Here is a 57671-nt window from a genome sequence, read left to right as displayed (position 1 = left end):
TTCGGCAATGGATCATTCCAGGTTGAATCTAAGTTATACCATTTACCATCTACTTTTACTTTATTCCAAGCATGATTTTGTCCTAATGATGTTCCTACTACATAACGAACTGGAATCTTCATACGTGTTAGTAAATCATAAACTGTTAAAGCATATCCCTGACAAACCGCTTGTTTATTAGTAAGTAACCCATACACTGTATAACGATCTTGAGTTTTCCCGCCATATTGAGTATTCGATACAACATAATCATTCACTGCTTTGACACGTTCATAATCTGTTTTATTCGTTTTCATAATTTGCTGTGCCACTTTATTTAATAATTGACCGGCCTTTTGACTTTTTTCTTTAGATGTATAATATGTAAAATAATATGTCAGTTGTGCATTATCTTGTGTATACATTATTTGATACTTATACGACTTTAATGTCCCAGCCACTTCATCGTGCTTTTGAATTATTTCAGGAATAATTTTCTTCACTTGTTGCGTAATATTTTCTGTCTCTCCTACATATTGAATAATCTTTTCTGTATTTAAATTTTTCAAACTACTAGTTACTTCTTTTGTTAATTCTTCTATATTTTCTACTTTTACTAAATTAGTAGCTTTTACTTCTGTAAATGGTTGTAACATGAAAAGAAAAAAACCACTCATAACTAAAAGAAATATTTGCTTTAATCTCATGTATAACAACTTCTATAGAACTATTTTTTTCTTTTAAATATAACTTTAGAATTAATATATATATTATAAATAAAAGAGTCAATAGACCTAAAAAGAGGTTGTATAGTTATTTTACTTAATGTTTTTTTAACGATATATTTATTTTTATAAAAAAGGTATTATTTATCAAAAAAATGTTATAGCTTCTATTTTTTTATAAACTAAAGACTCTATTCTGAATTTATATTTTCGATATTTTTCGCAAAATAAAACCATAATGCTTATGAAATGATTGTTTTACCTAATAAAAAGTCTTTTGAATCATTTTATTTATAGTGCGTTCACAATGAAACATATTCGAAAAATTCCATGAAAATAAAAAGCACTTTGGCATATAAATATATACCAGAGTGCTTTTCTTTTTAGCGTTTAATCGGTACAACACGTTGATCCTTTTCATTCGTCCCACGCAGTGTTACCTCTTTTAATTCTCTTGCATGATTTTCATGGATTTTAAAATCATATCCGCCCTTTTTACCTGTAAATTTAGCAGCTTTAATTGACAAATACATTTTACCGTCTACAATTGTATAATTGTATCCTGCATAACGATCTGAAGCATTTTTAAAATCACCTGTTACATGTAAATAGCCATCTTTTTCAGATAGTTGTAGATTCGTTAAATCTTCTACAGGTACATTTTTTGCAACATAACCATAAATCGCTACCCAACCAATTACAATAATTACTACTGTTGGAACTATCCATTTCATATGCTTCACATTCGTCACCTTCATCTATCTATTTTGATATCAGTATAGCATAGTTTCGGTAGTCAAAATATTAGCATGCTGTGAACAATATAGAACTAGATTTTTTCTGTCGCAATTCGTACACCTAAACCAACTAAAACAAGTGCTGTGACTTTATTGAATGCACTTTGAATCTTCGGCTGTAAGAACCACTGACGAATCATATTAATGATGAATACAACAATTCCTAACCAAAAAATAGCGATAATCATTAGTACACTTGCTAATATAATTAACTGTATATTCGCTGCTTGATTTGGTTGAATAAATTGAGGCATCAATGTGACATATAACAATAAGGTTTTAGGATTTAATAAGTCCGTTGTCAAACCTTGCATCATACAATTTAACATCGTATTTTTAAACGGCTGTTTTTCAGGAATAGCTGCTTCTTGTAACGTCACACTTTGAGCGCGTGCACGCCATGATTGAATGCCTAAATATACTAAATAAAGCGCCCCTGCGTATTTGATGAATAGAAAAACATATAATGATTTCGATATGACTGCAGCGAGTCCTAGTACTGCTAGAGTCGTCCAGACGATGAGTGCTAAAATAATACCTACCATCGTTAAAATACCCGCTTTTCTGCCATGTAAAATCGTATTTTTTAATACGAGTAATGAATCTACTCCTGGAACCATGACAATTAATAGCGCAACTACCGCAAACATCCATACTTCTTGCATCTAACCCACTCCTTCTTTGATTGATTATAAACAATTTTCAGATATTTTTGTAGAAGCATTTCATATTTATCTAATATATTATGAAAAAGCCCGTAAAATGTATCGCTACATTCTACAGGCTTCTTTGTTTTATATAGTCATTAAGCGTGCGTAACACATTCAGGGCATTTTCCATAAATCTCAAATTTATGTTGATCGACTTCATAACCAGGTAATTGTTCCGTTAGCATCTCCATCGGACAATGATGAATTTCTTTAATCTTGCCACAATCCATGCAGATAAAATGATGATGGTGATGTGCTGTTTCACATTGCATACGGAAATGACGTTCTCCTGATAATTCAGTAGACTCTAAAATGCCTAAATCTACAAAGGTCGATAGATTGCGATAAATCGTATCGTAGCTCATACCAGGATAATCTTTTTTCATAACATCCAATAAGTCACGTGCTGTTAAATATTTTTCACTTTCACTAAAAAGCGCTAAAATCTGTTCGCGTTTATCTGTTTTCTTAAAACCTTTATCTTTTAAAATTTCCCAAGCTCGATGGACGTTCATCTCAAACCACGACTCCTCTCTTAGTTTACACTTGCCGCACGTTTATTCATGATTTTTTTTACGATTAAAACAATTAATAAAATAAGTATTGATGTTATCACAATTGTACCACCTGGTGCTAGATTTAGATAGAAGGCAGTTACCAATCCGACAATCACTGCTAATTCACCAAATACAATCGCATACACAATCGTCTGTTTAAAGCTTTTTGCAATACGAATACTCGCCGCAACCGGTAATGTAATCAGTGACGACACTAATAAAATCCCTACAATACGCATTGAAGCAGCAATGACAAGCGCTGTAATAATCATAAAGATGGTATGAATCACTTTAACAGGTAAGCCACTCGCTTTTGCATATTCGTCGTCAAATGATAGAACGAATAACTCTTTATATAGTAAAAAGATAAAAACAAGTACAATTACTGCAATCCCGATAACAATCCATAAATCTTGTCGACTTACAGCTGAAACAGAACCGAATAAATAACTGAATAAGTCCGTACTAAACCCTTGTGCCAGTGAGATAAAAATAGCACTTAAACCAAGACCTGCTGACATAATAATCGGAATCGATAATTCTTCAAAATGCTTATACAGTCGACGTAATTTTTCAATTAACATCGACCCACCAACTGCTGCAACAATACCTAAGTAAAGTGGATTCAATGTAGCTAACCCAACAACACTCTGACTTAAATAAAGACTTCCTGCAATCCCTGCTAGTGTCACATGCGATAAAGCATCTGCAATTAATGATAGACGACGTACAACAATGAAGACACCGAGTAATGGTGCAATTAATCCAATAATCATCCCTGCTAAAAAGGCATTTTGTAAAAATTCATAATGCAAGATGGATGTTAACATGTCTCATCCTCCTTGTGATGATGAATTTTTCGAACGGAATAGCCATACCATTCATTCAACTGTTCTTTTGACAAGTTCATATAGTCATTTTTAAAACCATGGAAATGAATCGTTTTATTCAGACATGCAACATGACTGATTTTACTTGAGACAATATCCACGTCATGCGTTACTAATAATAATGTCATATCATGACGACGATTCAAATGTGCCATTAAATCATAAAAACTTTGCACATTTTCATAGTCAATCCCTACTGTTGGCTCATCTAAAATTAAAAGCTTTGGATCGGCGACTAATGCGCGTGCGATAAAGACACGTTGTTGCTGACCACCCGAAAGCTCTCCGATATTACGATGAATGAACGCTTCCATTCCTACCGACTGTAGTGCTTCTAAAACGAGTTTTTCTTCATTTTTAGACTTACGCTTAAATAGACCTAGCTTCTTCGTTAAACCACTTGCTACGACTTCACAGACCGTTGCTGGGAAGCCTGAGTTAAATGAATTCGACTTTTGCGATACATAGCCAATCCATTCTCGATGATTAAACTTAGCTGCATCTTGTCCAAATAACTTCACCTGTCCACTTGTTGGCTTTAATAACCCAAGAATCAACTTTAACATTGTTGATTTACCTGAACCATTTGGCCCTAATAATGCTAAAAAATCACCTTCATTTATTGTCAGTGATATATCATTTAATACATTGGTATATTCATATTGAAATGAAACATTTTGCAACTCAATGAGGGGTTGCTTCTCCATATACTTCGCTTCTTTCTAATTCAGAATCATTACGATTTACAAACTAAAATTATAATAGAAGAATGTATGAATGTAAAGGATTTTTGCCTACTACTCATAATTAAAAATCTCTCGCACAATATGTACGAGAGATTTTTTTATTGTTCCTTCATTTCAGCGATTGGTGATGTTGAAAATACACCTGAACGCAACATGTCAATTTCATAACTATATGGTGCTTTTGACTTTTTCTTATCAAGTCCTACCCATGGTGTTTCTAAAATTTTCGGTACGTCTACAAATGCTTCATGATGAACAATTTGATGTAATGGCTCAAAACCAATATGACCAAAACCAATATTTTCATGGCGATCTTTATGAGCGCCCATTGGGTTTTTACTATCATTAATGTGTAATACTTTAATGTTTTTCAAGCCAATATGATGGTCAAATTCAGCAAGTACACCGTCTAAATTATGAACGATATCATAACCCGCATCATGCGTATGGCATGTATCAAAACAAACAGATAGACGTTCATTATTGACAACACCATCAAAAATACGCGCCAATTCTTCAAATGTACGACCACATTCAGAACCTTTACCTGCCATCGTTTCTAAAGCAATTTGCACAGGTGAATCGACTTGTAACACTTCATTTAAGCCTTCAATAATTTTAGCAATTCCTACATCAGCACCTGCTCCAACATGTGCACCTGGATGCAAGACAATCTGTTTTGCGCCTAGTGCTTCTGTTCGTTCAATTTCTTTTTGTAAAAATTCAACACCCAGTTGGAATACTTCAGGTTTTGTTGTATTGGCAATGTTAATGATATACGGTGCATGTACAACGATATTTGAAATACCGTTTGCTTCCATATGCGCGCGTCCTGCTGCAATGTTTAATTCTTCAATTGCTTTACGACGTGTATTTTGTGGCGCACCTGTATAAATCATCATCGTTGTGGCACCGTATGAAGCTGCTTCCTCACTTGAGCCAAGTAGCATTTTCTTTCCACTCATTGAAACATGTGAACCTAATAGCATCTTCTCAATCCCACCTATTTTTTATTTCGAGAACGTGCGCGTTTACGACGCTCTTTCTTTTTAATTTTGTCCATTTCCCAGCGCATATTACGTTTATAACCTGGTTTTACTTTTTTCGGTTTACGAACACGCGATTTCGCAATACGATCAATCTCGTCCTCTTTTTTCGCACCATCACGTTTTTGACGTGAGTGACGCTCTTTCATATCTACTAGCTCATCATTTTTAATGTCTTTCATTTCAAATGAGATGTTCATTTTTTCAATACGAGCTAATGCATCTTCTTCGGATGGTTCAAAGATTGTAATCGCCTGTCCTTTGTTCCCTGCACGTGCTGTACGACCCACACGGTGAATGAAGAACTCTAAATCCTGTGGTAATTCATAGTTAATAACATGCGAAATACCTGGAATATCAATACCACGTGCTGCTAAATCAGTCGCTACGATATATTGGAATTCTAAATCACGAATTTGCTTCATCATACGTTTACGGTCACGTGGTGTTAAATCCCCATGAATACGACCCGTTTTGATACCATTATTCGCTAAGAAATCAGCTACATAATCTGCTTGCTTACGTGTATTTACAAAGATAATGGATAAATACGGGTTAATCGCTTTAATCACTTCAAGTAATTTTTCATTTTTTGATTGACTACGTGTTGGTACTAAATAGAAATCTAAGTTTTCTGCGACCGGACGCTTATCATTCATTTGTACATGCACTGGAGAAGCCATGTACTTGCGTAAAAATGGTTGTAAGCTTTCAGGTACTGTTGCTGAGAAAACGTACATCTCTAAATTCTCACCCATTTGAGAAGCAAATTGATCGATATCTTCAATGAATCCCATATCGAATGCTAAATCTGCTTCATCGACTACAAGCATTTGTGCTGTGTGAACAAGTAATGCTTGTTCATTTACTAAATCGCGAATACGTCCAGGCGTACCTACAACGATTTGTGGTTGTGATTTTAATTTATCAATTGAACGTTGTTTATCTGTTCCACCAATAAATAATTTGGCTTGAATCTCTGTTCCTTCAATTAACTTACCAAGTTCAATGAAGATTTGTTGTGCTAACTCACGAGTTGGCGCAGCAATTACTGCTTGTACTTCTTCTTTTTTTGCGTTCATACGCTCCACAATTGGAATTAAGAAACTATGTGTTTTTCCTGTTCCTGTATGTGATTGGCCAATGGCACTTTTTCCTTTTAAAATTAAAGGAATCATTTCTTTTTGAATTTGTGTTGGTTCTGTAAAACCTAACTTTCCAATCGCTTCACGAAGGAAAGGTTGGAAATTATAATCTGTATATTTTGACATTTTGTCACTCCTCACATGCTTTCTACATTGTAACATGATTCCCGTTCAAGTAGCACATTTCGTTATCATATCGAATGAATTTATACTCTGTCAATTGATTTTTGTAACAATTTCTTCATTCCTATACGCGTGAATTGTATAACAGCTGGGACTTCGTTATAATAGAAGTACTGGTATTGAAAGGAGTTTGAACGAATGAAAGTTGTAAAGATTACCCCTCGTGGTTATTGCTATGGTGTTGTTGATGCTATGGTTATCGCACGAAATGCGGCATTAGATAAGACTTTACCTCGTCCAATCTATATTTTAGGGATGATTGTTCATAATAAGCATGTAACGGATGCATTTGAATCTGAGGGAATTATTACATTAGATGGTGCAAATCGTTTAGATATTTTAGAAAAAGTAGAATCTGGAACTGTTATTTTCACTGCTCATGGTGTCTCACCAGAAGTACGTGAATTGGCACGTCGTAAAGGGCTTGTGTCGATTGATGCAACATGTCCAGATGTGACGGTGACACATGACTTAATCGAAGAAAAAACAAGAGAAGGTTACGATATTATTTATATCGGTAAAAAGGGTCATCCAGAGCCTGAGGGTGCGATTGGTGTTGCACCAGACCATGTACATCTTGTACAACATATTCCTGATATCGAGGCACTCGACTTACAAAACGACAAGTTGCTTGTAACGAATCAAACAACGATGTCACAGTGGGATGTTCATTCTTTAATGGAAGCGCTAAAACTGAAATATCCACATATTGAAGTACATGAAGAAATTTGCTTAGCTACACAAGTGCGACAAGAAGCTGTTGCAAAACAAGCAAATCAAGCTGAGCTTCTAATCGTTGTTGGTGATCCGAAAAGTAACAACTCGAACCGTTTAACACAAGTATCTGAAGAAATTGCGAATATAAAATCATATCGTATTTCAGATGTATCTGAATTAAAAACAGAATGGCTTGAAGGTATTGATGTTGTCGGCATAACAGCAGGCGCTTCTACACCAACACCGATTGTAAAAGAAGTCATTAAGTTTTTAGAGCAGTATGAACACGACAATCCTGAAACACATAAAATCGTCCGCACGGTTACACTTGATAAAATCTTACCAAAGATTAAAGAACCTAAACCGGTTGTACGTATTGAACCATACGAAGCACAATAACAAAAATGAGGTGTCGCGATAATTGCGATACCTCATTTTTATTAAATAAATTGGAAAGGCTCTGTTGATGGTTCACTTACAATAAATTCACATGGAATGTTTTGTTCTGCACATAAGGCTGTCATCTTTTTAGCGACGCCCTCTTTCATCACACTCTCAACATGATGCCCTGGGTCGACAACCGATAAACCGAGCGCTTCAGCATCTTGTGCAACGTGGAAGTATAGATCGCCTGTTACAAAAACATCAGCTCCTGCATATTTTGCAGCACTTACATATTTATTACCGTCTCCACCGAGTACAGCAATTTTTTGAACAGTTGAGGTAATGTCACCTACTACACGAACAGCTGGTACATGTAATGTGCGTTTAACATGTTCTGCGAATTCTTTTAGGGTCATTGGATTTTCTAATAAACCTAAACGTCCTAGTCCCATCTCTTTTGAAACTGTTTCTAAACGATATAAGTCATGAGCTACTTCTTCATACGGATGATTTTGCTTCATTGTTTTAATGGCTTTCTTCTGTAAGGATTCTGGAATCACAACTTCCACTTTCACTTCAGCCTCTAAATGTACTTCACCTTTTTCACCAACAAAAGGTGTCGCACCGTCCAATGCTCTAAAACGCCCTTCACCTGCTGTTTGGAAACTACAGCTATCGTAATCACCAATATGACCTGCACCGATTTGTGCAAGTGCTGTACGCAATTGTTTTGCATGACTTTCAGGAATATAGACAGCTAGTTTAAAGTAGTGTTCTTTATACGTTGGCACTAATACTTTTGTTTCGTGTAATTCAAGTGCCTCAGCTAATAAATCGTTCACGCCACCTTCAGCTACATCTAAATTCGTATGCGCTGCATAAACTGCAATATCATGTTTAATGAGTTTTTCAAATAACTGACCTTGAGGAGAGTCCGTACGTAAATGCGCTAATTTACGGAAAATTGGTGGATGGTGCGCAATGATCAATTCGCAACCTTTTTCAATTGCTTCATCTACCACTGCATGATTCACATCTAATGTAACCAACACTTTTGTAATATTCTTATTTAGTGTTCCAACTGCTAAACCGATAGGATCATTTTCCATTGCTGCATATTTTTTTGGTGACCATGATTCAAATAATTGAATAATTGTTTGACCACTTACTGCTTTCATGCCAACACATCCTTTACAATCGCTATTTTTGCGTGTAACTCTTTCTGCTTTTCTTGAATAGCTTCTGTTTGCTCAACTTCTGCAATCGAAGCTAAAATTTGTTGCCACTGTTTGACTTCACCTGTCCATTTTTCAACGAATACATCATTTTTTTCACGCATAAGGTAAGGTCCAACTAATAATTCTGCTTCTGTTAAATTTTCTGTCCCACGTTCTAATACGAGTACTTCATAAATTTTACGATCTTCTTTTAAAATCGCTTCATCTATCACTTTCCAACCATTTTGCTTTGCCCACACACGAATAGCCATTGCATGAATATTCGGCTGTAAAATAAGACGCTCAACAGTGTGTAAACGTGTTAAATCCTTATTTAAAATAGAGGCAATTAGCGGGCCGCCCATTCCAGCAATCGTTACAGCAGTTACACCATCTTCATGCTCTACTGCTTCCATACCGTCTGCTAAACGAACCGTAATTTTGTCTTGTAATTGTTCTGTTCTTACTTCTTTACATGCAGATTCATAAGGTCCCTTAACAACCTCACCTGCAATTGCTTTTTGGACGATTCCTTGATGTACAAGATAACATGGTAAATACGCATGATCTGACCCGATGTCAGCTACTACTGCGTTTTGAGGCACATACGCCGCAACTGTTTGTAGTCTTTTTGATAATTTCTGGGCATTCATAAATCACGTGCCCTCCCTTCCATCCTATTGTAGCGAATTCCCTGAATAAAGAAAAGAGGCTTAAGTTAAATCCCTCGCCTCTCTATCCCTTATAAAAAAATAAAATAATAGCCCAACATTAAAACAATACCTAAAATACCAGAAATCATGAAATAAATGAGCTTTTTCTGAACTCCTACAATAATCCAAAGTATGCAGTTTATTAAGAGTACACCAAGCGTAATGAGCGAATGTCCTGGCGCTAATAAAGTGGATACTTTAATGGAGATTGCAAACAGTAACAGTGCTGCTGTTGCATAAACGAGCGTATTTGTTAAAGTCCGATTATTCGCTGTTTTCAGTAAATAGTACACAAGTGCAATGAAAATAATACAGCTTAATGCGATGAGAATGATTGCATATTTTTGTGCAAATAAAAACATGAGTACAATCATCGCTAATGTCGTTAATGCTAACATGAGCATCTGTACTACTTTAATAATCGGTGCAGAGTCTTTCTTCAATACAGCTTGTTTCGATAATTCTTCTTCTTGTTCTTCAAGAAGCGCTTCCCCTTCTGTATATAATTGCATTAAAAAATCGCAATAATGTTCAGGTAATAAATGATTCTTCTTCCAAAAAGAAATCTCTCGTATAATCAGCTTCTTCTTTATTTGTTCATTGTCCATAAACGCCGCTCCTCCAACTACCAGATCTATACATATTATCGGACTAAAACCAATTATGTAAAGTCTAATTTAGCAGGAACAAAAAAACGGTATATAGCTCTTGTTAAAAGCCATATACCGTAATTATAATCCTATTCTAAGAAGTCTTTCAGACGTTTACTACGTGATGGATGACGTAATTTGCGAAGTGCTTTTGCTTCAATTTGACGAATACGTTCACGTGTTACACCGAATACTTTACCTACTTCTTCTAGTGTGCGTGTACGGCCATCATCTAAACCGAAACGTAAACGTAGTACATTCTCTTCACGGTCTGTTAATGTATCAAGTACATCTTCTAATTGTTCTTTTAATAATTCATAAGCTGCGTGATCAGAAGGTGATTGTGCTTCTGAATCTTCAATGAAGTCACCTAAGTGCGAATCGTCTTCCTCACCGATTGGTGTTTCTAATGATACGGGTTCTTGTGCAATCTTTAAGATTTCACGTACTTTTTCAGGTGTTAAATCCATTTCTTCACCAATTTCTTCTGGAGATGGTTCGCGACCTAAATCTTGTAATAATGAACGCTGTACGCGAATTAATTTATTAATTGTTTCGACCATGTGTACTGGGATACGAATTGTACGCGCTTGGTCAGCAATCGCACGTGTAATCGCTTGACGAATCCACCATGTAGCATAAGTTGAGAATTTGAAGCCTTTACGGTAATCGAATTTTTCAACTGCTTTGATTAGACCCATGTTACCTTCTTGAATTAAATCAAGGAATAGCATCCCACGACCGACATAACGTTTCGCAATACTTACTACAAGTCGTAAGTTCGCTTCAGCAAGACGTTTACGCGCTTCATCATCGCCTGCTTCAATACGTTCAGCTAATGAAATCTCTTGTTCAGCTGTTAATAAGTCTACGCGACCGATTTCTTTTAAATACATACGTACAGGGTCATTAATCTTAACGCCCGGTGGTACACTTAAATCGTTTAGGTCGAATACTTCTGCTGAGTTATCGCCTGCTTTTAAAAGACGCTCTAAATTCTCTTCATCGCCTGCTTTACCGCCTAATTCGATACCATTCGTTTCTAATTTATCGATAAATTCTTCGACTTGGTCTGCTTCCATTTCGTAAGAACTTAATTTGTCTGCTAGCTCTTTATACGTTAATTCACCTGATTTTTTACCTGCTTCAAGTAAACTTTTTTTCATTTCCTCTAATGTGTGCTCGTGTTCCACTTTTGTTACTTGTACAGCTTTTTTACTTTTTTTCGGTTTTTCTGCCATAGTTGTCTTCCTCCTCCTAACAGTCAGATTCTTTAAAAGACTGCTAGTGATTTTTTTAAATCAATTATTTCTTGAGAAAGCGCAATTGCACTTTTTAAGTCATGCAGTTGCTCTGCTTCTTGCAATGCATGTGTTTTGTCTGCGATTTGTTGCTGGATTTTAAACTTTTTAACCTGTTTCAGACAATCGGCAATTTCCTCATCTTTATGGTCTGGATCTCGATCAACTAGTGCAGCTTCCATTACAATTTTACGCAATTCTCTATCTTCGACAATTTCAGCAAAACGCTGATAATCTGCTTTTTCATGCGATTCATAAAAGCCCATGAGATGGACGTAAATAGCCAAATAGTCTTCTCTTACAAAAGGTGCTCCTTCTTGATGTTCGCGGAAGTCATCTGCCACATCAATACTATGAAGTAAATGGGCTAATAACAACCTTTCTGCTCGATCAATTGCTGTATAAACACGCTTTGGCTGAACCGCTTGTTGCATCGGTTGTTCTTGTTCATGTCGCATATTTAGATTTGTCTGTGAGCGTTCTTGTTTTTGTGCTTCTTTAAGACGCAATTGACTTTGTAAGGTTTCGACTGAAACTTGTGTTTCTTCCGAAATACGTTTGACATACAGTTCTCTTTCAATTGGTGAAACACCACTTGTAAGATAGGATAAAGCTTCATCCGCATACTGCTGGACATCATTTGGGTATTGAAAGTTTTTGTTACGCTTCGCATACATCATCATAAAACTAATATAAGATAATGGCTCAGCAATGACTTGATTCTGGAACGCTTCCGCTCCGTTATTGCGTATATATTCATCCGGGTCCATACCTGCTGGTAAAGTTGCAACCTCAACGGTTAAATTTTCTGCATGTAACATTTCTGCAGCTCTTTTTGCAGCTTCAAAACCGGCATGGTCACCATCGTAACAAACGATAATATGATTCGTGATGCGCTTTATTTTTTGAATATGTTGCGGTGTCAATGATGTTCCCATTGTGGCAACACCATGATGAACCCCGACATTCTTAGCAGCAAGTACATCCATAAATCCTTCGAAAATAATGAGCTTTCTTTCTTTCCGAACGATGGGTCTCGCTTGATCTAGGTTATATAATACTTCACTCTTTCGGAATATAAGCGACTCAGGGCTGTTCATGTATTTCGCCTGTTCTTTATCTGCTTCTAAAATTCTACCTGAAAAGGCGATAATTTTCCCCGTATCATCACGAATTGGAAACATAATTCGGCTTCTGAAACGATCGAAGTAGCCTGAGCCATCTTCACGTCGAATTGATAAGCCACTTTGTTCTAACTCTTCATACGTAAATCCTTTTTGATGTAATAAAGTAGTAAGCGATTCCCAGTGTGGCATACTAAATCCGATGCCATAGGTCTTAATCATTTCTTGCGTAAAGCCACGTCCTTCTAAATAACGTAAGCCTTCTTCACCTTCTTCTGTATTCAACAATAAGTGTTGAAAATACTGTGCTGCAAGTATATGCGCTTCCTTCATTCTCTCTTCTTCTGGAGAAGTTTCGGTTGTTAATCTATGTTGCGCTTCAGAAGATGACACTTCAACATGTACACCAACTTGATCACCTAATTTACGAACCGCTTCCTGAAAACTCAAATTCTCAATGTCCATAAGGAATGTAATCGCGTTACCGCCTGCACCACATCCAAAGCAATGAAAAATTTGTTTTTCTGTAGAAACAGAGAAAGACGGTGTCTGCTCACCGTGGAATGGACATAATCCAAAATAGTTGCGTCCACGCTTCGTTAGCTGCATATAACTGCTAATTACGTCTACGATATCTGCCTGAGAACGAATTTCTTCAATTAACTCCTCAGGGATTCTTTGAGCCATTTCATCACCATCTTTTATACTTGCTATAGGTTACATTCTATATCCATCAATTAATATCCTTCTAATATGAGACATTTTATTTTAAAATATCTAAAATAATTAAAAGTTATTACTCTTATTTTTACCTCAATTTTTTATTGTAAAACATTTGTACCTTTAAATCTAGTATATTTGACGAATTCAACCAAAAAAAGTTTCATCTTTTATTTTCCATTTAGTACAACGTGGTAAAGACTTCTTTTTCTAAGAAAACAATTTATTGACTTAAAAGGAAAATAAAGTCCGTCTATCCTCGTAATCATGTAAGAGGAATTAGACGGACTTTTATTGATTTTTTTGCAGTCGATGAATAATATCATTTGCAGTTTCTTCTACTGCTTTATTCGTCACATCAATAACCGGACAACCGATTCGATCAACGATGCGTTTAAAATGTTCAATTTCTTCGTCAATGCGCTCGAACTTTGCATAATTCGCACCATCATTTAATCCAAGTGCGATTAAGCGTTCTCTTCGAATACCATTCAGTTTCTCAGGCGAAATAATCAAACCAAAGCATTTTTCCGGTGGTACTAAAAATAATTCTTCCGGCGGCTCTACTTCGGGCACAAGTGGTACATTGGCTACTTTATAACGCTTATGTGCTAAAAACTGTGATAATGGTGTTTTCGATGTACGTGACACACCAATTAGAACAATATCTGCCTTTAATAGACCACGTGGATCTCGTCCATCATCATATTTCACCGCAAATTCGATTGCTTCAATCTTTTGGAAGTAATCATCATCTAACTTCCTTACAAGACCTGGTTCCTCAATCGGCTCTAAATGTAAAGAATCACTTAACATTTCCATTAAAGGACCCATTAAATCATTGTGTGGAATACGATACATTTCACACTCTGCGTGCAAGAAGTAGCGAAGCGATTCTTGGACAATCGTATAAACAATCATCGCTTGTTGACTTACCGCAATTTGAACAATCTCCCTTAATTGTTCCTTACTATCGATATGTGGAAAGCGTTGAAATGTTACATCTTGTAAACCTGGTCTAAATTGGCTAACAGCTGCTTTCGCTACTAACTCCCCCGTCTCTCCGACAGAATCTGAGACTACATATACTAAAATTTTATCCATTTAACGCACCACCTTACAAATCATGATTTTCAGCGAGCGATAAAAACGCACGCGTAATATTTGTTTTTGTAATTCTTCCAATAACCTCATAACCATCTGGGTGCTCTACCACCACAGGTAATGCGTCAATTTGTCTTTCAATTAACTTATTTGCAGCTTGAATCAGTCCATCTGTTTTAAAACAAAAAGCAATGTTCGGCATTCTTGTCATAATAATATGTACGGGAATATGATTCAAATCTTGGCTCCCTATACTTGTACGTAGTAAATCTTTTCGAGATAAAACTCCTGTTAAATACGCATTTTTATCAACGACAAAAAGTGTTCCAACATCCTCTAAGAACATTTGACAGATGGCATCATAAACTGACATATCCTCTGCTACAACAATCGGTATTGACTGGAAGTCTTTTACCTTCATATTGGTCATGCTTTCAACAACTGCTTGTCCTGTTTTCTTACCAGAATAGAAATACCCAACACGTGGACGTGCATCTAAAAAGCCCGCCATCGTTAAAATAGCGAGATCTGGTCGTAACGTCGCACGTGTTAAGGACAGGCGCTCTGCGATTTGCTCTCCTGTAATTGGTCCATTATTCTTGACAATTTCCAATATTTCTTCCTGACGTTTGTTGAGTTCGATATCACTCACCGCCCCAAAAGTGTTATACTTAATTCTTAATTATTATATACTATTTTTCTAAAGATTGCTAAGAAAAGTATTGCGTGATACAATATCTTCAAACAATATAGGCGATGAACGAAATATAAGTATGTGGTCATTTAAAAGCGAGTAGGGGTTGGTGAAAGCCTACACGAACACAGAAAAGGCATTCGGGAGCCATTTTATGTTAAAGAGGGCTATTTGTATAGCCAATCGGGGTGGAACCGCGGGTTAAGTACTCGTCCCCGGGCAGAAAGTTTGCCCGGAGACGGGTACTTTTTTCATTTTTATTTTTTAGAGGAGGTCATTTTTATGACAAAATCAATGGAGAGTATTGTAAGTTTAGCAAAACACAGAGGTTTCGTATTTCCTGGTTCGGAAATTTACGGCGGCTTAGCAAACACATGGGATTACGGTCCACTAGGTGTTGAATTAAAAAACAATGTAAAAAAAGCATGGTGGGATAAATTCGTTCAAGAATCTGAATACAATGTTGGTTTAGACGCAGCGATTTTAATGAACCCAAAAACGTGGATTGCTTCAGGCCATGTAGGTAACTTCAACGATCCAATGATCGACTGTAAATCATGTAAAGCACGTCATCGTGCAGATAAATTAATCGAAGATGCTTCACTTGAAAAAACAGGCAAAGAAATTATCGTAGACGGTATGAGCTTTGATCAAATGAAAGAAAAAATGGTAGAACTTGATGTAACTTGCCCGAACTGTGGTGCAAATGACTTCACAGATATTCGCCAATTCAACTTAATGTTCAAAACATTCCAAGGTGTAACAGAAGATTCTACAAATGAAATTTTCTTACGCCCTGAAACAGCACAAGGTATTTTCGTTAACTTTAAAAATGTACAACGTTCAATGCGTAAACGTACACCATTCGGTATTGCACAAGTAGGTAAATCATTCCGTAACGAAATCACACCTGGTAACTTTACATTCCGTACACGTGAATTCGAACAAATGGAATTAGAATTCTTCTGCAAACCAGGTGAAGAATTAGAATGGCATGCTTATTGGAAAGAATTCTGTAAAAACTGGTTATTAAACCTTTCAATGAAAGAAGATTCAATGCGTTTACGTGACCATGAAGAAGATGAATTATCTCACTACTCAAACGCAACAACAGACATCGAATTCCGCTTCCCATTCGGTTGGGGTGAACTATGGGGTGTTGCATCTCGTACAGACTTCGACTTAAAACGCCATATGGAACATTCAGGTGAAGACTTCACATATATCGACCCTGTAACAAACGAACGTTATGTACCATACTGTATCGAACCATCATTAGGTGCTGACCGTGTAACACTTGCATTCCTATGTGACGCTTACGAAGAAGAAGAATTAGAAGGCGGCGACACACGTACAGTTTTACGCTTCCACCCTGCTTTAGCACCATTCAAAGCAGCTGTATTACCATTATCTAAAAAATTATCTGACGGTGCACATGACGTATGGGCTGAATTACGCAAGCACTTCCCAGTTGATTATGATGAATCACAATCAATCGGTAAACGCTACCGCCGCCAAGACGAAATCGGTACACCATTCTGTATCACATACGACTTCGACTCAGCTGAAGACGGCATGGTAACAGTACGCCACCGCGACACAATGGAACAAGAACGCATGCCAATTGCAGACGTAAAAGCATTCATTGAAAAAACACTAGAATTTTAATATAGAAAGATGAAATCGCTCGTCACATCTGGCAACACTACAGGGCACGAATGGAAAGTAGCTCTTTACTTTCCACCGAGTGACCGAAGTGGTGTGAAGATGTAGCGATTGAATCTAAATGACTGTATGAAAAAAATAAGCCAACGAATCGAAGTAACAATCGGTTCGTTGGCTATTTTTATAACCTTATTCGATAACAGCAAAAGTCATAACCAAATAGGAAGATACAGGCATATGGATGATTGTTCTAGAAAGTTGTTCACCATTTTCTAAATTAAATTCATTTATTTCACCACGTATATTTTCATCATCTTTGCTGTTACGAAGATCGTACATCGTAAAAATATAGGCTTTATTTCCTTTAACCGTTATTTGTTCAGTGAGTGTACTTTTTTGATCGAGGGCTGAACGTTGATTCTTCGGTATTTTGAACGTACGTTTTTGAATTTGTTCTTGTTCATTCATCACATACGTTTCTAAATACCCACTTAAAATTACAAGTTGATGATTGACAACTGCAAGCGAGTCCGGGTTGAAATTTTCATCACCAATCGGTATTTTTTTAACGATTTCCAATGTTTTCGGATCAATTTTAACCAGCTTTCCTGCGTTTATAACTGTATGATCATCCGCACCCGTTCTCACTTGATTGACTGCATAATACAAATAACCTTTATAAAAGACTAATGCTGGATTACCTGGTAAGCCAGATTTTGAGTATTCTTCATCATCTAACTCTAATTTCTTTGAAGAAACAACTTCCTCGCTTTTTAAATCAATGTGATGGATATAAGCGATTGCATCAGGGTCAGCTGTCGTAATGTATGCGGCATCTTTTTCAATATGTATAGAATGTGTAAAACCATGTGGGATTGTAAGAGATTTCTTATTACTTGGTTGATTCCGTTGCCAATATACAAGTTTTTGACCATTTTTTAAATCTCCTGCAATATCATAGATCACATAATCATCATTCGATTGAATTGAAAATGAATGACTTGCATTTTTATTTAAATTAATAGACTCAATCTTACCGGTTTTTAAATCGATTGAAGAACGTTGGGAAGATCGATTATTTACGACATACGCTTGATTGTTCGTTGATGTCATACTAATGGGTTCCGCTAAATCTTGTTTAGTGCTTTGCGATAAAAAGTTCCCTGCTTCGTCAATGACATAAAATGCGCCTGTATTCGCTTCATTCATACTTCTTAACTCTGAAAAGGCTAATACATATTTGCCATTTTTCATGTTTAATGTGTTCGTTGCTTTAGGGATATTTTCTATAAGCTGCACTTCTTTTTCTTCTAAATGAGGAGAATACGCCATATAAACAATAAGACGTGGTAAAAAGTAAGATGATGTCGCAATGACAATTAAAATACTTCCGATGATATAAAACCATTTATATTTTTTCATTAATAGCTCCTTCTTCATATGTTTATGTAGAATTTATATTAAATCCATAAAACACTACGAACTCACTTAATTATGACATATATAACCATAAAATCAATATTTTTCATTTTTTTCTTCTATGTATAAAAGTGTTTTTATTTTTTAAAGTAGCTTATAATGAAAGATATAGTACAAGCTTGAAAGGACTTGATGTTTTGAAACAAAAACTACATCGCATCTTTTCATATGGCACGCTCGCAATTAAATTCGATGAAGCTTTAACCGTTGGACTTGCTTTAGATGATGAACTCGTAGTGTCAAATGGACAATTTGATATACCACTTAAAGTAATTAGTGCGAACATCTCACCAACATATCCTGATATTCTCAACGTTGAAGTATCAAAAGTGTTTTCTTATGTAGCTGATCGCAAATATACACCGCGACAAATACATGATATGAACACGCACATATTAAATCAACAAAACATGCAAATCGATGCAGCACAGTTACCATATGAACAAAATATCGTTATGAGTCAAATTTTCTGGGATACTTCGATGTATCATGAAATGAATGACTTAGACGGCGAAGAATTTTTATATGAATAAAAAACAGCCACCTGATTATTCCTCAGGTGGCTGTTTTTCTGTTTGATTGAATAACAGTGGCGTGCGCTCTAGCTGCGTTATAAAACTTTTCGACTTAAAACGCATGCCGGATTGTTCTTCATAAATCGTACTCACAATATTTTTAATAAAGCGTTTCGTTTCTTTTTTTAATGTCAAATTCCCCACTTGGTCAATTGGCATATTATAAAAAATACGAATTAACTTTAATTGTGTTGGCGTTAAACGAATAATATAAGGATCCATATGAAAACAACGATGGCATAAAAAGCCACCTTGACCAAATGAAAAGGCAAACTCCCCTTCTACACTGCCACAACCTGCACAATGCGATAATGTCGGCTGTACACCTGTAAAGGGCAGCATCTTCCATTCAACAAATAAAGAAATCGCTTCTGGATCATAACCTTCTTCAATTGCATGAAGTGCTTGTCTTAACATATGAAATACACCAGGTTCTGGGCGATCATTTTCAACTAATCGGTCGACCATCTCCATAACATAGCTTGCATAGGCTGTTGCTTCAATATCTTGCTGGATATGACGCATCGTCGAAATGGCTTCACCTTGTTGGAGCGTTCCCATACCTTTCCCCTTCGCCACTAAGAAGTTTCCATGTGTAAAAGGCTGTGTCACACCAGAAAGACGGCTAGAGGGCTTTTTAGCACCTCTAGCCATTACTGCAATCTTCCCTGCTTCTTCCGTCATTAAAATAACGACTTTATTCGTTTCACCGTATGCACGAGTTTTCAAGACAATGCCTTCTAGTTTACTGAGCAATGCCTTTCACTTCCTTCTAGTATTCGTCGTCACGATAACCGAAATCACGTAATTGAGATGAACGGTCACGCCAATCTTTTTGTACTTTTACCCATAGTTCTAAATAGACTTTTGAGCCAAGTAAGTTTTCGATATCTTTACGTGCGCGTATTCCGATATCTTTTAACATCGCACCGCGTTTACCGATAATGATTCCTTTTTGTGAATCACGTTCAACGATAATCGATGCCGTAACACGTACTTTTTCATTTTCGTCACGTCGAATTTTTTCAATTTCAACTGCGATTGAATGTGGTACTTCATCGCGTGTTAAGTGAAGTACTTTTTCACGAATCATTTCAGCGATGATAAAACGTTCAGGGTGATCCGTTACTTGATCTGCTGGATAGTATTGTGGACCTTCAGGTAAATATTTTTTAATCGTTTCTAATAGACGATCGACATTATTTCCTTGAAGTGCTGAAATCGGAATAATTTCTGCAAAATCAAATGCAGTGCGGTATTCTTCAATTTTCGCTAACACTTCATCAGGATGAATAGCATCAATTTTGTTTACAACTAAAAATACAGGTGTTTTTGTACCTTTTAACATCTCCATTACATACTCGTCGCCAGGTCCTAATTTTTGTTCTGCGTTAATCATAAACATAATGACTTCCACTTCACGTAAAGCATTTTTTGATACTTTTAACATGAATTCGCCAAGTTTATGTTTTGGTTTATGGATACCTGGTGTATCGATGAAGATCATTTGTGCATCATCTGTTGTTAATACACCTTGTACTTTATTACGTGTTGTTTGTGGCTTATCACTCATAATCGCAATTTTTTGACCGATGACACGATTTAAAAATGTTGATTTTCCGACGTTCGGACGTCCAATAATTGAGATAAAACCTGATTTAAATTGTTTATTCTGTTGCATGTAATACATCCTCCGGGGTAAAGGCTCCTGGTAGTAATTCTGCTACCGTTGTTTCTTGTACATCGCCTTTTAAATTTGTTAAATATACGGGCATATCAGGGGCACAGAATTCTGAAATCACCTGTCTGCATGCGCCACATGGAGCTACAGGACCTTCTGTATCTGCTACAACCGCAAGTGCTGTAAATTGTTTTGTACCTTGTGATACAGCTTTAAAAATCGCTGTTCGTTCAGCACAGTTTGTTAAACTATAACCCGAGTTTTCAATATTACAACCATGAAATACTTCGCCGTCTTTTGATAATAATGCGGCTCCGACAGGGAATTTTGAATACGGTACATAGGCGAATGAACGCCCTTTTTTTGCTTCTTCCATCAGTTGTGTTGGATTCATATACTCTCTCCATTCTATTTACTAGAATTCAAACCATTTTGGCAAAAAGATAATTAAGCCAATGATCACACTAAAAATTGCTGCGATTAATACAGCTCCTGCTGCTAAATCTTTCGCTCGTTTGGCAAGGGGATGAAATTCATCCGTCACTAAATCTACTACGCGCTCGATAGCGGAATTCGTCATCTCTAATGATAACACAGCTGCGATTGCAAGGAGTAGAATTGTCCACTCATTTGCTGAAATTCCTGTTAAAAACCCAGCTATTATAACGACAACCATCGCAAATAAGTGAAATCGAAAATTCCGTTCACTACATACTGCCCGAACCCCTGCAAAAGCATACATAAATGATTTAAAAAACTTTTTAATCACGTTCATTTTTGTCACGTGACAAACCAAATGACTCTAAAATTTCATCTTGCTTTCCAAACATAACTTTTTCATCTTCTGGTGTCATATGGTCATAACCTAGTAGATGTAAGAAGCCATGAACCGCGAGAAAACCAAGTTCACGTTCAAATGAATGACCGAACTCCTCTGCCTGTTCACGCGTACGATCAATTGAGATAATAATATCTCCTAATACACGCGGCATTCCTTCAGCAATAATCGCTGTCTCACCTTCACCTAATTCTTCTAAAGCGAATGAGATGACATCTGTTGGTGCATCTTTATCACGATACTGTTTATTAATCTCATGAATCGCTTCATTCGTCACAAACGTAACAGATAATTCTGTGCCTTCTTCAATATTTTCTACTTTTGCAGCATGTTGTAGTAAAGAGGAAACAAGTGCTATATCACTTTGTTGAACCTCTTCTGTTTCATCTAAAAAATCAATTTCTAATAGCATATAATGCCCTCCTAAGCTTTGTCTTGCTTCGGATACTCAATGCGTGAATGGAATGTTCCATTTAGTGTCTCACAAAAAACTTTTTCAATAATTTTAAGTTCTTTAATTGAAAGGTCACATTCATCCAGCTGACCATCCATTAATTTATCTTGTGCGATGGCGTGAACGAGATCACGAATTTTTTCTGCACTTGGCTCTTTCATCGAACGTACTGCTGCTTCTACACTATCTGCAATACAAATAATCGCATTTTCTTTTGACTGCGGTTTTGGACCACTATAGCGGAATTGCTCTTCCTCCACTTTTTCATCCAATTCTTTTGCCTTGTAATAGAAAAATTTCACCAATGTCGTACCATGATGTTGCTGTGCAATGTCAATAATTTCTCTCGGCATTTTATGCTTCTCTAAAATTTCCACACCATCTTCAACGTGGGCAATAATTATATCGCTAGATGCGTCTGGTGGCAACTGATCGTGCGGATTCAATCCGTTCATTTGATTTTCAACGAAGAATCCAGGTCTTCTTGTTTTCCCGATATCATGATAATAACAACCGACACGCGCTAATAAACCATTCGCACCAATCGCTTCGCAAGCCGCTTCTGCTAAATTTGCGACCATCAAACTATGATGATACGTTCCAGGAGCTTCCATTAAAATTTTCTTTAATAACGGGTGATTTGGATTCGATAATTCAATCAAACGGAAACTTGAAATAATCCCAAAACCTGATTCAATAAACGGTAACGAACCAATCGCAAGCGCTCCCGATAGAATCGCTGAAAATAATGCTGCAATTAAATAGAATGAGAGTTCATTCCACGTATAATTAGATTGCGTTAACAATAAATAGAATGCAATAAACAAAACATTAATTCCTGCTACTTGAAAACTCGCTGTTAAAATCTTCGAGCGATTTTCAATTCTTCTCGTAAATACAACACTTGCTAAACCACTAATAATCATATAAAGCGCCAATTCCATCTGAATAACAGTCGAATATCCCTCTTGAAAGATGACACCTGCTGATAACCCTAGCATGATTGTCGCTAAAATAGCGGCTCGTTCACTCACTAATATTCGGAGTAATAGCGGTGCGACAGCAGCTGGGAATAAGAATCCGACAATCACATCAAACTCACCATCAATTAAATTTAAAATTTGCATTAAAATAATTGATAGTAAATAAATAAGAGATGTAATCAGAACGTCACGTGTTTTTTCTGTATCAGCTTTTCGCTTATTCGCTGCAAAGCTTGCATAGAAGAATAGCATCTGTAGCAAAATTAAAATACCTAGACCAAGCTTTGGCTTAATGGACGCATCATCACTTAACAAACCAGTCAATTGAAGTTGACGGTAAATGTTCCGATCAATAACTTGTCCTTCTTGTACGATAATTTGTCCTTGTAAAATCTTTGTTGGATCTACACTCGCTCGTGCTAAGTCCATTCGCTCTTTTGTCGCTTTTTCATCTTTTGTCTCATTCACGACTAAAGCAGCTCGTCCAATACGGATACCCACACCTTGAAGTTTACTTGGGAATGTTGAGCTATAACGAATTGTACGCTCTACGCTTGCTCGCGCCTCCATCAGACGATCTTCACGAATAGGTGAAGACATTTGACGTTCTACTGCCTTTACAAGATCTTGTTGCGCTGTTTTTAATTCGGATTCGCTACTTGTTAATAGTAACTTTAAATCCGCTTCATTTAGCTCAATCTTATTTTCGTTGTCTGTAATTTTAGCTAAATCTGACTGCATACTTTTGATTTGTTCATTTAATGCTTTTGAGCGTTCTTTTCCTTTCGTATCAGCTACCTTTTTTTGTCGGTCAATTAAATCATCAAACAATGTATTCAACATTGAAATTGTATTTTTCCCTTTTTCTTCTGAATACGTATAAACAGGTTCTACTTCAGAAGCTGCTTCTTCTCGTTCTTTTTCGGTTTTTTCTGTATCTTCAACTGTTTTAACAGAACGAATCGTATCTGGGGACACTTGGAACAACTTTAAATCGTAATGTTCACCTCGTACATCTTTCATCATTAATAAATATTGAAAAAAGCCTGTTAGAATTAATATACCAGCTAGTAGCAGGGGGAAACGTACAATTTTCGTTATTTTTTCTATAAACTTTGACATCTTCACCCTACCTTTCTTTTATGTAGATTCATAGGAAAATTCGAGAACCCTTTTTGCATTCTCGAATTTCCTGTTCTATGCTTCACTTTTTTCATCATCATATGCCGTTATAATTTTCGCTACGAGTGGGTGTCGAACAATATCTCCCGCTTCTAAAATTTGGAAAGACACATCTTTCACTGAACGCAAGATATATTCAGCATGTGTAAGGCCTGAAGCTACACCCCTCGGTAAATCGATTTGTGTTTTATCTCCTGTTATAACCATTTTAGAACCAAAACCAAGACGTGTTAAAAACATCTTCATTTGCGCTTTTGTTGTATTCTGCGCTTCATCTAAAATAACAAAGGCATCATCTAATGTACGTCCGCGCATATAGGCTAGTGGCGCAATCTCAATCGTGCCACGCTCAATCATACGTGTTGTTTGCTCTAACCCTAATACGTCATGCAAAGCATCATATAGAGGGCGTAAGTATGGATCTACTTTTTCTTTTAAATCCCCTGGTAAAAAGCCTAGACTTTCTCCCGCTTCAACAGCAGGTCGTGTTAAGATAATACGCTTCACCGCATTATTTTTTAAAGCTGTAACAGCCATAACAACCGCTAAGTATGTTTTACCCGTTCCAGCTGGTCCAATTCCAAATACAAGGTCTTTATTGCGAATCGCTTTAATATAATTGCGTTGCCCAATTGTTTTTGCACGAATAATTTTCCCTTTTGTATTTCGCGCAATCACTTCATCATATAATTCTGCGAAATATTCAACCGTCCCCGCTTTTGACATCTCGATTGCGGAAACTACATCACGTTGATTGATGTTAATGTCTTTGCGAATCACTTTTAATAACTGTTCGATCAGCGCAGCCGCTTCAGCCTTTTGTTCGTCATTGCCGACGATGACAATCGAGTCGCCTCTTGTAATCATTTGAATATCGTATGTCTCTTCGATTAGCTTCAAATTTGCATCTGAAATACCAAGTAACATAACGGCTTCATTTGGATCTTTTAACGTTAGCTGAATAGGTTGTTGTTCTGTCATTTGAGCTCTCCTTAACGTACATCATATTTTTTATTTTTTTACTTTCATTACAAGTCTAAACATACTAGTACCTGTCTACACTTGTACTTTTTTCTAGCTTATCACTCTCTTTGTTTGCGTGCAAAAGTTTTATTGTTTTTCCGTAAAAGTTCTCGAAAAAAGAGTGAAGAGTTCGTGACATATAAAAAGAGACTTTGAAGTCTTTTTGATTTCAAAATCTCTTTTTGATTTATTTTCTTTTTGAAACAGGTGGCGCCAAAATTTCTGATACGATAATCGATTGAGCTAACTCACGTTGTGTACGTGGTAAGACCGACTGACTAGATGCAACTTTTCTTTTCGCAACCATTTTATTTGTTGCAGCAACCACTTTCGGACGTTCTGCTGCATTTTTAAATGGGCGAGAAGATTCGATAGTGTCGGTCGTAACATTTCGAGGTGTCGTAACACGCTTTTCTCTCTTAACCTGCTTCTTTTTTGGGTTTTCTGTTAATTGGCGATCTAATTCTTGTGAAACTTTCTTTGCGTAATCACCAAGTGCTTTAGATGTAGATGTCTTTTTTTGTGTTGGTCCTTGTCCCATAGAGGGCATTTGTTTCTTTGCAGATTTCTCTTCCTCTTTTGAACCTAAACGACCAATGACAGCACTGATTACTGATATAATGAGAAATATAATCAGACCTTCCATATGCCATCCTCCTTTAGCAAATCAGATGCCTATTCCTCACCTTTTGCGTGATTTTGATCCATCTTACTAATTGATTGACGCATACTTGTATCTGCTTGTACGTTTTGATAATTCATATAATCCATGACACCTAAATTACCCGATTTGAACGCTTCTGCTAGTGCAAGTGGTACTTCTGCTTCCGCTTCCACAACTTTTGCTTTCATTTCTTGTACTTTAGCAACCATCTCTTGCTCGTTAGCAACAGCCATCGCACGGCGTTCTTCTGCTTTTGCCTGTGCAATATTTTTATCTGCCTCTGCTTGTTCAATTTGTAATTCTGCACCAATGTTTTTGCCGACATCAACATCCGCAATATCAATCGATAGAATTTCGAATGCTGTACCAGAATCTAAACCTTTGGCTAGAACGGTTTGTGAAATCATATCTGGATTTTCTAATACTTCTGTATGACTTTTCGCGCTACCAATTGTGGATACAATCCCCTCACCTACACGAGCGATGATTGTTTCTTCACCAGCACCACCAACTAGACGGTCGATGTTCGCACGAACGGTAATACGCGCTTTTGCTTTTACTTCAATCCCGTTCATTGCCACACCAGCGATAAATGGCGTTTCAATTACTTTCGGGTTAACAGACATCTGTACAGCTTCTAATACATCACGACCTGCAAGATCGATTGCCGCACAGCGTTCAAATGTTAATTCAATGTTTGCACGATGCGCTGCAATTAATGCATTGACAACACGATCTACATTACCACCGGCTAAATAGTGACTCTCTAACTGGTTAATCGACACTTGTAATCCTGCTTTATGTGCTTTAATTAAAGGATTAACGATGCGTGACGGAATAACACGTCTTAAACGCATACCGATTAATGTGAAAATACTAACTCTTACACCTGCTGCTAAAGCTGAAATCCATAGTGCTACGGGTACAAATGTAAATAAAATTGCTAATAAAATTACCGCTACAACAATGACAATAATCATGCTAATGGCACTACCTGTTAACGCTGCTGTTCCCATAATTTAAAACCCCCTGTTTAATCTTTTTTCTCACGCACAACAATCCGTGAACCTTCTACTTTGACAAAGATGACCTCTTTGTCTGCATCGATAAAATTACCTTCTGATACAACGTCAATTCGTTCCCCGTTATACATCACAACACCAGACGGTCTTAATGCTGTAACTGTTCTAGCAGTTTGTTGCAATAACTCTGTACGGTTGATATTTGACACGTATCCACTTTCTGTATCTGTTGAATCGAATAATACCATTCGATTTAGAACAGATAGCTTCTTTCCAAAGAATTTCATCATAACCACCATCCCTATAATCGCGAGGATTAGTGCGATTGCAACAGCATATGCCATGAACGTAAAATTCGCGCCAGCATATAAAAAACTAATAACAATCAACACAAGACCTGTAATACCTATAATCATACCAGGAACCACTAACTCGACAAGCATACAAATAAACCCTGCAACAAATAATAGTAATAAACCGAATGTCGCATACCCTGCTATTATATGTGCGATAAAGAAAATCAGCACGAGTGTTACACCAATTATACCACTTGTATTCACTCCAGATGAAAATAAAGCACCGACAAATAACAAACTAATGATGGGCAACATGACGAGTACAACATATGGATTCGTTAGAAATTGTATTATTTCTCCCATAATGCAGGCACCTCCAATCTTATAGGGTTCGTGTCTTTATAATGGTATTTACGAATGAATATGAAAATGGTTTCATAAAATTTATTTTTCAAATATTTCTTTTAGAATCTCGAATAACTTGAAGTGCTAGTCTCACGAGTAGAAGCAGACTTAAAAAAAGACCTAAATAAGCTGCTGTATTCAAATAAACGACATAACTATTTTGAATAATTTGTGCTACTGCTAAAATACCAACTGATAAAACACCGAATGTAATCGCGACAAGTAGTAACAAAAATTGTGACAACCATTTCACTAAAAAAGCTTTGTTTGTTTCACTTGAGGTGAAGTCCATCTTCACCTTCACTTCACCTTTTTCAATTGTTCGTGCAATCTGATCGACACGATATGGTATTTCTTTAATAACTGGCCATGCAAGGAAGATCTCTTCTTGTGCTAGTTGTTTGAGCGACTTTACTTTTTCAATTGGCTCATGTATTTTAGCTGTATCTTTTGCAAAATCGCTTGCTTCTTTAAAGGCATCGAAGTCTTTTGAAACACTCTGAATCGTTCCTTCTAATGTTACAAGTGCTCTTAGTGCAATACCTACCATTGGAAAAAGTCTCATGTGATGTTTTTGAACAATTTTGAAGAGAGATTGTACGACTTGACTCGTCGAAATGTGATCTAAATAAGCCATTTCAACAAGTAACTGACTTACAGATTGTTCAAAACCTGGATCTTTCGCATGTTCGTCATTTTCCACAAGATGTTTCAATGAATCGACAACAATTCTTGCATTACCACGATGATAACCTAAAAATAATGTTTTGATTCCTTGCTGTTGCCCTTTACTAATACGTCCAACAGCCCCAAAATCTAAAAGCGCAACTTGTCCTGTATTTTTTACGATATGGACATTTCCAGGATGAGGATCCCCATGAAAAATCCCTGCCTTCATAACTTGAGATAAAAAACTTCCGAATAATTGCGTAAGCGCCTCTTCTTTCGTTACGCCATTACGATATAATGTTTCGTCTGCTTCTGTAATTTTCACACCATCAATATATTCCATTACTAGCACTGAAGAATTACTCATATGGCTATACACCTTAGGAATGACAACAGGATACTTACTATCTAAAGTAGAATTCGTAATTTGCTCCATATTTTTAAGCTCTATACAAAAATCAATTTCTTCTCGCATTCCTTTTGCAAAATTTTGTGCAAGTTCTGCAAAATTTAAATTCTCAGCCCACTGCGATTCCTCTGTAAGCCAGTGCGCAAAACTAATTAATAAATCTAAATCTCTTTGTAGTAAGTCTGCAATATCTGGACGTAATATCTTAACAACTACTTTTTCATACGTTCCGCTCAGCGTAGCTTGATGAACCTGACCAATTGAACCTGAAGCGAGCGGCTCAAAATCAAATCGATCGAAAGTTTTCTCCCAATCTTCACCTAATACAGATTGCATACGCATGGATATAGCTTCTTTCGGAATTGGTTTAATATTTTGTTGTAGCTCTGCTAACTCCGTTGTAAATGCCTCTGGTAATAAATCTTTTCTAGTAGATAGCATCTGACCAAATTTAATAAAGATTCCATCACATTCTTCTAACATCATACGAAACGAATGTGCATTTTTTCTCTCGGCTTCTGATGTACGCCAAATACCAAACGCGCGACCGATTCCATATTTAAACGCAATTCGAAGTACTGAAGTCAAACGTCTTTGCAAGCGCCATCTTGTCATAATTCTAGCAAAGATATTTTGTTTCGCTTGCTCAGCACTACTAATATGAACTGGCTCAAATAATTCTAAAACAAGATGCAACAACATCGTAATCAATAATAGACTCGCAAACCATATGAGTGTACTAAAAAACATCGACTCATCTTCAATTGGAGTATAGTAATCTTTACGGTGTTGGATAAACATATACCAATAAATAACCGACGTAATCGTTACACTTAAACCAACTGCAAATAAACGCTTGAAAATACTTAAACGCGTCCCGATTAATCTGCCTGTAAAGAAATAAATTAAAACTCCCACAAGCGTAAATTGGATAAACCAACTCAAAAATTGGATCATTTGGCTTCACCTCCCACTACTTTATATTGAAACATATTTCACAAAATTTTTCCTTTAAAACTATTTTCCTTTATAACGAATGTTACAATTATGTTATTTTAATCATAATGATTGGCAAAGTAAGTTTATGGGTGTAAAATAAATATATCAATTTTATAAAGGTGGCGTATTATAAATGAGAAAAAATTGGATCTTTTTCCTCGGTATTGGGATTTGGATTACTTCCATCGCTGCATTTTTTGAAATTACCAGTGTACCAGCTTTCAAGAGCTTTATAGATAAAATATTCGTTCAGCCGAATCCTGTTACATCAGTTTTAGCCTTTATTATGTTGGGTATTATTATCTGGTACATCTTAAAAGGAATCGAGCTTGGTAAAAAACAATCTATGGATTGATTGTGAAACTTCTTACATACAACTGTAAGAAGTTTTTTTATTTTTCGGATTATTTCTATCATTTGGTTTTATTCCCTTTATTTTCTTTGTGCTAACGAATTTAGACAACAAAAAACTCGCATGATTTGTTTGACAATTCATACGAGTTTTTTCTTATTTAATGCGTATTATTTTTCTTCTACTGTTTCACTTAATCGCGCCTCACGCTTATCCGCTATTTTTTTCTGAATATGATACCAGAAATAACATGCAATCATCGCTGGGACACCAAAGTATAAAACAGAACGTTGTTCAGGATCTAATAATAGACCAAGTGTTGCACCTAAACAAAGTAAAAATGCTAGAATTGGTACAAGTGGATATAATTTTACACGGAATTTTAAATCCTCTAATTTCCCGCCTTCTTTCAAGTATTGTCTTCTGAACATAAATTGTGAAACCACAATTCCCATCCAACCAACCACTACACCGAATCCTGCTACAGCAACTAACATCACATAAACTGTTGTCGGCGCAATAATACTTGATAATAGTGATAAACAAGAGATTAACATACAAACAATGAGCGCGTTCATTGGAACACCACGTTTATTAATTGTACCAAGTGCTTTTGGCACCATTTTTTCTTTTGATAATGACCAAAGCATACGTGTCGAAGCATATAAACCTGAATTTGCTACAGATAATAATGCTGTAATAATGACGAAGTTCATAATATCTGCTGCGTACGGAATACCTAACATGTCAAATACTGTAACGAAAGGACTTTGCGATACACTTGAATCTTCCCAAGGTAATAATGCACCTAAAACAATAATTGCACCAATGAAGAAGAATAATGTACGCCATACGATGTTTTTAATCGAACGTGGAATATCACGAGATGGGTTTTCACTTTCCCCTGCTGTAATCCCGATTAACTCTGTTCCTGAAAACGCAAAACTAATTGATACCATCGCAATTAAGATAGGTGCAAAACCATTCGGCAGTAATCCACCTTCACCTGTGAAATTCGATAATAATGGTGCATGCTCATGTCCAGTAACTGGTACAATGCCAAAAATTGCTGCAGCACCTAAAAAGATAAATATAATAACAATAATTATTTTTAATCCAGCAAACCAAAATTCTGACTCAGCAAAAAACTTTACTGATAAAGCATTAAAGACAAATATTGTTACCCCAAAAATAACGCTCCATACCCACACAGGCGATTCTGGGAACCATCTTTGCATCAATAATCCAACAGCTGTAAATTCAGATCCAACTGTTACTACCCAGTTTAACCAATAAATAATACCAACTGAAAAACCAACTCCTGGGCTAATATAACGTGTCGCATACTCATGGAATGATCCAGAAGTCGGATTATATACTGCTAACTCTCCTAAACATAGCATTACTAAAAACATTGTTAAACCACCAACAGCATATGCTAAAAGCGTACCAAAAGGGCCCGCGTTATGCATAATATTCCCCGTACTTAAGAAAAAGCCTGTTCCGATTACACCCCCAAGTGAAATCATGAACATGTGTCGACTTTTAATCGAACGTTGTAATTCATTTTGTTTCCCCATCCTGTCTCCCCCTAGTTGAAAAAAACTAAATTTACTGTTTGTAAACGATTTCTTATAAGTATAAAAATTTTTCTGAAATTTCTTTTTATACATTTTCTATATTTTTAAAATGTTCACAAAAAGTTCGTTAAGACTAAATTATCTTATCTTATACAAAATGGCAATACGGAAAATTTCTTTGCACTGCAAATTTTTTTTGCTATTCACTGTTGTTTTTTTATTTTAAATGCTAGTTTTCTATGCATAAAACCTCATTCTTTCAGCTTTTCTCAAAAAAAGATAATTTGCTTTTCATTTTACGAAAAAAATATTTTTATAAAAATAATTCAAATGTACTACCACTTTTTTTATTTGATACGCATTAAAAAAGCCTGAAAATCTCAAGGATTTTCAGGCTTTCATTCATTTGCAAGTTAAATAAATCATGATAGTGCGTGTTTTGAACGTAGGGATTGTCTAGGAATTAAATTACCACTTACGTTTTCGTGCAGCTTCTGATTTCTTTTTGCGTTTTACGCTAGGTTTTTCATAAAATTCGCGTTTTCTTACCTCTTGAATTGTACCACTTTTAGAAACAGTACGTTTGAAGCGGCGAAGAGCATCTTCAAGCGATTCGTTTTTTCTAACGACAGTTTTTGACATCTCTCTTTCCCTCCCTCCGACACACGTCAAAGCACAACCAATATGAATAACATATCGTTGTTTACTACAAGATTATATCCTATATACGTATAATGGTCAAGCATTGTGTTACATTAATATTCAGAATCTGATGATAAACCATTCATAATCTTTACACCTGAGCTTGCACCGATGCGATTTGCACCTGCTGCTACCATTTTTTCAACGTCTTCTAAGCTACGAACTCCTCCTGAAGCTTTTACGCCTAATTCAGCGCCTACAATACGTCGCATAAGTGCAACATCTTCAGCTGTTGCACCGCTTGTTGAAAAGCCTGTAGACGTCTTTACAAAGTCTAATTTTGCTTCTACTGCTAATTCACATGCTTTTTCTTTTTCTTCGTCTGTTAATAAACATGTTTCTAAAATAACTTTTACAAGTTTTTCACCCGCTGCTTCACGTACAGCTTTCATGTCTTCTAACACAACATCATATTGTCCCGCTTTTAATGCACCGATATTTAAAACCATATCAATTTCATCTGCACCATTCGCAATAGCATCTTTTGTTTCAAAAGCTTTTGTCTTAGCTGTTGATGCACCCAATGGGAAACCAATTACTGTACATACTTTTGATTTTGCTCCTTGTAATTCTTCAGCTGCTAATTTTACAAAATATGGATTAACACACACAGATGCAAAGTCATAGGTTCTCGCTTCTTTGCATAACTCTTTTACTTGTGCCGCTGTCGCCTCTGGTTTTAATAATGTGTGATCAATAAGTGATGCGATATTTGTTGTCATAAAATAGCTCCTTTTTTAAGTTGTACGTACCTCTTTATTAGCATAGCATGAATTCAATGAAAAGCCCAGTTTTACACAAAAAAATAGTAGAACGCATGCGCACGTTCTACTTCTCTACCGCTTTTTCAATTCCTCTAGCTAAAGCTTCTGCTATACGATTTTGATAAGCTGTTTTTGCTAGTCTTTCGTCATCTTGACGATCATTTAAATAGCCTAACTCTACGATTACAGATGGCATATTGGGCCAATTAAGTGCTGTCATTTGATCAGCATATAATAAACCTTTTTTATGAGTATCCAGTTTTGCCGATTTTATTTCATGTAATAGCACTTGACTAACTTTTCGATTCGCTTCCGTCAACTTTTTCGTATAACGATTGTTTTCATGCGCCATAATAATGTACATACCACGCCCATTTGCATCCTTTGCACCATCTGCATGTAGTTGAATATAAAGGTCTGCATTTTGTTTATTCGCAAATTCTGCACGCTCTTTTGTCGACTTGGCAATGACATGTTCTGTACGTGTTAATTTGACCTCATATTTTGAAGCATCTAATCGCTCTTTGATACGGTTTGCTACTTGTAGCGTCAATGCATACTCTGCTTGTCCTGTAGATACGCCATATGCACTTGCAGGCATTTTAGGCTTCCATGTATGTGAATCTGGTCCAATTGGCTCTAAACGCTGATCTCGATAACGTTGATGCCCTGGATCAATAACAATTATTTTTTTCTCTTTTTCTTTTACTTGTACGGGCTGTTCCATTGGTTTTTTCACAACTACTTGTTTTTTCGGTTGCACTTTTTGCACAACTTCTTTTTCTTCCACAATTGTTGGTTTAGGCGGTATGTATTGTAAAGCTTCCATATGCTTCTTTAAATACGTTTGTCCAAAAAACAAAAAAATGAGCGGTATAACGAGTGCAATTGCCACAATGAACATCCTTAAATATCTCAATACAACACATCCTTTTTGTTGAGATATTCTTAGTATAGCCTTTTTAGACTAAAATTTCATGTACAGTTTATATTTTCGCATGAAAAAAGCACTCCTAGATGTTTCAATCTAGAAGTGCTTTTTACAATACTACATATTATTTAGTGAATTTTGCTAAATCTGCAGTTGTTGGGTTCGCTTGGTAGTGTCCACCCTCGATTTCTAATGTTTGACCTGTCATGAATTTAGATTCATCTGACGCCAGGTACACAACACCATAACCGATATCATTTGCTTCACCATTGTAAGGTAATGCATTGTATTTTGTGAAAATATCAAGCATTTCTTGTGGTAAGCTATTTTTCGCTGCTGGAGTTAAAATTAGTCCTGGAGCGATTGCGTTACAACGGATATTATCTTTACCGTATTGTTTTGCAATATATTTTGTTAAGTGAACAACTCCAGCTTTTGAAGTTCCGTATGCTGAACGGATTGCATCTGAAGCGAACGCAGCCATTGAAGCTGTGTTAATAATTGAGCCGCCGCCAACTTTTTGCATGTGTGGAATAGCGAAACGAGAACCTAAAAGCACTGATTTTAAGTTTAAGTCCATTAAACGATCCCACTCAGCAAGATCTAAGTTTACAACATCTAAGTCTTTGTGTAAGTTTGTGCCACCTACGTTATTGTAAAGAATATCTAATTTACCGTAAGTGTCTACTGTATATTCAACAGCATCTTTAATTGATTGTTCTTCAAGTGCATTTAAAAATACACCTTCTGCTTCAAAACCTTGTGCTTTTAATTCTGCTGCTGCTTCTTTTGCACCTTCAACGTTGAAGTCTGCTAAAACTACTTTAGCGCCTTCTTTTGCTAATAATTGAGCAGAAGCTAGACCAATACCTGATGCTGCTCCTGTTACTAATGCTACTTTATTTTCTACGCGACCCATAATTAATTCCTCCTAATATTACAATCATCGAATATTTTAACACTATAAGATTAAGAGGTAAAGTAAAAAACTATTCTTTTTCTTTCGTCTTTTCCCAACATTCAATTTCATCTAAGTCAGGCATATCTGATGCATAAAATACAGGGTCTTTGCCTTTTTTTCGTTGAGCAGTATAGTGACTTAATAGTCGGAAAGCTACTTTATAAAGTAATAAAATCGCAGTCAAGTTAATAAGTGCCATAATCGCCATGAATAGGTCTGCTAAATTCCAAACAAGCGCAACTTTTGCATATGCTCCGAAAATTAAGAAACCAATTACTGCAATTCGGTAAATGAAAATCATTTTTTTAGAGTTTTTAATAAATTCTAAATTCGTTTCACCGTAATAGTAATTTCCAATTACAGAACTAAATGCAAAGAAGAAGATTGCAATCGTTAAGAAAATACCTACCCAATCACCAAGCTGATTTACAAGAGATTGTTGTGTAATATCAATTCGAGAATCTTCACCAGCTGTTTTGTAAACATCGCTTAATAGTACGATAACCGCTGTTGCTGTACATACTAAAATCGTATCAACAAATACACCTAATGTTTGAATTAAACCTTGTTTAACTGGATGCGATACACTCGCTGTTGCAGCTGCGTTCGGTGCAGAACCAAGACCTGCTTCATTCGAGAATAAACCACGCTTGAATCCTTGCATGATTGCTCCACCAATTAAACCACCAATACCTGATTGTAATGAGAATGCATCACTTACAATTAACGTAATTAAACTCGGAATTTCTGTAATATTTAACACGACAACCACAAGTGCAACTAAAATATAAGCAATGGCCATAATTGGCACAATCACTTGTGTTACATTCGCAATACGTTGTACGCCACCAAAAATGATGATTGCTGTTAGAACGGCTACGAATACACCCACCCATACTTTATCAATTCCAAAACTTGTTGAGAAAGAAGCAGCAATTGTATTCGTTTGCACTGCATTAAATACAAAGCCATAACAAAACGTAATCGCAATCGCAAACATAATTCCTAACCAACGTTTCTTTAGGCCTTTTTCAATGTAATAGGCTGGACCACCACGAAACGTATGACCATCTTTTACTTTGTATAATTGCGCAAGTGTACTTTCTACGAATGATGAGCCGGCACCGATTAATGCCATTACCCACATCCAAAATACTGCACCAGGACCACCGATTGCAATCGCTGTCGCAACACCCGCAATATTCCCCGTACCAATACGAGATGCAGCTGAAATCGTGAATGCTTGGAATGAAGAAATACCTTTTTTACCACCACTGATTGTCGCTTTATCTGTTAATACTCGAAACATTTCAGGGAATAATCTAAATTGAACCCCTTTTGACTTAACTGTGAAGAAAATTCCTGTAAATAATAGTAGAACGATGAGTATATATGAATACAAATATCCATTTAACTGATCAATCCAATTGCTCAAAATATCCAACTGTAAACTCCTCCTTTTAAAAGTACATCTTCTATTTTATACCTCAATTACGTAAAAAAAACCATCTCTTTTAAAAGAGACAGTTTTTTCGTTAAATTTCGACTTCTTCTAAAATGCGCACAAATTGTGCTTCTGTCTTTGGATATCCTGGTTTTGTAACTTTTACACGAACCATTTTACCAATCATATCTGGCGTACCTTCAAATACAACTTTTAAATAGTTCGCTGTATGCCCAACAAGCATCCCTGCATGCTCACCTTCTGATGTGATATCTTCTGGAATCACTTCTAGTAACTCTCCATCAAAACGAGAAGCATATTCTTTTGCTAGTTGATCATTTAATGTTAATAAGCGATGAACGCGTTCATTTTTCACTTCTTCATCCACTTGGTCTTCCATACGTGCTGCAGGTGTTCCTGTACGTTTTGAGAACGGGAATACGTGTAACTCCGCAAATTGATGTTTAGCGATAAAATTATATGTTTCCATAAATTCTTCTTCTGTTTCACCTGGGAAACCTACGATTACATCTGAAGTAATTGCTAAATCAGGTAATACCTCTTTCAAACGATCTAAGCGTTCACCGAAAAATTCCATCGTATATTTACGACGCATTCTTTTTAGAACCGTATCTGAACCAGATTGAATTGGAATGTGTAAGTGATTCACAATGACTTTTGATTCTTTTAATACTTGTAATACTTCATCTGTTAATTGAGACGCTTCAATTGATGAAATACGCAAGCGACGTAAGCCTTTTACCTGTGCTTCTAAATCACGTAATAACTGCGCTAAGTTATAATCTTTTAAATCTTGACCATAACCCCCTGTATGAATACCTGTTAACACAATCTCTAAATACCCTGCATCGACTAATTGTTGCGCTTGATTGATGACTTCTTTCGGATCACGTGAACGCATTAAACCACGCGCCCATGGAATAATACAAAACGTACAGAAGTTATTACAACCCTCTTGAATTTTTAAAGAAGCACGTGTACGGTCTGTAAAATAAGGCACATCTAATTCCTCATATACACGATTTTTCATAATATTACGTACTGCATTAATTGGTTTACGCTCTGCACGATATTGCTCAATATAACCAAGCATTTTCGAACGATCCTGTGTACCTACGACAATATCAACACCTGGAATTGCCATAATTTCTGCTGGTGATGTTTGTGCATAACAACCTGTTACACAAATCACTGCATCTGGATTTTGACGTACCGCACGACGAATTACTTGACGTGACTTTTTATCGCCTGTATTCGTTACGGTACATGTATTAATAACATATACATCTGCTTGATGGTCGAAATCTTTTCTTTCATAACCTTCGTCTTTAAATAATTGCCAAATAGCTTCTGTTTCATAGTGATTGACTTTGCATCCTAATGTATGGAAAGCTACGGATTTTGAAAGACTATTGCTCATTTTATTTCATCCTTTCATTACATCCACTAAAAAATACCGATAGGCATTATGATACCATACTCTCGCTATTCAATCTACTAACGTGACTGATTCACGCCACTCATTCTTTGTTCAATTATTTCTTGTAATTGTCTTGCATCATCAGAACGAATCGCTATTTTTGTATATTGTTTTTTCTTCCCTAAAAATAAAGTAGCTATAACAGGCTCTTTCAAAATTAGATAAAAATCAGGCTCTGGTTGAATGAAGTCATTCGCAACCAAATAAAAAATTTCCTTCTTTTGTTTTTTAGACACTTCACCGATTGACATATTGATTTGATCAATCTGATGAAATGGCACTTCTACCTTCTTCATTAATCCTAAAGAAAGATAAAGCATGTCTTTTGTATGATAAATTGGATTCAGGCGTGTCGCTTGTAAATCAGCTAAAAGAAATAAAACAGAATATATGTTAAATGCCAATAAAATGAGTGATAGCCACATCGACTGACCATGCAACCACCAATGAATCCCAATTGTTTCAATTACAATGCCATGAATCATCATTAATTGAATGGCGATATAACCTGATTTTTTATGAAGTGTGATGCCCTCTCGTGCTCGTTGTCTCCATGAAAAAATAGCGTAGTAACCGACAAGCATTTCCGTTAAAAACACTTGCACAATGGTATACTTTTGAGCGATTGATGGCGCTGATTTTTGGATTAAAAAAGGAATAGGTAACTTTTGTTGCTTGATATCACGTAACATGTTCGGCAGATACTTTATACAAATTAACACTAAACTAAGTTCGAATAACAATAGGAATACTTCAGCACTAAGACCAACAATTGTAAACCATTCAAATGGTGCTAAATAAGTATTTGGTATTAAGAAGCGAGCTAATAAACAGCCAAATGCTCCTAAAAAGATTGCCGTTTTAATGGCTAATTTCCGTTGATACAACATCCAACAAGCAGGTAATACAATGACTAAGTCAATTAACGAACCTACTACAACTTGTTTCGTTTCTTCTGTTAGTACTATATTTCTTAATTGCGTTTGATATAATACAGCATTACTACTTAAAACAATCAAGAAAAAAAGAAGCCAAATCGGTCTTTTTTGAACTTGTTCCATCTCTCCACACCCTTCCTTTCTTTTATTTTAAATGAAAGAAAAACACATAATCATTATATATATGTCAATTTTTTGTATTTTTGCACAAAAAAAGAGTCACACTTCATTGTGCGACCCTTTCGTCATTATTCAAATTCATATGAAATAGCAGATAAAATATAAAAAGGTGCTGTCTCTGCTCGTAAAATACGTGGACCTAGCGCAATGGTATGAGCACCTGCTTCTAGAAGCGCTGCTGCTTCTTCACGCGCAATACCACCTTCTGGACCAAATACTACACAAACATTTTGAAGCCCCTGTAAACCCTTTAAACGCTCTTTTAAAGAAGTTCTTTGTTCACTCTTTGCATGTTCTTCATCTGCTAAAAGAACTGCATCATACGTAGATGCAAGTCCAAGTAACTGTTTAAAAGAAAGAGGTGCTTCAATTGTCGGTACAACAGAGCGATGCGATTGTTCTGCTGCTTCTTTGGCAATTTTTTGTAAGCGTTGTTGCTTTTTCTCGCCTTTTTTATGATCCCACTTCACAATCGAACGTGCAGCTTCAAAGGGAATAAGCTTTGTCATGCCTAGTTCCGTTGCTTTTTGAACGATTAAATCAAGTTTGTCTCCTTTAGGTAGACCACAAGCGATTGTCACGTGAATCGGTAATTCTTTTGATGGAATTTGATGTCCGATTTTTTCAACAGTTACGGTTTGATCGCCAAGTTCTACAATTTTACATTGGTCGGCTACACGCGAATGGACGACGATAATCTCGTCGCCCACCTGCATACGCATGACCTTTGCGATATGTTTCGCATCCTCACCTGATAACGTGATTTGATTTTCTTCGAATACATCTTCTACAAAGTACCTTTGCATATTTACACCTCTTAGACTGGCTTTCTTGAAACGATGGTTACCCAATCTTCCATCATCATTACTTCATCAATTTCAAATCCGGCTTCAATTAGAGCTTGCTTCACATCTTCTTTACGTCCTTCAATAATACCCGATGTAATGTAAATTCCACCTGGTTTTACAATTGTGTAGGCATCTTCTACGAACGTTAAGATGATTTCAGCTAAAATATTCGCTACAACGACTTCAGCTGGTTCTTTCACTGTATCAAGTAAATCACCTTGCACAACATCAATTTGACTTGATACATGGTTTAGTTCTACATTTTCAATTGCAGAACGTACAGCTACTTCATCTAAATCTAGTGCATGTACATGTTTTGCGCCTAATAAAGCTGCACCAATCGCTAAAACACCTGAGCCTGTACCAACATCAATAACATTCACCGTATCATTTACATGCTTCTCAAGCGCTTGTAAACTCATAACTGTCGTTGGATGTGTACCTGTTCCAAATGCCATACCTGGATCTAATTCAATAATTAATTCATCACTTTCAACAGGTTGATAATCTTCCCATGTTGGAACAATCGTAAAGCGATTTGAAATTTTGACAGGATGATAATATTCTTTCCAAGAAGTAGACCAGTCTTGTTCATCTACTTCACATGTTGAGACTTTATTTTCACCTAAATCAATATCAAACGAAGCGAGGTTGTTGATTGCAAGTTTAATTTCTTCAACAGTTTCTCCTAAGAAACTGTTAAGTGGTAAATACGCTTTAATAATAACCCCTTTTGTTGGAAAATCTACAGGATCTAGCGCATAAATTTCGCCAAATTCTTGTTCTCTTACTTTTTCTAATTCTAATGAATCTTCAATTACTACACCACTTGCACCTGCTTCATGCAAGATGTTTGAAATTGCATCCACCGCTTCGTTTGATGTATGAATCGAGAATTCTGACCATTTCACTTACAATCAACTCCAATATTAGTCTCTAAATTTTTTCTTAATTTTATCAAATAATGAACTGCCTTGTTCCTCTGGAATATCGCCTGAGATACTTGCAAATTCACGTAGTAATTCTTTTTGTTTTTCGGTCATTTTTGATGGTGTTACAACTTTAACAATGACATGTTGGTCCCCTGTACCATAACCTTGAACATTTTTAATCCCTTTACCTTTCAGACGGAAACGCTCACCTGATTGTGTACCTGCTGGGATTTTCATTTTTACTTTACCTTGTACAGTTGGTACTTCGATTTCGTCACCTAATGCAGCTTGTGCAAATGTGATTTTAAGTTCGTAGTAAATATCATCGCCATCACGTTCGAACTTGTCTGATTGGCGCACGCTAAATACGATGTAAAGATCGCCTGCTGGGCCACCGTTCACACCCGCTTCACCTTGTCCACTTACGCGAATTTGTTGACCGTGATCGATACCTGCTGGGATTGTTACTTTAATTTTTTTACGACGTTTTACTGTACCTTTACCATGACATGTTGAACATTTTTCTTTAATGATTGAACCTTCACCATGACATACATTACATGTACGACGATTTACCATTTGACCAAATGGTGTATTCACTACTTCTTCAATCTGTCCTGAACCATGACAGTTTGTACATGTTTCTTTTGAAGAACCTGGTTTCGCACCTGAACCTGAACATGTTTCACATGTTTCGTCATGTGTAATTTCAACTTCTTTTTCCGCACCAAACACAGCTTCTTCAAAGCTGATTGTCATACGATATTGTAAATCATCGCCCTTACGTGGTGCATTTGGATCGCGTCTACGACCGCCTCCGCCACCACCAAAGAATGAACTAAAGATATCTTCGAAACCACCGAAACCGCCGCCTCCGAATCCACCGCCGCCAAAGCCTTGGTTTGGATCTTGATGTCCAAATTGATCATAGCGTGCTTTTGCTTGTGGATCGCTTAGCACTTCATAAGCTTCTGAGATCTCTTTAAATTTTTGATCTGCATCTGCCTCTTTATTAATATCTGGATGGTACTTCTTTGATAATTTACGGTACGCTTTTTTTATTTCATCTGCTGTTGCAGATTTTTCAATTCCTAAAACTTCATAATAGTCGCGTTTTTCCACTTTTTTTCAACTCCGCTCTTTTCACATAAATACAATTGTATCATCTTATTTCCTAGAATGTAACTGAAATTCTCTTTTGAAAAAGAAAAGCCAAAGCCCTATAACGGTCTTTAGCTACCACTGTGAACGGACGTAATGTACATGTTATGTTCACGTTACTAAGGAACGATTGGTCTTTGACTTTTCATCATTCATAAAAACGATTATTTTTTATCGTCGTCTACTTCAGTGAAATCAGCATCTACAACACCATCATCTTTAGCGCCGCCAGCTTCTCCACCTTGTGCAGCTTGTTGAGCCGCTGCTGCTTGTTCGTAAACTTTCATTACAAGTGGTTGTAATAAACCTTCTAGTTTTTCTTTTGCAGCTTTAATGCCTTCAATTTCGCCAGCTTCGATAGCTTTTGCTAATTCTTCTTTTGCTTCTTCTACTGGTTTTTTCTCGTCTTCTGTTACTTGTTCGCCAAGGTCTGCTAATGTTTTATCAGTTTGGAATACAAGTTGATCTGCTTCGTTACGTAAATCAGCTTCTTCTTTGCGTGCTTTATCCGCTTCTGCATTTTCTTCAGCTTCTTTTACCATACGCTCGATATCTGCTTCAGATAGACCAGAATCTGATTGAATCACAATATTTTGTTCTTTATTTGTACCTAAGTCTTTCGCTTTAACAGTTACAATACCATTTTTATCGATATCGAATGTTACTTCGATTTGTGGAATACCACGTGGTGCTGCTGGAATATCTGTTAATTGGAAGCGACCTAATGTTTTGTTATCAGCAGCCATTGGACGCTCACCTTGTAATACGTGAATGTCTACAGCAGGTTGGTTATCTGCAGCTGTTGAGAATGTTTGTGATTTAGATGTTGGAATTGTTGTGTTGCGCTCGATTAATTTCGTGAATACGCCACCCATTGTTTCAATACCTAATGATAATGGTGTTACGTCTAGTAATACAACGTCTTCTACATCACCTGTTAATACGCCACCTTGTACAGCTGCACCCATTGCTACTACTTCATCTGGGTTTACGCCTTTGTGTGGCTCTTTGCCTGTTGCTTTTTGTACTGCTTCTTGTACTGCTGGAATACGAGTTGAACCACCAACTAAGATTACTTGATCAATTTCAGAAGCTGAAAGGCCTGCATCTTTTAATGCTTGGCGAGTTGGAATCATTGTGCGTTCTACTAAATCAGCAGTGATTTCGTTGAATTTTGCACGTGAGATTGACATTTCTAAGTGTAATGGACCTGCTTCACCTGCAGTGATGAATGGCAGTGAAACTTGTGCTGTTGTTACACCTGAAAGTTCTTTTTTCGCTTTTTCAGCAGCATCTTTTAAACGTTGCATTGCCATTTTATCTTTTGATAAGTCAATGCCGTTTTCTTTTTTGAATTCTGCTACTAAGTAGTCGATGATTGCTTCGTCGAAGTCATCTCCACCTAGTTTGTTATCACCAGCTGTTGCTAGTACTTCAAATACGCCATCACCTAATTCAAGGATTGATACGTCGAATGTACCACCACCAAGGTCAAATACTAATACTTTTTGGTCTACATCCATTTTCTCTAAACCGTAAGCTAATGCTGCAGCTGTTGGTTCGTTAATGATACGTTCTACTTCTAAACCAGCGATTTTACCAGCGTCTTTTGTTGCTTGACGTTGTGCATCATTGAAGTAAGCAGGAACTGTAATAACAGCTTTTGTTACTTTTTCACCAAGATAGTCTTCAGCATACTCTTTTAAGTGTGTTAAAATCATTGCTGAAATTTCTTGTGGTGTATATGTTTTATCTTCTACAGTCACTTTGTAATCTTCACCCATGTGACGTTTGATTGAGATAATTGTATTTGGATTTGTAATTGATTGACGTTTTGCTACTTCCCCAACTTGACGTTCGCCGTTTTTAAATGCGACTACTGAAGGAGTTGTACGCGCGCCTTCTTTGTTTGCGATTACTACTGGTTCTCCACCTTCAAGAACCGATACGCAAGAGTTTGTTGTACCTAAGTCAATACCAATAATTTTACTCATAATAAAATTCCTCCTAAGATATATAAACGCTAAATGCGCTTAATACGATTTGTAATAAAATGAATTACTCGTTCACTTTTACCATGGCTGGACGTAATACGCGATCTTTCAACTTATACCCGCGTTGTAGTTCTTGTAATACAACACCAGCTTCTTTTGAATCGTCTTGTTCTTGCATCACAGCTTGATGGACGTTTGGATCAAATGGATGATCTACTGTTTCAATAACTTCTAACCCCTCTTTTGCAGTCGCTTCTACTAAAGAGCGATAAACCATCTCGATTCCTTTTTTAATCGATTGACCATCTTCTGTTGTCGCTTCTACTTGTAGCGCACGTTCAAAGTTATCTAACACAGGTAGTAAATCAGTTAGTAGACTTTGTGAACGATACTTCGCTGCAGACTCACGCTCTGTTTGCGTACGACGTTTGAAATTATCAAAATCAGCACGCAATCGTAAATAGCGATTTTCTTCATCTTGCAACTTCTTCTCTAATTCTTCTACTTCATTTACTTCTGCAATTTCTGTTGCTTCCGCTTCAGCTTCAACTGTTTCTACTTCTTCAGTTGTTTGCTCAGCTGTTTCTTCCACAACTTCTTCTGTCACTTGTTCTTTTTGTTCTTTTTCTTGTGACACAGTAAATCCTCCTTTATACACATCACATTACCATTCTCTACGCATGAGTTTTGATAAGTCTCCGCTCATATGATCTAATAACGTAATGACACGTTGGTAATCCATTCTTTTCGGACCGATAATAGCAATCGATCCAACTTGTTCTTCGTTTGTCGAGTAGGTCGCTGTAATAATACTACAATCTTCTACTGCATTCAGTTCATTTTCTGAACCAATTCGAATTTGAATTCCTGGTGAATCACGATGTAACAATGCTTGAATCTGACTTTGGGTTTCCATCATTTCCATAAGCATACGAATCTTATCTAAATCATGAAACTCAGGTTGATTTAGCATATTCGTCTTACCACCGTAATAGATTTTGCTATCACTCTGTTGTTCTATTCCCGTAAAAATCGACTTTAAAAGCCCATTATATGCCCCAACGTGTTGTCGAATAATGTTTGACACTTCACGTTCTAGGTAATATGGAATTTGAACAATTGGAATACCGACTAAACGTTCATTCAAAATATTAACCATTTTTTCAAAATCACTTGGATGTAGGCCCTCAGGTAAATCGACAACTCGATTTTCCACATGACCGTTATCCGTCACAATAATCGCTACTGCATTTTTTGCACTAAGCGGAACAATTGAGAATCGCTTCACTTTGTGCAACTGTACATCTGGTCCTAAAATAATCGAAGTATAATTTGTTAGGTCAGATAGAATAGTGGCTGATTTACGAATCACTTGTTCCGTTTCATAGGCATTCTCTGAAAAAACAGAGCGCAACACCTTCATATCATGGTTCGTAATAACCTGAGGTTTTAACAAATGATCCACGTAGAATCTATAACCTTTTTCCGATGGAATACGACCTGATGAAGTATGGGTCTTTTCTAAGTACCCTAACTCCTCCAAATCAGCCATCTCGTTTCGAATTGTAGAAGAACTAAATGATATTTCTTCACGTTTCGAAATTTGACGTGAACCAATCGGCTGACCAGACGAAATGAAATCATCGACGATTACTTTAAGAATTTGCAACTGTCGATCGGTTAGCATGATCATCACCTCATTTTTAGCACTCACTCATATCGAGTGCTAACACTATACTTAATTTATCAAAACTCTTTTTTTATGTCAACGGAAAAGCACTTAATCTATTAAAAATTCTTGAAACACTTCATTCCCTACGAATTTCCCTTGATGTGACAAGTAAATCGCTTGTTCATCTTCTATTAAAAGACCTGCTTCAGTTAAAGAATTGATTTGCTTTTCAAATACATCATGCACTTGTTTTCCGTATCGTTCATAAAAATGTTGTTTATTGATTCCTGCTGTTTTACGAAGACCTAAAAATAATTCTTCTTCTATTTTTTCTTTTTCAGTCACATCATGTTCATGGTGAATAGGTAATTCGCCCGCTTCGATACAGTCCATATATTTTTTTAAAGGACCATGATTCGTATAGCGCGTACTACTTACATAGCCACTTGCTCCTGCACCAAAACCTGCATACTCATCGTTATCCCAGTAAATCAAGTTATGTTTCGACTCAAAATCTGTACGTCCAAAGTTACTAATTTCATATTGATGAAGACCTCTCTTCTCCATTTCTTTCATTAATAAGGCATACATTGCTGCTTCAGAATCTTCTCCCGGTAACGGTAATTTACCTTTGTTCATTAAATTGAAGAAAATCGTTTTTGGCTCCACAATTAATGAATAGGCTGAATAATGTGGTAAGTCGAGCGCAAAAGCTTGATTCAATGTATTTTGCCATTGTTCCATCGTTTGCCCCGGAAGACCATACATTAAATCAATACTAATATTCGTAAATCCAACTTCTTTTGCTTGTCGAATAGTTTCAATAACTTGCTCAGGTGCATGCGTACGACCCAATTTTTTCAGAAGTTCTGTATCAAATGACTGCACACCTAAACTTAAACGATTAATACCGAATGCTTTTAATACACGTAATTTTTCAATAGTTAACTCATCTGGATTTGCTTCTGTTGAAAACTCGATTACGTGTTTCATTGGAATATGCGTCTGAATTAAAGTTAATAAACGTTCTAGCTGCTCAGCGGATAACGCTGTCGGTGTGCCACCACCTAAAAAAATCGTTTGAATTTCTTTATAAGCAGCTGGATTTTTTGAAACAGCTAATGCCATCTCCTTTCCTAGACTTTCAATATATTCATCAACTGGCTGATTTTTAAAGAATACTTTATTAAAATCGCAATAATTACAAATTTGATGACAAAATGGAATGTGTATATATACACCTGTCGTCATAGTTCAACTTCCTCTCTACATGTAACACTTTTTTTAGTTTAGCTGATTTACACAAAAACATACAGTAAACACCTGCTTTTATATGAAGAACAAACAAAAAAAGAGAGATCATGTACTGACACGACCTCTCCTCTGTTTACAGGTAGTTCTTTATTTGAATTTTTCTACTTATCACCTGTAGCTCATTGACGAATCTGTTTAAAATGGAGCTAAACCGCTTGGTGATATCTTTCATATACCATTCCAGTTAAATCCTCTTGCATTTCACTTAATTCGGCAAGTTTACTTTTCATATGCGATACATTGGTTTCTAATGCAGACAGACGCTTTTCTACACGTGCAACTAACAATTCCAATTGATCTTCATGTGTTTTCATTGTAAACCACCTCTCTTTAATTACCTTTACATTATGTATATAGTGTAAATATATTTTAACAGATTTTATCTTATCTGTATATATGCCGAAGAATAATTCGACATTTTTTGTCGAATTTCGCGTATTTTTGTCGACATTTCGTTAAGAATATGCAAATTTTATATCATTAGTGTAAAGTACTTTAAATAAATAATAACATTTTATGTCTTAATTTGTAAAATTATTTTTACTATAAGCGTCGTCTTTTACCGCATAAAATATTTACCCTAGCTACATTTTTTCAAACCATTTTCTTCAAAAAAATGATTTTGTTTTTTTAGTTCTAGTACTATCTTATTTTCATACTATTTTTTATGCAACATCCAACTTTTTTTATTAAGATAATTGGTAAAAAAGATATTGCTTTATTTTTCCATCTAAAGACATCTTAACTAGCTCTATTTTCACTTTCTGTAAAAATACATTTTCATCTATATCTATAGTCTGATTTCCAATTCGACAATAATAGATGAATTCAATTATTATTTATTTGGAAATTCACCTGCTTACTAGACGAAATAGACAGTGAAAAAGTTTAAAAAAATCAAAAAATACATCTAACAATTAGTAGCTCTCTCTAATTATTAGATGCACATTCAATCTTTTAATGTATGATATGGTTTTTTAAAAACGGTATGCGCCTCTTTTTCATCATCTAAGCGTTCATAGAACTCTGAACTATAAGGTAATTCCAAATCATTCATTTCCGCGTCTTCCACACAAGCAATTAATACGTCATATCCTTCTAAATCTTTCGGCCAAAAATTATTTTTAGTATTTCCCTTCTCTAATGTTAGCGTAAGTGCATCTCTCAACTTTTCTAATCCTTGTCGGTTCCCTATAATATACGCTTCATCATGCCAACTATTTTGGGCATAAATATGGCATTTCGGATACTTATTTTTATTCATTAGCTCCTCACCTTTCTTCTTTTTTAAAAAAACAGCGAACACCATTTTATATGAAATGGTGTTCGCTGTTTTAGTTTATTTCTTCGGTTGGTCGTCGTCCATTTTCAATACAGCCATGAATGCTTCTTGTGGAACTTCTACCGATCCAACTTGTTTCATACGTTTTTTACCTTCTTTTTGTTTTTCAAGAAGTTTACGTTTACGTGAGATATCTCCACCGTAACATTTTGCTAATACGTTTTTACGCATTGCTTTGATTGTTGAACGTGCCACAATTTTTTGTCCTACTGCCGCTTGAACAGGTACTTCAAATTGTTGACGTGGAATTAATTCTTTTAATTTTTCTACGATGACTTTACCACGATCGTAAGCAAAGTCTTTATGCACGATGAAACTTAGTGCATCGACTTGTTCTGAATTTAGTAAGATATCCATCTTCACTAGTTTTGATGGGTTGTAACCAATCAATTCATAGTCGAATGACGCATAACCTTTTGTTGATGACTTCAATTGATCGAAGAAGTCATAAACAATTTCAGATAATGGTAGTTCATACAGAATATTTACACGCGTTGTATCAATATAATCCATTGTTAAGAAGTTACCACGTTTACGTTGGCAAATCTCCATTACTGCACCTACATAGTCATTCGGAACCATAATACTTGCTTTTACATACGGCTCTTCAATTGACATGATTTTTTGCGGATCTGGCATTTCAGATGGATTCGCTACTTGTACTTCTGTACCGTCTGTCATCTTTACATGATAAATTACAGATGGTGCTGTTGTAATTAAGTCGATATTGAATTCACGTTCAATACGTTCTTGGATAATCTCCATGTGTAGTAATCCTAAGAAACCACAACGGAAACCGAAACCAAGTGCTTGCGATGTTTCAGGCTCGTATTGTAGTGCTGAGTCATTTAGCTCTAATTTTTCAAGTGCTTCACGTAAATCAACATATTTCGCTGTATCAATTGGGTACAGACCACAATATACCATCGGGTTCAATTTACGATAACCTTCTAATGGTGCTGACGCAGGGTTTTTAACTGATGTAACCGTATCACCGACACGTGTATCTCCTACATTTTTAATAGAAGCTGTTAAATAGCCTACATCACCAACTGTTAAGAAATCACGCGGCGTCATATGTGGTGTATGAACACCTACTTCGATTACTTCGAATTCAGCATTTGTTGCCATCATACGAATTTTATCACCAGGTTTTACAGTACCTTCTGAAATACGAATCGAGATAATAACACCACGATACGAATCATATACAGAGTCAAAAATTAGCGCTTGTAGCGGTGCTTCTGGATCACCTTGTGGCGCTGGTACTTTCTCAACGATTTGTTCTAAAATTTCTTCAATTCCAATACCTGCTTTTGCAGAAGCTAAAACAGCCTCTGAAGCATCTAAGCCGATTACATCTTCAATCTCACCACGTACACGTTCTGGATCGGCAGAAGGTAAATCAATCTTATTAATAACAGGTAAAATTTCTAAATCATTATCTAGCGCTAAATAAACATTAGCTAATGTTTGCGCTTCGATTCCCTGTGCTGCGTCCACGACTAAGATGGCGCCTTCACAAGCTGCTAGACTACGTGATACTTCATATGTGAAGTCGACGTGTCCAGGTGTATCAATTAGATGGAATGTGTACTGTTCGCCATCTTTTGCTACATAATTTAATTGTACTGCATTCAATTTAATCGTAATACCGCGCTCACGTTCTAAATCCATTGAGTCCAATAACTGATTTTTCATTTCACGCGCAGTTAATGCTTGCGTCTGTTCTAAAATTCGGTCAGCTAATGTAGATTTACCGTGGTCAATATGCGCAATAATAGAGAAATTTCGAATATGTTCTTGTCTTTTTAATAATTCTTCTCGATTCATGCATTCCACTCCTATTTAAACTATTTGAATTATATCAGTCAAAAGGCTATATTGGCAATGAAAGTTCGTGAACTACTGTGAAAATAAAGTTTTTTATTTATAAGTTATTTCAAAATAATAGTTAGTTCGGGTTCTTTTTCTAAATTTATGTAGAAAATTTGTAAAAAAAAGCTTGTCAAGTAAATATTCTTTCCATTTCTCTCTTGATTTCAGGAGTATTTGTTTGCTATAATGATGCTTGTTGTATTAGATACAGACACAGTTGAGAATTTACTCATCTCGAATCTTTATAGGAGGTGAATTTCATGCCAAATATTAAATCTGCAATCAAACGTGTTAAAACGACTGAAAAAGCTAAAGCTCGTAACATCGCAATCAAATCTGCAATGCGTACAGCTGTGAGAAAAGCTGATGCTGCTTTAATCGCTAAAGAAGAAAACGCTGCTGAATTATTATCAGCTGCAGTTAAATCTCTAGACAAAGCTGCTTCTAAAGGCTTAATCCACAAAAACGCTGCTTCTCGTACGAAAGCTCGTTTAATGAAAAAAGCTTAATTCTACCTTGTGTAGAATTTAAAGGGCTGATGCTTATCGCATCAGCCCTTTTTTAATTTAGATTGTGTGTGTGATTCCTTCTTTCACAGGTGGTTGATTTTCCATAAATTGAATTTTATAGATATAATGCCATTTCTTTTGATTTACTTCACCTTTCAATTCATATCCTGCTATGGTTACTTTTTCATAATGAACTTGCTCACGTGCCAGTTCTTCATATACTTCCCGCGCAATTTGATATAAATCTTCCCGCGACATGCCCGTCATATCGATATCAATCGCAATAACAGCTGGTTCTTCTAACTGTTCCTCTTTCGAACTTAATTGAATGGTCTCCTTTTTAGTACGAATAGTAGCTGAAACATGCTTAACATTTGGAACCTTCGTTGCAAGCGTTTGTTGCAACTCATTACTCATTTGAACAGATACTTCTTTACTTTGTTGTGGATCATAGCTCTGTTCTTTTAATGTATCACTCAATACTTCATACCCACGTCCATTTTGAATTTGAAACGTATATTTTTGTTTCGCATCATCACGATTTTTCACAGTAAACTCATACATATCACGTTTCCGCTCATATTTTCCATCCTGTACCTCTAAAGCTTCTTTTGGGTAATTTTTATTTAAGTATGTCTCTAATTCAATTGCTGCACGATGTTTTGCAAGTGGATTACTTGTATAGTAGTTTACAATCCATAAACCGACGACAACTACTGCTAGTACAATCCATGTTACACGCCATCCTTTACTCATCTTTTTTTACCCCCTTCTATACCTTTTAACTTATACCCTCTTTCAATAAAAAAATTCCATTTAATACAAAAAAAGAGAAATCACTATGAATAGTAATTTCCCTTTTAATTAATTGGATAATGGTCTCATTAAAAACAGTTCTAAATAGCGTTCGCGTCTACCGCTCATTGATTTTAATTGAAGATCTACTTCACTTAAACCGTATAATGCTTTTAAAAGATGCGTGTCCTTTACACCACGACGGTCTTCTACAATACGTTTTACGCGGTATGGATTCACCTTTAAGGTTTTTGCAATTTGCTGTGCATGATAACCTTTAGAAAGTAAATAATACACATTCGACATGAGGCGGACTTGTGAAGCAAGCAACGCAACGAGTGCAATCGGCTCTTGTTTTTGGCGAATTAAATCATGATAAATAGAGATTGCAGTAGAAACATCACCTGCAATATAAGCATTTAACAATTTAAAAGCATCTTGTTCTAATGTTTTCGCAACGAGTTCCTCTACATCCTCTAATTGAATTGTTCCTTCTTCGCCAATATAGTGACATAACTTATCTACTTCCATTTGCAAATGCAGCATGTCTAGCCCTACAAGTTCAATTAGCTTCTGTATCGCTTGTTCGTCGATTTGTTTTTGACGTGAGGATACTTCATTTTGAATCCAAACTGCTAAATCGCGTTCTTTTGGTGCTTCCGCATGCACAACATGTGCTAATTCCTTCATCTGCTTTGTCACTTTTTTACGCTCATCTAATTTTTCATAGGGCGCAATAAAGAGTGTAATGGAGAAATCAGATGGGTGACGTAGCCATAACTCTAATGCTTTTAAATCATGTGCAATTTTCTCTTTTGAATTGTCTGTTGCTTTTAAAAAGGATGCATTTTTTGCGATAATTAACTTCTTTTCTGAGAAAAAAGGAATTGTATCGGCTTCCTCCATAACATGTTGGACAGGTACTTCTTCTAAATCAAAAATCGTCGTTTCGATTTCACCTGCTTGTTCAAGTGCCTGCTTCATACGACGAATCGTTTCATCAATAAAATATGTTTCGGTTCCTGAAAGTACATAAACAGGATCGATTTTCCCTTGATTCATTTCTTTCCATAGTTGTTGGAACATATATCCCGCCTACCTTTCACATCTTTTTCAGTATAGCATTTTTTCGTGAAAGGTTGTATGACGTTTTCATGGTTGTAAATCAATTGTTGTTTTTGTCATGCGCACTTCTATCGTTCCTACCTCCGCTGTATTAAGTGCTTCAATATGTGCTTGTTGTACACGCTCCACTACTTCTTTTGCAGGATGATTATAACGATTATTCCGTCCACTTGAATAGATGACGAGCTGCGGCTTTACAGCTTGTAAAAATAAATCTGATGTGGATGTTTTTGAGCCATGATGACCTGCTTTTAAAATCGTCGTACCTTTCAAAGCATCTGGATTCTTCTCAACTAACTCTGCTTCTCCTGCTGCCTCTAAATCACCTGGAATAATAATCTTTTTGCCTTCATACGTAAGCACGATGACAATCGAGTCATTATTTCCTTCATAAACTGTATCGTAGGGCATAACATATTCCATGCGAAAAGCACCTTGTTGCCAGGCTGCTCCTGCCATTTGTTCCTGAATGGGAATATGTTGTTTTTCTGCTTCATGTAGGACATCTTGCATGACCGCTTTTTGAGCTGAACTTGGTGTAATATGAATTTCTTTCACCTTTACTTCTTGCATAACTTCCTCTGCGCCTTCTACATGATCCGCATCTGCATGTGTCAAAATAAGGCGGTCAATCTTCTGAATCCCCCGTCCTTTTAAATAAGGAACGATAATTTGCCTGCCAATTTCATATACTTTATTGGACTGTTTCCATGTTGTACCGCCAAATCGCAGCAACCCACCGCTATCAATCATATAAACACCCCGCCGATTTGGTAACTCAATAATGGTACAATCACCCTGATCTACACTTAAAAATGTGACACGTACGTCTTCATGATGTTTTGGTTGTTCTGTTATATAAAAAGTAAATGAAAAAAAGATACCTATACTCACAAGACGATAACGCTTTTGTTCCATCGTGTAAAAAAAGAAGAGAATGGCTAAAAATAAAAAGCAAAGCATCCAAATAGCAGGTTTTCCGGGATTCCACATTTGATATGGAATCTTCTGACAGAGATAAATAAAATCTTGAACAAATACGCGAAATGGTTCATAGAGACTAAATAAAAGTTGTGAGACGAAAGGTGGTAAAAAACTACTACATAATAGCACCAAATTCGCTGGTAGAATAACAAACGAAAAAAGAGGTACGAAGATTAAATTCATAACAATACTAGCAGTCGATACTTCATAAAAGTGAGAGAGAAGTAATGGTAGAACGAGTAACTGACAACTAATCGTAATCCACAGTGACTGTGTCAGCCAATTTTTGCAACGGGCTAAATATTCGGAGGATAAGACAATGGCGCTCGTCGCTAAAAAGGAAAGTTGAAAGCCTACTTGATAGATGATATTTGGTTCAATTAGAACGAAAAGAAGGAAACAAAGTCCAAGCGCACTTTCTACTTTTAGACGATGATTAAAGAGAAGCGCGCCATATAAGATGAGTACCATGATGACTGAACGCCAAACAGAAGGTGCTCCGCCTGCTAAAATAGCGTAGGTTGGGAGCGCAATCCATAATGTATAAAAGACATGTTCTTTTCGCACACCCATTCTCAGTAGCACTTGTTGAAATAAAAGACTCATCAGTGCGACATGCAAACCGGATATAGCGAAAAGATGCGTAATGCCAAGCTTCTGATAAGCTCTTGTATCGACAGCTTCCACATCATCTTGTTGCCCAATTAATAAGGCTTTCGCTTCTGCTTGAAGTTCTTCTGGGAAAATTTTATCAATATGCTGTTCGAGTTTTACACGTTGTTGCCATAAAAAAGCAGTGAATGGTACATTTACTTTCAATGGTTGCCACTTCGTAACTTCATAAATACCGATAGCATGATGACTTTTTAAATAATCTTGAAAATCAAATGCATATGCGTGATGTGGCTTTGTTACAGGCTTTAATTCACCTTCTACATGAAACGTTTGTTTCGCCAATGTTTGCTGTTCGAGCATTTTCTTTTCTTCTTCATGTTGAATGGTATAAACAACATAAATTTTTTGTCCATTCACATCTTCCATTAACCCTCTCACACGACCACCATTCACTTTCACAGTTGATGTCCACTTCAAGATCATCTGTTGTGGTAATTCTTTCGGAACGTCTAGCTTCTCTGTTGTGTACACGAAAAAGAATAGACTCGCGATTACCGTAAACACAATCGTAGACCAAGCTGTTTTTCTAAAAATTAACCATATAAAAAACGGAATATATAAAAATAAAAGCCTTGTCGTCTCATTTGCAGAAAGAATGGCAAGGAGGACTGACAAGGCAATATAGATTACTTCATTGAGGCTACGCTTAATCCAAATAATTGTTCCACCCTTTGTTCAAATGGAGCCAATTGTTCTGGTTCAACGCCACGAGCACGAAGCTCTGCTAACATCTCTAAATTAAGTTTTAATTTTTCATCACGTAAAAAATCAATTTTTTGTTCTTCAAACGGTACGTGGACAATATTAACGTCCGCTTGTTCAAAAAGTTCAATCGCATATGGATTGTTTTTATAATCTGTTGCGTAGTATAAATTTTTAATGCCCGCTTGAATAATTGACTTTGTACATGGTAAACATGGGAAATGCGTTACATATAAATCCGCATCTTTTGTTGGTGTACCATATTTCGCACATTGTAATAATGCATTCGTTTCAGCGTGTACTGTACGGACACAATGATTGTCAATAACATAACAACCTTTATCAATACAATGATCATCTCCTGAGATTGAACCATTATAACCGCCAGCAATAATGCGTTTATCACGAACAATTGTCGCACCTACAGATAGACGGGTACATGTACTTCTTAATGCTAGTAAATGGCTTTGTGCCATGAAAAATTGATTCCAAGTTATTCGCTCCATGTGAAATCCCTCGATTCTTTACTTTTACGCACTGCGTGTTTACTTTTATTCTACATGATGTATGAGTTGTTGCCCATAGTAAATATTATTGTACAGTAATCGATGATTTTAACTTTTCGAATGTTTTTTCACCAAAACCCGTTACTTTTTTTAAGTCATCAATGGTTTGAAATAGACCGCTTTCTGTGCGGTATGCAATAATGGCTTTTGCTTTCGCTGGACCAATACCTGTTAAAGTTTGTAGTTGTGTTTCATCTGCTGTATTTAAATTTACAAGTACTGTTTGTTCTGTCGAGCTACTTGTATTTCCTTGTGCAGTTGATGCAGAGGACGGTGTGCTCACAGAATTATGGTCCGTCTTTTCACCTTTTTTCGGTACATAGACAACCATTTCGTCTTTCAACTTCTCTGCAAGATTAATTGCTTTCGGATTTGCAGACTGATTATAGCCTCCTGCTTCACGAATCGCGTCCATAACACGTGCTTCCGCATCTAACTGATAAATACCTGGTTTTTTAACAGCACCTTTTACATCGACAATAATCGCTGTTGACGTAAGTTGTGTACTATTCGTTTGCTTGTTGGGGGTTTCAGTAGAAGTTGGGGGTACTTCCACAGGTTGAATAAGTGAGGTTGGCTCTTGTGTCGCTTGTAGTGATGGTTCTTTTTTCGTCCAAAGATAAAGACTGATTGCACCAATCACCAGAAGGAGTATGCCAAGATGTTTTTTATATTGTATAAAAAAAGATGGCATTGCTTGACTTCCTTTCATTCGAGGAAGTTCACATGAGCTAATGCCATCTTATCTTATTTATCCAAAAATAGGAAGTCTTTATTTTACTGCATGGAAAAAAATACGTTCTGATTCTGCTGTTGGTGCTTGTTCACTAAAGTCAGCAGTTACATGAATGTTTGTAAAACCAATCTCTTGCAACAGTTGAACATAATCATCTACCGCAAACGAACGTTGAATATGTTGTTCATCAAAGCGCTCAAAAAGATCTTCTTCTACTTCAACAAAGAATGTCATATCATGTTCGACAGTGTGCGGTGTTTCAAGAGCTTCCGTATGCCAAATATATGTGACTTCTCCATCATCATATGTAAAAGGTCCATCCATAAAAATCGTATCCATTTTATAAAGTGAATGCACATCGAAAAAGAGTTGACCACCCTTACGAAGTGATTCGTAAATGCGTTTTAGCGTCTCTTTTACTTGCGACCATTCTTGTAAATAGTTGATGGAATCAATCGGAATACAGACAACATCTAGATCCACAAAGCCATCTAACTCGTCCATCGATTGGCAGACGAGCAATGCTTGTTGGCCTTGTGTTTGTAGACGTGTATTAGCCATCATTAACATCTCTTCTGATAAATCAAGACCAGCTGCTTCATAACCCGATTGTAAAAGCATGGATAACATGACACCCGTTCCACATCCTACATCTAATAATTTAGAATGCGTTGTTGCAGGTGCATGTTTTGTAATCCATTCAACATATTGATCGTATGGAATATCTTCCATTAATTGATCATAAACTTCTGCAAAACGTCCGTAACTATTCATGTGTGTCATCTTCTACATATAGCTCTGGTGCATCGCCCCATAGACGTTCTAAGTTATAATAACTACGCTCATCGCGGTGGAATACGTGTGCAACTACATCACCTAGGTCAATTAATACCCAACGTGCTGCGTCAAAGCCCTCTACACGTTTTACTGTGTAGTTTGCCTCATGTGCTTTCTCTTGAATTTCACGTGCAATTGCTTGTACTTGACGGTCTGAATTTGCATGGCAAATTACAAAATAATCTGCTAGTAATGAGATTCCTTGCATATTTAATACGACCAAATCTTCTGCTCGTTTATCATCTGCTGCTTTAAAAACAAGATTTAATAATTCATGTTCCATTAACTCGTAACCTCTTTCCTATAACAATAAGTCATTATAAAATTTAAAAGAATCTGGGAATACTGCTTGTTGTTGCTTCATTAAAAAGGCGATAGAGTGGCGAACAGAGCGCAGTGATAAATCATGTAGATTCTCTACTTCTGCTGCTTCACGCAGTTCATCAATTCCAGGAAATTTACGATTCGGCTCAATTAAATCCGCAATATAAATAATGCGCTC

58 protein-coding genes (2 of these 58 only partly in view) are annotated in these 57671 nt (G+C 36.3%); 5 read left to right on the top strand and 53 right to left on the bottom strand.

The features are described 5' to 3' along the window. The 8 genes from ASO14_RS05685 to ASO14_RS05650 form a co-directional block, all read right to left on the bottom strand. On the bottom strand, window positions 1-635 hold the 5' portion of the coding sequence (locus ASO14_RS05685) for a transglutaminase domain-containing protein (protein WP_197409940.1). 433 nt of this gene lie to the left of the window's left edge; 635 of the gene's 1068 nt are visible here — the first part of the coding sequence; its start codon is at window positions 633-635; its stop codon lies off the left edge, out of view. Window positions 636-1087: 452 nt separating this feature from the next. Then, on the bottom strand, window positions 1088-1447 hold the full coding sequence (locus ASO14_RS05680; protein ID WP_068452681.1) for a hypothetical protein: 360 nt from the start codon (window positions 1445-1447) through the stop codon (window positions 1088-1090). 86 nt (window positions 1448-1533) lie between these two features. Beyond that, the gene (locus tag ASO14_RS05675; protein WP_068452678.1) at window positions 1534-2166 is read right to left on the bottom strand and encodes a LysE family translocator; all 633 of its coding nucleotides are present in this window, start codon (window positions 2164-2166) and stop codon (window positions 1534-1536) included. A 140-nt stretch (window positions 2167-2306) separates the two neighbouring features. After that, window positions 2307-2726, bottom strand: a complete 420-nt coding sequence (locus tag ASO14_RS05670) for a Fur family transcriptional regulator (protein WP_068452675.1) — start codon at window positions 2724-2726, stop codon at window positions 2307-2309. 20 nt (window positions 2727-2746) lie between these two features. Further along, window positions 2747-3598, bottom strand: a complete 852-nt coding sequence (locus tag ASO14_RS05665) for a metal ABC transporter permease (RefSeq protein ID WP_068452671.1) — start codon at window positions 3596-3598, stop codon at window positions 2747-2749. Next, window positions 3592-4365, bottom strand: coding sequence for a metal ABC transporter ATP-binding protein (locus tag ASO14_RS05660; protein ID WP_068452669.1), 774 nt, complete (start codon window positions 4363-4365; stop codon window positions 3592-3594). The genes ASO14_RS05665 and ASO14_RS05660 overlap by 7 nt, the downstream gene beginning before the upstream one ends. A 137-nt stretch (window positions 4366-4502) precedes the next feature. Continuing rightward, window positions 4503-5393, bottom strand: coding sequence for a deoxyribonuclease IV (locus ASO14_RS05655; RefSeq protein WP_068452666.1), 891 nt, complete (start codon window positions 5391-5393; stop codon window positions 4503-4505). A gap of 14 nt (window positions 5394-5407) precedes the next feature. Further along, window positions 5408-6721 (bottom strand): DEAD/DEAH box helicase, encoded by a 1314-nt coding sequence (locus tag ASO14_RS05650; protein ID WP_068452662.1) that lies wholly within the window; start codon window positions 6719-6721, stop codon window positions 5408-5410. A 195-nt stretch (window positions 6722-6916) separates the two neighbouring features. Between ASO14_RS05650 and ASO14_RS05645 the strand changes: the two genes are divergently transcribed. Then, window positions 6917-7894 (top strand): 4-hydroxy-3-methylbut-2-enyl diphosphate reductase, encoded by a 978-nt coding sequence (locus tag ASO14_RS05645; protein ID WP_068452661.1) that lies wholly within the window; start codon window positions 6917-6919, stop codon window positions 7892-7894. A gap of 41 nt (window positions 7895-7935) precedes the next feature. Here the strand turns inward: ASO14_RS05645 and ASO14_RS05640 are convergent, their stop codons facing one another. The 7 genes from ASO14_RS05640 to ASO14_RS05610 form a co-directional block, all read right to left on the bottom strand. Beyond that, window positions 7936-9057, bottom strand: a complete 1122-nt coding sequence (locus tag ASO14_RS05640) for a Nif3-like dinuclear metal center hexameric protein (RefSeq protein ID WP_068452660.1) — start codon at window positions 9055-9057, stop codon at window positions 7936-7938. Then, the gene (locus ASO14_RS05635; protein ID WP_068452658.1) at window positions 9054-9749 is read right to left on the bottom strand and encodes a tRNA (adenine(22)-N(1))-methyltransferase; all 696 of its coding nucleotides are present in this window, start codon (window positions 9747-9749) and stop codon (window positions 9054-9056) included. The genes ASO14_RS05640 and ASO14_RS05635 overlap by 4 nt, the downstream gene beginning before the upstream one ends. 89 nt (window positions 9750-9838) lie before the next feature. Then, window positions 9839-10417, bottom strand: coding sequence for a hypothetical protein (locus tag ASO14_RS05630; protein ID WP_068452655.1), 579 nt, complete (start codon window positions 10415-10417; stop codon window positions 9839-9841). Between the two features lie 131 nt (window positions 10418-10548). Next, window positions 10549-11700 (bottom strand): RNA polymerase sigma factor RpoD, encoded by a 1152-nt coding sequence (gene rpoD, locus ASO14_RS05625; protein WP_068452653.1) that lies wholly within the window; start codon window positions 11698-11700, stop codon window positions 10549-10551. Window positions 11701-11732: 32 nt separating this feature from the next. Continuing rightward, the gene (dnaG, locus tag ASO14_RS05620) at window positions 11733-13571 is read right to left on the bottom strand and encodes a DNA primase (RefSeq protein WP_068452651.1); all 1839 of its coding nucleotides are present in this window, start codon (window positions 13569-13571) and stop codon (window positions 11733-11735) included. A gap of 324 nt (window positions 13572-13895) precedes the next feature. Further along, window positions 13896-14708, bottom strand: coding sequence for a pyruvate, water dikinase regulatory protein (locus ASO14_RS05615; protein ID WP_068452648.1), 813 nt, complete (start codon window positions 14706-14708; stop codon window positions 13896-13898). 13 nt (window positions 14709-14721) lie between these two features. Continuing rightward, window positions 14722-15360, bottom strand: coding sequence for a transcriptional regulator CcpN (locus ASO14_RS05610; RefSeq protein ID WP_068452645.1), 639 nt, complete (start codon window positions 15358-15360; stop codon window positions 14722-14724). 324 nt (window positions 15361-15684) lie between these two features. Here ASO14_RS05610 and ASO14_RS05605 point away from each other — a divergent pair, with 324 nt between their 5' ends. Then, window positions 15685-17070 carry a glycine--tRNA ligase gene (locus tag ASO14_RS05605; RefSeq protein WP_068452642.1) on the top strand — a complete coding sequence of 462 codons (1386 nt, stop codon included), beginning with the start codon at window positions 15685-15687 and terminating at the stop codon, window positions 17068-17070. 186 nt (window positions 17071-17256) lie between these two features. On the opposite strand, the gene ASO14_RS05600 is transcribed toward ASO14_RS05605, so the two are convergent. Continuing rightward, window positions 17257-18489 (bottom strand): hypothetical protein, encoded by a 1233-nt coding sequence (locus ASO14_RS05600; protein WP_068452639.1) that lies wholly within the window; start codon window positions 18487-18489, stop codon window positions 17257-17259. Window positions 18490-18683: 194 nt separating this feature from the next. Between ASO14_RS05600 and ASO14_RS05595 the strand changes: the two genes are divergently transcribed. Beyond that, window positions 18684-19079: a hypothetical protein gene (locus tag ASO14_RS05595; protein ID WP_068452634.1), complete on the top strand. Its 396-nt coding sequence runs from the start codon at window positions 18684-18686 to the stop codon at window positions 19077-19079. 15 nt (window positions 19080-19094) lie between these two features. On the opposite strand, the gene recO is transcribed toward ASO14_RS05595, so the two are convergent. The 11 genes from recO to ASO14_RS05540 all read right to left on the bottom strand — a co-directional run bounded on the left by recO (window position 19095) and on the right by ASO14_RS05540 (window position 29704). Beyond that, a complete protein-coding gene (gene recO / locus ASO14_RS05590) occupies window positions 19095-19877 on the bottom strand; it encodes a DNA repair protein RecO (protein WP_068452631.1) in 783 nt (260 codons plus the stop codon). Window positions 19878-19893: 16 nt separating this feature from the next. After that, entirely contained in the window at window positions 19894-20802 is a 909-nt protein-coding gene (gene era, locus ASO14_RS05585; RefSeq protein WP_068452628.1) for a GTPase Era, read from the bottom strand. Further along, on the bottom strand, window positions 20789-21196 hold the full coding sequence (locus tag ASO14_RS05580; protein ID WP_068452624.1) for a cytidine deaminase: 408 nt from the start codon (window positions 21194-21196) through the stop codon (window positions 20789-20791). Before ASO14_RS05580 ends, era begins: the two co-directional genes overlap by 14 nt. A gap of 21 nt (window positions 21197-21217) precedes the next feature. Further along, window positions 21218-21544 carry a diacylglycerol kinase family protein gene (locus ASO14_RS05575; RefSeq protein WP_442911261.1) on the bottom strand — a complete coding sequence of 109 codons (327 nt, stop codon included), beginning with the start codon at window positions 21542-21544 and terminating at the stop codon, window positions 21218-21220. A gap of 19 nt (window positions 21545-21563) precedes the next feature. Next, window positions 21564-22052 (bottom strand): rRNA maturation RNase YbeY, encoded by a 489-nt coding sequence (ybeY, locus tag ASO14_RS05570; protein WP_068452618.1) that lies wholly within the window; start codon window positions 22050-22052, stop codon window positions 21564-21566. An 11-nt stretch (window positions 22053-22063) separates the two neighbouring features. Further along, window positions 22064-24199, bottom strand: a complete 2136-nt coding sequence (locus tag ASO14_RS05565; RefSeq protein ID WP_068452615.1) for an HD family phosphohydrolase — start codon at window positions 24197-24199, stop codon at window positions 22064-22066. A 75-nt stretch (window positions 24200-24274) separates the two neighbouring features. Next, on the bottom strand, window positions 24275-25240 hold the full coding sequence (locus ASO14_RS05560; RefSeq protein ID WP_068452612.1) for a PhoH family protein: 966 nt from the start codon (window positions 25238-25240) through the stop codon (window positions 24275-24277). A 229-nt stretch (window positions 25241-25469) separates the two neighbouring features. Further along, the gene (locus ASO14_RS05555) at window positions 25470-25928 is read right to left on the bottom strand and encodes a YqfB family membrane protein (protein ID WP_068452609.1); all 459 of its coding nucleotides are present in this window, start codon (window positions 25926-25928) and stop codon (window positions 25470-25472) included. A gap of 29 nt (window positions 25929-25957) precedes the next feature. Next, window positions 25958-26962, bottom strand: coding sequence for a flotillin-like protein FloA (floA, locus tag ASO14_RS05550; protein ID WP_068452606.1), 1005 nt, complete (start codon window positions 26960-26962; stop codon window positions 25958-25960). A gap of 17 nt (window positions 26963-26979) precedes the next feature. Then, window positions 26980-27627 carry an NfeD family protein gene (locus ASO14_RS05545; RefSeq protein WP_068452603.1) on the bottom strand — a complete coding sequence of 216 codons (648 nt, stop codon included), beginning with the start codon at window positions 27625-27627 and terminating at the stop codon, window positions 26980-26982. Window positions 27628-27715: 88 nt separating this feature from the next. Continuing rightward, the gene (locus ASO14_RS05540; RefSeq protein ID WP_068452600.1) at window positions 27716-29704 is read right to left on the bottom strand and encodes an ABC1 kinase family protein; all 1989 of its coding nucleotides are present in this window, start codon (window positions 29702-29704) and stop codon (window positions 27716-27718) included. Between the two features lie 175 nt (window positions 29705-29879). On the opposite strand from ASO14_RS05540, the gene ASO14_RS05535 reads away from it, so the two are divergent. Beyond that, window positions 29880-30101: a hypothetical protein gene (locus ASO14_RS05535; protein ID WP_068452598.1), complete on the top strand. Its 222-nt coding sequence runs from the start codon at window positions 29880-29882 to the stop codon at window positions 30099-30101. A 167-nt stretch (window positions 30102-30268) separates the two neighbouring features. Here the strand turns inward: ASO14_RS05535 and ASO14_RS05530 are convergent, their stop codons facing one another. From ASO14_RS05530 to lepA, 18 genes are all read right to left on the bottom strand, one after another. Further along, entirely contained in the window at window positions 30269-31678 is a 1410-nt protein-coding gene (locus ASO14_RS05530; RefSeq protein ID WP_068452595.1) for an amino acid permease, read from the bottom strand. Window positions 31679-32146: 468 nt separating this feature from the next. Beyond that, on the bottom strand, window positions 32147-32320 hold the full coding sequence (gene rpsU / locus ASO14_RS05525) for a 30S ribosomal protein S21 (protein WP_004227078.1): 174 nt from the start codon (window positions 32318-32320) through the stop codon (window positions 32147-32149). A 113-nt stretch (window positions 32321-32433) separates the two neighbouring features. After that, window positions 32434-33102 carry a deoxyribose-phosphate aldolase gene (deoC, locus tag ASO14_RS05520; protein WP_068452592.1) on the bottom strand — a complete coding sequence of 223 codons (669 nt, stop codon included), beginning with the start codon at window positions 33100-33102 and terminating at the stop codon, window positions 32434-32436. Window positions 33103-33208: 106 nt separating this feature from the next. Further along, on the bottom strand, window positions 33209-34063 hold the full coding sequence (locus ASO14_RS05515) for an N-acetylmuramoyl-L-alanine amidase family protein (RefSeq protein WP_156422336.1): 855 nt from the start codon (window positions 34061-34063) through the stop codon (window positions 33209-33211). Between the two features lie 136 nt (window positions 34064-34199). Beyond that, on the bottom strand, window positions 34200-34994 hold the full coding sequence (locus ASO14_RS05510; protein ID WP_068452586.1) for an SDR family NAD(P)-dependent oxidoreductase: 795 nt from the start codon (window positions 34992-34994) through the stop codon (window positions 34200-34202). Window positions 34995-35064: 70 nt separating this feature from the next. Beyond that, a complete protein-coding gene (locus tag ASO14_RS05505) occupies window positions 35065-36480 on the bottom strand; it encodes an alanine/glycine:cation symporter family protein (protein ID WP_068452580.1) in 1416 nt (471 codons plus the stop codon). A 91-nt stretch (window positions 36481-36571) separates the two neighbouring features. Continuing rightward, on the bottom strand, window positions 36572-37921 hold the full coding sequence (mtaB, locus tag ASO14_RS05500; protein WP_068452578.1) for a tRNA (N(6)-L-threonylcarbamoyladenosine(37)-C(2))-methylthiotransferase MtaB: 1350 nt from the start codon (window positions 37919-37921) through the stop codon (window positions 36572-36574). A gap of 77 nt (window positions 37922-37998) precedes the next feature. Further along, window positions 37999-39042, bottom strand: coding sequence for a hypothetical protein (locus ASO14_RS05495; protein WP_068452574.1), 1044 nt, complete (start codon window positions 39040-39042; stop codon window positions 37999-38001). 125 nt (window positions 39043-39167) lie between these two features. After that, a complete protein-coding gene (locus tag ASO14_RS05490) occupies window positions 39168-39905 on the bottom strand; it encodes a 16S rRNA (uracil(1498)-N(3))-methyltransferase (RefSeq protein ID WP_068452572.1) in 738 nt (245 codons plus the stop codon). 11 nt (window positions 39906-39916) lie between these two features. After that, complete coding sequence (prmA, locus tag ASO14_RS05485) at window positions 39917-40858, bottom strand: 50S ribosomal protein L11 methyltransferase (RefSeq protein WP_068452569.1); 942 nt, start codon at window positions 40856-40858, stop codon at window positions 39917-39919. Window positions 40859-40876: 18 nt separating this feature from the next. Next, on the bottom strand, window positions 40877-42001 hold the full coding sequence (dnaJ, locus tag ASO14_RS05480) for a molecular chaperone DnaJ (protein WP_068452566.1): 1125 nt from the start codon (window positions 41999-42001) through the stop codon (window positions 40877-40879). A 203-nt stretch (window positions 42002-42204) separates the two neighbouring features. Further along, entirely contained in the window at window positions 42205-44034 is a 1830-nt protein-coding gene (gene dnaK, locus ASO14_RS05475; RefSeq protein ID WP_068452563.1) for a molecular chaperone DnaK, read from the bottom strand. A gap of 64 nt (window positions 44035-44098) precedes the next feature. Then, window positions 44099-44671, bottom strand: a complete 573-nt coding sequence (grpE, locus tag ASO14_RS05470) for a nucleotide exchange factor GrpE (RefSeq protein WP_068452561.1) — start codon at window positions 44669-44671, stop codon at window positions 44099-44101. 27 nt (window positions 44672-44698) lie between these two features. Then, entirely contained in the window at window positions 44699-45721 is a 1023-nt protein-coding gene (gene hrcA, locus ASO14_RS05465) for a heat-inducible transcriptional repressor HrcA (RefSeq protein ID WP_068452559.1), read from the bottom strand. 93 nt (window positions 45722-45814) lie between these two features. Next, window positions 45815-46957, bottom strand: coding sequence for a radical SAM family heme chaperone HemW (hemW, locus tag ASO14_RS05460; RefSeq protein ID WP_068452556.1), 1143 nt, complete (start codon window positions 46955-46957; stop codon window positions 45815-45817). Window positions 46958-47166: 209 nt separating this feature from the next. Further along, a complete protein-coding gene (locus ASO14_RS14965) occupies window positions 47167-47334 on the bottom strand; it encodes a hypothetical protein (RefSeq protein WP_156422335.1) in 168 nt (55 codons plus the stop codon). A 635-nt stretch (window positions 47335-47969) separates the two neighbouring features. Further along, a complete protein-coding gene (locus ASO14_RS05455; RefSeq protein ID WP_068452553.1) occupies window positions 47970-48284 on the bottom strand; it encodes a hypothetical protein in 315 nt (104 codons plus the stop codon). A gap of 75 nt (window positions 48285-48359) precedes the next feature. Then, on the bottom strand, window positions 48360-50195 hold the full coding sequence (gene lepA / locus ASO14_RS05450; protein ID WP_068452550.1) for a translation elongation factor 4: 1836 nt from the start codon (window positions 50193-50195) through the stop codon (window positions 48360-48362). Between the two features lie 305 nt (window positions 50196-50500). Here lepA and rpsT point away from each other — a divergent pair, with 305 nt between their 5' ends. Continuing rightward, entirely contained in the window at window positions 50501-50749 is a 249-nt protein-coding gene (gene rpsT, locus ASO14_RS05445; protein ID WP_068452547.1) for a 30S ribosomal protein S20, read from the top strand. Window positions 50750-50806: 57 nt separating this feature from the next. Here the strand turns inward: rpsT and ASO14_RS05440 are convergent, their stop codons facing one another. The 8 genes from ASO14_RS05440 to yqeK form a co-directional block, all read right to left on the bottom strand. After that, complete coding sequence (locus ASO14_RS05440) at window positions 50807-51505, bottom strand: YfjL-like protein (protein WP_068452545.1); 699 nt, start codon at window positions 51503-51505, stop codon at window positions 50807-50809. A 108-nt stretch (window positions 51506-51613) separates the two neighbouring features. After that, a complete protein-coding gene (gene holA / locus ASO14_RS05435) occupies window positions 51614-52630 on the bottom strand; it encodes a DNA polymerase III subunit delta (RefSeq protein ID WP_068452543.1) in 1017 nt (338 codons plus the stop codon). Window positions 52631-52696: 66 nt separating this feature from the next. Beyond that, window positions 52697-54832: a DNA internalization-related competence protein ComEC/Rec2 gene (locus ASO14_RS05430; protein ID WP_156422334.1), complete on the bottom strand. Its 2136-nt coding sequence runs from the start codon at window positions 54830-54832 to the stop codon at window positions 52697-52699. A gap of 122 nt (window positions 54833-54954) precedes the next feature. Next, window positions 54955-55536, bottom strand: coding sequence for a ComE operon protein 2 (locus ASO14_RS05425; protein WP_068452541.1), 582 nt, complete (start codon window positions 55534-55536; stop codon window positions 54955-54957). Between the two features lie 85 nt (window positions 55537-55621). Beyond that, window positions 55622-56290, bottom strand: a complete 669-nt coding sequence (locus ASO14_RS05420) for a helix-hairpin-helix domain-containing protein (protein ID WP_068452538.1) — start codon at window positions 56288-56290, stop codon at window positions 55622-55624. 78 nt (window positions 56291-56368) lie between these two features. Further along, window positions 56369-57106 carry a class I SAM-dependent DNA methyltransferase gene (locus ASO14_RS05415; RefSeq protein WP_068452535.1) on the bottom strand — a complete coding sequence of 246 codons (738 nt, stop codon included), beginning with the start codon at window positions 57104-57106 and terminating at the stop codon, window positions 56369-56371. Then, a complete protein-coding gene (gene rsfS / locus ASO14_RS05410) occupies window positions 57099-57452 on the bottom strand; it encodes a ribosome silencing factor (RefSeq protein WP_068452532.1) in 354 nt (117 codons plus the stop codon). Before rsfS ends, ASO14_RS05415 begins: the two co-directional genes overlap by 8 nt. Window positions 57453-57470: 18 nt before the next feature. Next, window positions 57471-57671 carry the final stretch of a bis(5'-nucleosyl)-tetraphosphatase (symmetrical) YqeK gene (gene yqeK / locus ASO14_RS05405; RefSeq protein WP_068452529.1) on the bottom strand. 357 nt of this gene lie beyond the right edge of the window, so 201 of the gene's 558 nt are visible here — the last part of the coding sequence; its start codon lies beyond the right edge, outside the window; its stop codon occupies window positions 57471-57473.

This window comes from Kurthia sp. 11kri321 (assembly GCF_001534765.1).
Lineage (GTDB): Bacteria > Bacillota > Bacilli > Bacillales_A > Planococcaceae > Kurthia > Kurthia gibsonii.
This window is presented reverse-complemented; position numbering and strand designations above follow the sequence as displayed.

Bases quoted from the DNA above. Each gene is read 5' to 3' on its own strand.
- ASO14_RS05675 (WP_068452678.1), bottom strand. From the start codon at position 2,166: ATGCAAGAAGTATGGATGTTTGCGGTAGTTGCGCTATTAATTGTCATG.
- ASO14_RS05670 (WP_068452675.1), bottom strand. From the start codon at position 2,726: ATGAACGTCCATCGAGCTTGGGAAATTTTAAAAGATAAAGGTTTTAAG.
- ASO14_RS05665 (WP_068452671.1), bottom strand. From the start codon at position 3,598: ATGTTAACATCCATCTTGCATTATGAATTTTTACAAAATGCCTTTTTA.
- ASO14_RS05660 (WP_068452669.1), bottom strand. From the start codon at position 4,365: ATGGAGAAGCAACCCCTCATTGAGTTGCAAAATGTTTCATTTCAATAT.
- ASO14_RS05655 (WP_068452666.1), bottom strand. From the start codon at position 5,393: ATGCTATTAGGTTCACATGTTTCAATGAGTGGAAAGAAAATGCTACTT.
- ASO14_RS05650 (WP_068452662.1), bottom strand. From the start codon at position 6,721: ATGTCAAAATATACAGATTATAATTTCCAACCTTTCCTTCGTGAAGCG.
- ASO14_RS05645 (WP_068452661.1), top strand. From the start codon at position 6,917: ATGAAAGTTGTAAAGATTACCCCTCGTGGTTATTGCTATGGTGTTGTT.
- ASO14_RS05640 (WP_068452660.1), bottom strand. From the start codon at position 9,057: ATGAAAGCAGTAAGTGGTCAAACAATTATTCAATTATTTGAATCATGG.
- ASO14_RS05635 (WP_068452658.1), bottom strand. From the start codon at position 9,749: ATGAATGCCCAGAAATTATCAAAAAGACTACAAACAGTTGCGGCGTAT.
- ASO14_RS05630 (WP_068452655.1), bottom strand. From the start codon at position 10,417: ATGGACAATGAACAAATAAAGAAGAAGCTGATTATACGAGAGATTTCT.
- rpoD (WP_068452653.1), bottom strand. From the start codon at position 11,700: ATGGCAGAAAAACCGAAAAAAAGTAAAAAAGCTGTACAAGTAACAAAA.
- dnaG (WP_068452651.1), bottom strand. From the start codon at position 13,571: ATGGCTCAAAGAATCCCTGAGGAGTTAATTGAAGAAATTCGTTCTCAG.
- ASO14_RS05615 (WP_068452648.1), bottom strand. From the start codon at position 14,708: ATGGATAAAATTTTAGTATATGTAGTCTCAGATTCTGTCGGAGAGACG.
- ASO14_RS05605 (WP_068452642.1), top strand. From the start codon at position 15,685: ATGACAAAATCAATGGAGAGTATTGTAAGTTTAGCAAAACACAGAGGT.
- ASO14_RS05600 (WP_068452639.1), bottom strand. From the start codon at position 18,489: ATGAAAAAATATAAATGGTTTTATATCATCGGAAGTATTTTAATTGTC.
- era (WP_068452628.1), bottom strand. From the start codon at position 20,802: ATGCAACAGAATAAACAATTTAAATCAGGTTTTATCTCAATTATTGGA.
- ASO14_RS05580 (WP_068452624.1), bottom strand. From the start codon at position 21,196: ATGAATCCAACACAACTGATGGAAGAAGCAAAAAAAGGGCGTTCATTC.
- ASO14_RS05575 (WP_442911261.1), bottom strand. From the start codon at position 21,544: ATGTATGCTTTTGCAGGGGTTCGGGCAGTATGTAGTGAACGGAATTTT.
- ybeY (WP_068452618.1), bottom strand. From the start codon at position 22,052: ATGCTATTAGAAATTGATTTTTTAGATGAAACAGAAGAGGTTCAACAA.
- ASO14_RS05565 (WP_068452615.1), bottom strand. From the start codon at position 24,199: ATGTCAAAGTTTATAGAAAAAATAACGAAAATTGTACGTTTCCCCCTG.
- ASO14_RS05560 (WP_068452612.1), bottom strand. From the start codon at position 25,240: ATGACAGAACAACAACCTATTCAGCTAACGTTAAAAGATCCAAATGAA.
- ASO14_RS05555 (WP_068452609.1), bottom strand. From the start codon at position 25,928: ATGGAAGGTCTGATTATATTTCTCATTATATCAGTAATCAGTGCTGTC.
- floA (WP_068452606.1), bottom strand. From the start codon at position 26,962: ATGGGAACAGCAGCGTTAACAGGTAGTGCCATTAGCATGATTATTGTC.
- ASO14_RS05545 (WP_068452603.1), bottom strand. From the start codon at position 27,627: ATGGGAGAAATAATACAATTTCTAACGAATCCATATGTTGTACTCGTC.
- ASO14_RS05540 (WP_068452600.1), bottom strand. From the start codon at position 29,704: ATGATCCAATTTTTGAGTTGGTTTATCCAATTTACGCTTGTGGGAGTT.
- ASO14_RS05535 (WP_068452598.1), top strand. From the start codon at position 29,880: ATGAGAAAAAATTGGATCTTTTTCCTCGGTATTGGGATTTGGATTACT.
- ASO14_RS05530 (WP_068452595.1), bottom strand. From the start codon at position 31,678: ATGGGGAAACAAAATGAATTACAACGTTCGATTAAAAGTCGACACATG.
- rpsU (WP_004227078.1), bottom strand. From the start codon at position 32,320: ATGTCAAAAACTGTCGTTAGAAAAAACGAATCGCTTGAAGATGCTCTT.
- deoC (WP_068452592.1), bottom strand. From the start codon at position 33,102: ATGACAACAAATATCGCATCACTTATTGATCACACATTATTAAAACCA.
- ASO14_RS05510 (WP_068452586.1), bottom strand. From the start codon at position 34,994: ATGGGTCGCGTAGAAAATAAAGTAGCATTAGTAACAGGAGCAGCATCA.
- mtaB (WP_068452578.1), bottom strand. From the start codon at position 37,921: ATGAGCAATAGTCTTTCAAAATCCGTAGCTTTCCATACATTAGGATGC.
- ASO14_RS05495 (WP_068452574.1), bottom strand. From the start codon at position 39,042: ATGGAACAAGTTCAAAAAAGACCGATTTGGCTTCTTTTTTTCTTGATT.
- ASO14_RS05490 (WP_068452572.1), bottom strand. From the start codon at position 39,905: ATGCAAAGGTACTTTGTAGAAGATGTATTCGAAGAAAATCAAATCACG.
- dnaK (WP_068452563.1), bottom strand. From the start codon at position 44,034: ATGAGTAAAATTATTGGTATTGACTTAGGTACAACAAACTCTTGCGTA.
- hrcA (WP_068452559.1), bottom strand. From the start codon at position 45,721: ATGCTAACCGATCGACAGTTGCAAATTCTTAAAGTAATCGTCGATGAT.
- hemW (WP_068452556.1), bottom strand. From the start codon at position 46,957: ATGACGACAGGTGTATATATACACATTCCATTTTGTCATCAAATTTGT.
- ASO14_RS14965 (WP_156422335.1), bottom strand. From the start codon at position 47,334: ATGAAAACACATGAAGATCAATTGGAATTGTTAGTTGCACGTGTAGAA.
- ASO14_RS05455 (WP_068452553.1), bottom strand. From the start codon at position 48,284: ATGAATAAAAATAAGTATCCGAAATGCCATATTTATGCCCAAAATAGT.
- lepA (WP_068452550.1), bottom strand. From the start codon at position 50,195: ATGAATCGAGAAGAATTATTAAAAAGACAAGAACATATTCGAAATTTC.
- rpsT (WP_068452547.1), top strand. From the start codon at position 50,501: ATGCCAAATATTAAATCTGCAATCAAACGTGTTAAAACGACTGAAAAA.
- ASO14_RS05440 (WP_068452545.1), bottom strand. From the start codon at position 51,505: ATGAGTAAAGGATGGCGTGTAACATGGATTGTACTAGCAGTAGTTGTC.
- holA (WP_068452543.1), bottom strand. From the start codon at position 52,630: ATGTTCCAACAACTATGGAAAGAAATGAATCAAGGGAAAATCGATCCT.
- ASO14_RS05425 (WP_068452541.1), bottom strand. From the start codon at position 55,536: ATGGAGCGAATAACTTGGAATCAATTTTTCATGGCACAAAGCCATTTA.
- ASO14_RS05420 (WP_068452538.1), bottom strand. From the start codon at position 56,290: ATGCCATCTTTTTTTATACAATATAAAAAACATCTTGGCATACTCCTT.
- ASO14_RS05415 (WP_068452535.1), bottom strand. From the start codon at position 57,106: ATGAATAGTTACGGACGTTTTGCAGAAGTTTATGATCAATTAATGGAA.
- rsfS (WP_068452532.1), bottom strand. From the start codon at position 57,452: ATGGAACATGAATTATTAAATCTTGTTTTTAAAGCAGCAGATGATAAA.